Below are 51,820 nucleotides of genomic sequence, written 5' to 3' on the forward strand. Positions count from 1 at the left end.
ATGCCAGGCGACAACGTACAGATGACTGTAGAGCTAATCGCACCAATCGCAATGGACGAAGGTCTACGTTTCGCGATCCGTGAAGGTGGCCGTACAGTAGGTGCTGGTGTTGTAGCTAAGATCTTCGACTAATTCATAACGAATTAAACGAAATCTTGCACTGTTCTTCTTTTTGAAGAAAGCGCATCGAAAAGGGAAGCTTAGGCTTCCCTTTTTCATTTCTAGATTACATTTAGTTATAAGTGTTGAAATAAAAGACGTCACTTTTTCGATTTAAAAACAGAGTTTTACCGAATTTATTTCTTAACGCTTTTACTCACCCCTCTTAACCCTTTGATCTTTTCCTGCTGCGGTAAAATCGTTATAACCAAATATTCTGAGCGGACACCATAATGCGACTGGTAACAAGAACTATTCTTGTTTATATTGTTTGTCACAGATTAGTTTTATAGGTTTTTTGAGTATGTACGTTTGTCTTTGCCATGGTGTCTCCGACAAAAAAATCAGGAAGTTGGCGATAGATGAAGGCGTAACAGATATTAAAGGAATCAAAAAGTGCACGGCATTGGGCAGCCAATGTGGTAAGTGCATCAGACAGGCCAAGGAAATTTTAGCGGAAACTAGTTACACGGAATTTAAACAAGCCAGCTAATTGCTGTAAGTATGCAGTAATTATTTGCCTTACATTTTGACACCTTCTCATTTGCTTCTACATTTAAATGAAGCCAAAGAGGAGGGTTTTGTCATGAAAGGCGATCCAATCATCATTCAACATCTCAATAAAGTGCTCGGTAACGAGCTCGTCGCTATTAATCAGTATTTTCTTCATGCCCGAATGTATAAAGACTGGGGCTTAAAGCACCTAGCAGACAAGGAATATCACGAATCTATCGATGAGATGAAACATGCCGATCATCTAATTGAGCGTATTTTGTTCCTTGAAGGCTTACCGAACCTACAAGATTTAGGTAAGTTGATGATTGGTGAAGATACCAAGGAAATGCTCGAGTGTGACTTAAAGCTTGAAATGGCGGCTATTCCAGATTTAAAAGATGCGATTGCCTACGCTGAAGACATTCGAGATTATGTGTCTCGAGATCTCTTCCAAGATATTCTTGAAGATGAAGAAGAACATGTTGATTGGCTAGAGACGCAACTTGGCTTGATTGAAATGTCTGGTATTGAGAATTATCTCCAAGCGCAATACGTGGACGAAGAGTAACGATACTTTCTGAGTTTGCATACTCCAATAATAGTAATAAGAAAGAGCACCTGACTCGAAAATCAGGTGCTTAACCCCGTTATCTGGTCTAATCTCTTTTATTATCGGCTTTTTAAGGATATTGCTCGCAATCTTGCCTATGAAGTTTGATTTCTATCCGATAGAATTTATGCCCCCTTACCTAAAAATAAAAAAGAGAAACGTCCATGTCTGAAGACAACCACCAAGCAGCCACTCCAGAAGAAGAACATCGCCAAAAAGCATTGGATTACCATGCTTATCCAACTCCAGGAAAGATTGCTGTCGAACTGACAAAGCCTGCGGAAACGGCAGGTGATCTTGCCCTTGCATATAGCCCTGGTGTTGCAGAGCCAGTGCGTGAAATCGCACAAAACCCGGATAACGTGTACAAGTACACTGCAAAAGGGAACATGGTTGCTGTTATTTCTAACGGTACCGCTATTCTAGGTCTAGGTAACCTAGGTCCACTTGCATCTAAGCCAGTGATGGAAGGTAAAGCGTTACTGTTTAAGCGTTTTGCAGGTCTTGACTCTATTGATATTGAAGTTAAGCACCGCACGATCGATGAATTTGTTGATACTGTTGCGAGCATTGCAGACACTTTTGGCGGTATTAACCTTGAAGATATTAAAGCACCAGACTGTTTTGAGATTGAAAAACGTTTGATTGAGCGTTGTGATGTACCAGTATTCCACGATGATCAACATGGTACTGCTATTGTAACGGCAGCGGGTATGCTGAATGCAATCGAACTTCAAGGTAAGAAACTTGAAGATTCAACAATTGTTTGTCTTGGCGCTGGCGCTGCCGCTGTAGCGTGTATGGAGCTTCTGATCAAATGCGGCGCAATGCGCGAAAAAATCTACATGCTAGATCGCAAAGGTGTGATTCACACTCGTCGTGATGATCTTAATGAATATAAGCAGCTATTTGCGAACAATACAGATAAGCGCACACTAGAAGACGTGATTGAAGGTGCAGATCTGTTCCTAGGTGTATCTGGTCCAAACCTATTGCCAGCGGAAGCGTTGAAGTTGATGGCAGATAAGCCAATCGTATTCGCATGTTCTAACCCGGATCCTGAAATCAAGCCGGAACTTGCTCACGCAGTTCGTGATGACTTGATCATGGGTACTGGCCGTAGTGATTATCCTAACCAAGTTAACAACGTATTGTGTTTCCCATTCATTTTCCGCGGTGCTCTTGATGTGCGTGCAAGTGAAATCAATGATGAAATGAAACTTGCAGCCGTTGAGGCGATTCGTGAGCTAGCAAAAGAGCCTGTACCTGAAGCCGTATTGAAGGCTGCAGGTGTTGATAAGCTAGAGTTTGGTGCGGACTATATTATTCCAAAACCAATGGATTCACGTTTGCTACCACGTGTTGCAAAAGCGGTTGCTCAGGCGGCGGTTAATTCAGGTGTAGCTCGTATCGAGATGCCTGAAAACTACATGGCAGAGTAATATATCTTTCAGATGTGATACACAAAAATGGGACGCTATTGCGTCCCATTTTTTATGTCATTCATTTGGCTCGAGGCAAGAGTTATTACCTGAAACCTCTTATCAGGCTTTTTTATTCTTCGTCGAATGACTCAAATTCGATGCCCATTTCCGTCATCAGCGCTTTTACTTCTGTTGGAATATCATCAGGACGGTCTTTACGAAGGTCTTCATCTGTCGGAAGTGGCTGACCTGTGTACGCGTGCAAAAATGCCTCGCATAGCAATTCGCTATTGGTTGCATGGCGTAAGTTATTGATCTGACGGCGAGTACGCTCATCAGTTAGCACCTTTAAAACTTTTAGCGGGATAGAGACGGTAATTTTTTTTACTTGTTCGCTTTTTTTGCCGTGCTCTGCATATGGGCTAATGTATTCGCCATTCCAGTCAGCCATTGCACACCTTCATTTATGTAATCGGTTAAAAATAATTTAGGTGCTGATTTTAGCTGCATTTACCGCCATAAGCAAAGACATATAGACGTCTAGAAGTGTTGACGTCTCATTTTTTGACGAGTAAAGTGAACATAACAGCAAAGGAAGCGTGTTGATCACTTTATGTTACTCATTAGATATAGCGCATTCCTATTTAGAAGTCATTACCCGTGAAAGGATACACCCATGAGCACTCGCAAACCTGCGACCATTGCAGTACGCACTGGTATTGAATCAGACAGCCAATATCATGCTGTCGTTCCACCTATTTATCTTTCCACTAACTATGGTTTTCCTGCTTTTGGTGAAGTGCCCAAGTATGATTACACACGATCTGGTAATCCAAATCGCGGACTGTTGGAAAGTGCGCTATCTGAACTCGAGTCTGGAAAAGGAGCGGTTGTTACTAACTGCGGTACGTCGGCATTAAATTTATGGGTTTCCGCTTTTCTCGGCCCAGATGATCTCATTATTGCTCCTCACGATTGTTATGGTGGTACCTATCGTCTTTTTAATACCCGAGCTAACAAAGGCGATTTTAAGGTTCAGTTTGTCGATCAATCAGACGAACAGGCTTTAGATGCTGCATTGGCACAAAAACCAAAACTCATTTTGCTAGAAACTCCGTCAAATCCTCTGGTTCGCGTAGTGGATATTGCAGCTACTTGTGAAAAAGCGAAACAAGTCGGCGCGTTAGTTGCGGTGGACAATACCTTTTTGACACCCGTGTACCAAAAACCTTTAGAGCTAGGTGCGGATTTTGTTATCCACTCCACAACAAAATACATCAACGGTCATTCGGACGTAATTGGTGGGGTAATCATCACCAACACAGAAGCGCATGCAGAAGAGCTTGCATGGTGGGGCAATTGTATTGGTGCAACGGGCACACCATTCGATAGTTACATGACACTGCGAGGTATTCGTACGCTTGGTGCTCGTATGAGAGTACATGAAGAGAGCTCACAGCAGGTACTGGCTTACCTACAGAAACAAGCGTTAGTTAAAACTATCTATCATCCAAGCCTGCCGGAACATCCAGGTCATGACATCGCTAAAAAGCAGCAAACGGGCTTTGGCTCTATGTTGAGTTTTGAGTTTTCTGGTTCGTTTGAACAGTTAAAGGTGTTTGTGAAAGAGCTCCAACTGTTTTCATTAGCAGAGTCATTAGGTGGTGTAGAAAGTTTGATTTGCCACCCAGCATCCATGACGCACCGTGCAATGGGTGAGGAGGCGCTGGCGGAGGCTGGGGTCTCTCATCAACTATTGCGTTTGTCTGTCGGTTTGGAAGATGCACAAGACCTCATCACAGATTTAGAACAAGCGTTCGCTAAAGCTACCCAGTAATAGGAGACGATAACAATGACTGTACAACGTCAGCTGCATAAGTTTGGTGGCAGTAGCTTAGCAAACCCAGAATGCTACTTACGCGTTGTGGGTATTCTCAAGGAGTATTCGACAGAAAATGATCTTGTGGTCGTCTCTGCTGCAGGAAAAACCACTAATCGCTTGATTGAGTTTTTGGAAGGGTTAAATAAAGATGGCCGAATTGCGCATGAAGCGCTTCAAAGCTTGAGACAGTTCCAAACTGAGCTAATAGAAAGCTTGTTGGAGAGTGAAGCAAAAGAAGAGCTGTTAGCTTTATTACATGATGAGTTCAGTACTCTCTCGGAGCTGACTGCACCACTCACTAATGCGCAAAAAGCTGCGGTACTGGGACACGGAGAAGTATGGTCTGCTCGCCTATTGGCCGCGTTATTATCTCAACGTTCTATCCCTGCGGTTGCACAAGATGCACGAGCGTTTTTACGTGCAGAAGCGGGAACTCAACCAGAGGTTGATCGCGCTCGTTCATACCCTTTAATTAAAGAGATCCTCGCGCAGCATAACCATAAACGTGTGGTAATTACTGGCTTTATGGCTCAGAACGAGGCAGGAGAAACCATTCTACTTGGTCGTAACGGCTCTGACTATTCTGCAACGGTCATAGGCGCGCTTGCTGAAGTCAATACTGTCACGATTTGGAGTGATGTTGCTGGTGTTTATAGTGCCGATCCACGTTTGGTGTCTGACGCTTGTTTATTACCGTTACTTCGATTGGATGAAGCCAGTGAACTTGCTCGCTTAGCTGCCCCAGTGCTACACAGTCGTACGCTTCAGCCTGTGGCGCAAAGTACCATGGACCTTAATCTCAAGTGTAGCTATCTGCCAGAGTCGGGTTCTACTCGTATTGAGCGTGTATTGGCATCTGGTCGTGGCGCTAAAATTATTACTTCACTGGATGATGTTTTATTGGTGCAGTTGTCTTTCATGCATGGGCACGACTTCGAAAAAACACAGAGTGATGTATTACAAGCGTTGCAGCGCGCGCAATTAGAGCCACTGGCATTTGAAGCTCAATCCGATCAGCACACGCTACGCTTGGCTTACACCGCAGAAATCGCCGGTGGTGCATTGAAACACTTGCAAGAGCTTGCGGTAGAGGCTGAAATTAAGCTAAAAGAAGGTTACTCGCTCTTAGCTGCGGTAGGTGCAGGCGTTACGAAAAACGCCAATCATTGCTTTGGCTTTTATCAGAAGCTAAAGCACTCTCCGGTAGAATTTATCTCTGAAACAGACTCAGGGCTGAGCCTAGTCGCTGTTTTGCGCCGTACTGATACTGAGGCGTTGGTTCAAACGATTCATAGCCAGTTGTTCCAAGCGCAAAAACGCGTGGCAGTGGCTTTATGTGGCAAGGGTAATATTGGTTCTAGTTGGTTAAATTTATTTGCGACGCAAAAAAGTGAGCTCGAAAAACGTCATGGTATGAGCTTTGATCTTGTCGCGGTTGTGGATAGCCAAACCTATTGGTTCGATGAGCAAGGTATTGAGGCGGCGAGTGTTGCTGAACGATTTGATGATGAAAGCATAGCAAACAATGGGGATTGGCTGGCACGTTTGGGAGCGCTTAAAAGCTACGATGAAGCCGTCGTGCTTGATGTTACCGCGAGTAAAGAGTTGGCTCAGCGCTACGTAGAAATCGCACAGCAAGGCATTCATTTGATTTCCGCTAACAAAGTTGCCGGTTCCGCAGATAGCCAGTACTACCATCAGGTTCAAGATGCATTCGCTAAAATTGGTCGTCATTGGCTATACAACGCAACGGTTGGTGCTGGGTTACCGATAAACCATACCGTGCGAGATCTTCGTGAAAGTGGGGATGAAATCGTCGCTCTATCGGGTATTTTCTCGGGGACGCTATCATGGCTGTTCCAACAGTTTGATGGTTCTGTGCCATTTAATGATTTAGTCGATCTTGCTTGGCAGCAAGGTTTAACCGAACCTGATCCTCGTTCTGATTTAGATGGCTCCGATGTAATGCGCAAGTTAGTCATCTTGGCTCGAGAGTCGGGCCTAGATATAGAACCAGACAGCGTTAAAGTTGAGTCTTTGGTGCCAGAAGAATTAAGAGAACTGAGCTTAGATGATTTCTTCGATAATGGAGCGTTGTTGAGTGAAATACTTCAAGAGCGTCTGACAAAAGCACAGAGAAACGATCAAGTGCTTCGCTATGTGGCGCGTTTAGAAAAAAATGGTAAAGCAACGGTGGGAGTCGAAGCGTTATCTCGTGAGCACGCGCTCGCCAACTTATTGCCATGCGATAACATTTTTGCCATAGAGAGCAAGTGGTACAAAGATAACCCTCTGGTCATTCGAGGACCAGGCGCAGGCAGAGAAGTGACAGCCGGCGCTATTCAATCCGACCTCAACCGATTGGCTGGTTTATTTTAAAGTTGCGATTGACCTAAAAACCCTGGAATTAATCCAGGGTTTTTTATTCCCCTATCAGTGCCATACTGAAGTCATAACCCGTGCAAAATGGTGAGATGATGCTCAAGTAGAAACTTGAACTATCTTCATTATTAACTTGAGAAAAATTCATAATTACAAGGTTGACATTAAATCGTATTCAATACATTCTGTAGACATATAGACGTCTAAACGTCGATTTTAAGGATTTGTTTTCGTGGCGGAGTGCCGCAGGGAGAGTAAGATGGGATATACGCACGCAGGCCATATCGACGCCTTGAACCAGAATATTGCTGAGTTATCAGATAACATCAATGTATCGTTTGAGTTTTTTCCGCCAAGCAGCGCTAAGATGGAAGAAACACTTTGGAATTCAGTGCACCGTCTTAAAACGCTTCAACCTAAATTTGTTTCTGTGACTTACGGTGCGAACTCCGGCGAGCGTGACAGAACACACTCCATCATTAAAGAAATTAAAGCAACAACCGGATTGGTTGCCGCTCCCCATCTCACTTGTATTGATGCGACTCGTGAAGAGTTGATTAATATTGCCGATGATTATTGGAACAATGGTATTGAAAATATCGTCGCTCTGCGTGGTGATATTCCTCCTGGTGGCGGTGCGCCTGATATGTATGCCTCGGATTTGGTTGAGCTGCTGAAATCACGCCACGATTTCGATATCTCCGTTGCTGCATTCCCTGAGGTTCACCCTGAAGCTAAAAGCGCTCAGTCTGACTTATTGAACCTAAAACGTAAGGTAGATGCAGGTGCAAACCGTGCTATTACTCAGTTCTTTTTTGACGTTGAGTCTTACCTGCGATTCCGTGACCGTTGTGTCGCAGCAGGAATTGACGTAGAAATTGTGCCAGGAATTTTGCCTGTATCGAACTTTAAGCAAGCGTCTCGCTTTGCGGCACAGAACAATGTGAAAGTACCAGGATGGATGAGTAAACAATTCGATGGCTTGGATGATGATCCGGTGACTCGCCAGCTTGTAGGAGCTAGCCAAGCTATTGATATGGTGCGTGTACTGAGTCGTGAAGGGGTTAAGGACTTTCACTTCTACACACTAAACCGTGCAGAGATGACTTACGCGTTATGCCATACGTTGGGTGTTCGTCCTCGCGCAGTAGTCGGTGCGTAAATCTGGTTTCAAAAAGATAAAAGGCTTGCCAAGTGGCAAGCCTTTTTCGTTTTATCAAAGCAAAAGGAGTTTAACCAATCACTTCAAGTTCAGTTAGAACTTCTTCTGCCCAAGTGATCCAAGTTTCACGTAACAGAAGGTTACGGCGAAGCGTTAGACGTTCTAGGCGAGCTTGTTTATCTAAAGTTGACGGCGTTGCGTAGTAAGCCGCTTCAATTTCTTTGTAGTGAGAAACCAGTTTGCGAGACTCTTCAACTAGCTCGGCGAGTTGGTCACGGAATGGAGCTGCAGGTTGAACGGCACATGCCATCAATTTCGCTGAAAACTCATCACGAACTGTTGGGTGTGCAGTTGGTTGATCAAACCACTCTCCTAAAGCGCTGCGACCAGCGTCTGTAATGGAGTAAACCTTGCGGTCTGGTTTGCCTTCTTGGGGTTCTAATACGCAAGTAACCAGTTCTTTCTCAGCCATTTTGTTGAGTTCACGGTACACCTGTTGGTGGCTTGCTTTCCAGAAGTAACCGATGCTAGCAGAGAATTCTTTAGTGATATCGTAACCGGTTGCGTCGCGAGTGCTAAGAACAGTTAAGATTACGTGTGGTAATGACATGTCTTCAATCCAAATGGTCAATAAACTTGTAAACAAGCTACTTATACTTTCAGCTGCGCTCTTACTGGCACTTGAGTTTTTTAATGTATAAGTAGCACCAACAATGTTGGTCCTGTCACCTTAAAGCCGTTTATCACCTAGAGAGATGGGGAGTCCCATCAAGGCTGGAGCAGGTATGATTGGATTTATGAGCTCTCAGCAGGCAAGTAGTATATAAATAATAAGCATGAAGTGGAATAGTAGGACAAAATTACCCTAAAAAACTAACATAATAATCAATAGTGTTAACTTGTGGTTTTTTATTCTTTTGTTTTGGTATTTTTTGGGTCTATTATGGTTTATTTGACTGCTTTTGTTTTGGTGCGATTATCCTGTGATAATAAAAAGCTGAGCATATGCCCAGCTTTTTATTAAAAATGAAACGATTAGCCTGTGTTGCGCATACCAGCAGCAATACCAGCAATCGTCACCATCAACGCTTCTTCCAAGTTTGCAGAGGCTTCTTCGGTTTGACGCGTGCGGTATAGCAGCTCTGCTTGTAGCATATTCAATGGCTCAACGTAGATATTGCGTAAGCGAATCGACTCGAGTCCCCAAGGGTCATGCTGCATCAAGTTTTCATTGTTCTCTACATTCAGTACCGCTTTGATGTCTTCTTGAAGCTGAGCACGAAGTTTTTCACCGAGTGGACGGAGCGACTCATCCACCAATCGCTCATCGTAGTAGCGAGAGATATCAATATTACACTTCGAGTACACCATTTCCAGCATGCCGAGACGAGTTGAGAAAAATGGCCATTCGCGGCACATCTCTTCGAGCAATGCTTGGTGGCCTTTATCGATCGAGTATTGAATCGCTTCACCTGCGCCTAGCCATGCAGGAAGTACCAAACGGTTTTGACTCCATGAGAAGATCCACGGGATTGCACGTAAGCTTTCTACTCCGCCCTTAGGGTTGCGTTTTGCAGGACGAGAACCAAGTGGCAACTTGCCGAGTTCGAGTTCTGGTGTTGCTTGGCGGAAGTAAGGCACGAAATCTGGCTCGCCACGAACCACATTTCGGTAAGACTCACAGCTTACTTCTGATAGCACTTCCATCAAGTCGCGCCATTCTTGTTTTGGCTCTGGTGGCGGTAACAAGTTGGCCTCCAGAATCGCACTTGCGTATAGGTTAAAGCTGTTTACTGCGACATCTGGGAGCCCCAGTTTAAAGCGGATCATCTCGCCTTGTTCTGTTACACGTAAACCGCCTTTCAAGCTTTTTGGTGGTTGCGACAAAAGCGCAGCATGCGCAGGTGCACCACCGCGACCGACTGTGCCCCCACGACCATGGAATAGAGTTAGCTCAACGCCTTCTTCCTCAGCCACTTTAACTAACGATTCCATCGCATGATACTGAGCCCAGCCAGCAGACATAACACCTGCATCTTTCGCTGAGTCAGAGTAACCAATCATGACCATCTGGTGGTTTTGGATAAAACCACGGTAAAGGTCAATCCCCATAAGCTGCTTGATGACCGATTCTGCGTTGTTCAAATCGTCTAGCGTTTCGAACAGAGGACACACATCCATGCGGTAAGGGCAACCCGCTTCTTGTAGCAGTAGATGAACGGCTAGTACGTCAGAGGCGGTACGTGCCATTGAAATAACGTAAGCGCCAAACGCTTCACGCGGTTGTGCTGCAACAATCTTGCAGGTATCCAAAACCTCTTTGACGGGTTCAGACGGTTCCCAATCACGAGGGAGAAGCGGACGTTTAGATGCAAGCTCGTTAGTTAGAAAAGCAATCTTATCTTGCTCACTCCATTGTTCGTAATCACCAATACCTAAGTAGCGAGTTAGTTCAGACAAGACGTCTGAGTGACGCGTGCTCTCTTGGCGGATATCAAGACGTACAAGATGGATACCAAATGCTTTTACGCGGCGTAGTGTATCCAGTAGTGAGCCGTTGGCTATTACACCCATGCCACATTCGTTTAGTGACTGGTAGCAGGCATACAGCGGTTCCCAAAGTTGCTCGACTTTTTGCAGTGGTGCTTTAACAGCCAGCTTTTGACCGTGGATCTTAGCATCGAGAATATCTTTGGTTTCATTGAGCAGAGTGCGTAATTGCTTCAGGATCGCACGGTATGGTTCGTGCTGATCTTCGCCAGCAAGTTCACGGACTTGATCGTTTGAAACTGTCATAGACAGCTCGCTGATCAACTCGTTGATGTCATTGAGATAAAGATCGGCGGCTTTCCAACGAGACAATAGTAAGACTTCACGCGTAACGTTGTGAGTAACAAACGGGTTACCGTCACGGTCACCGCCCATCCAAGAGGAGAAGTGCACTGGGCGAGCATCAATGGGTAAACCTTCTCCAAGGTAAGATTTTAGACGGTCATTCATCTCACGTAGGAAGTCCGGTACTGCTTCCCATAGAGAGTTTTCAACGACCGCAAAGCCCCACTTTGCTTCATCCAACGGAGTAGGGCGTTGTTGTCGAATCACGTCTGAATGCCAGCCTTGGGCAATCAGTTGCTCTAGGCGGCGTTCGGTTTTTCTGCGCTCTTTAGAAGAAAGATCGCTTAGCTCCAACTTTGATAAGCACTCGTTTATCTTGACCAGTTTGTTGATCATCGTGCGGCGCGTAATTTCTGTTGGGTGAGCCGTCAATACCAATTCAATATTCAGATCACGAACCGCTTGGGCAGTGTCCAGTTTGCTCACATCGTTTTGTACCAGTTTAGAAAACAGCGAGTTAATCGCGTCTGGTTCGCAAATGTGCTCTTCACAATGGCGTGAAATCGTGTGGTATTGCTCAGCGATATTGGTGAGGTTTAGAAATTGGTTAAACGCGCGAGTAACGGGCGTTAGCTGCTCATCAGGTAGATGTTTGATTTCTTCGATCAAGCTGTCCCTGTCTGCTTGATTCCCTGCTTGAGCTGATTTGGATAATTTACGAATGGTTTCCACTTTCTCGAAGATTTCTTCGCCATGGGCATCGCGAATGGTGTTACCCAATAAGTGGCCTAACATGCGCACATTACTTTTGAGTGCGGCGTATTTCTCGTTCATTGTCGTCCTGCCTCGTAAAAAAACTACATCCATTGTCCTTGTTAAGACTCCAATCTAGCGAAAAGCACCAGTTATAGTCAAATAAAGCAGACTAAGTTTGCAATTATTCCGCTGTCTCCTGATTTAGAGCAAATTTACGGCAGCCATAGAGTAAGAAGTGAAAATTAATTACAAAATAACAAGTTAAATAAGTGTTAAGACTAGCGCTGAATTGTGAAGATAAAAAGATGCAGCTCAATCGAGCTGCACAGACTTTCGAGCTTAAACGCGTATTAACAGCAGTACTTGACCATTGCCTTTGAAAGCACATCAATTGTGGGGTCGATAAAGTCGAAGGATAGAAACTCATCCGGTTGATGGGCTTGGTCGATTGACCCAGGGCCGAGCACCAAGGTTGGACACAACTGTTGTAGAAATGGTGCTTCAGTACAGTAGTTCACGGTTTCTGAACTGGTTTGGCAGATCTCTTCAACACCACCAATAAATGGGTGGTCATGTTGGCATTCGTAACCCGGAATAGGCTCATGCAATGGAATAATCTCCAGTCTCCCAGGCCATTTCGCTTCGACTTCTTTTAATGCTCCGCGCAACATGTTCTCTAAACCATCAAGGCTAATGCCGGGAAGAGGACGCACGTCGTAATGCAGTTCGCAGCAACCACAAATACGGTTAGCGCTGTCACCACCGTGAATGTGTCCAAGATTTAGGGTTGGGCTTGGAATGGCAAAACCCGGATGGTGATATTCTTTAATCAATTTGTCACGCAGTTGCATCATGGCGAACATGACTTCATGCATGATCTCAATAGCGTTAACGCCAAGCGCTGGGTCCGATGAGTGACCGGACTTGCCTGTTACGCGAATGGCATTTGCCACATGCCCTTTATGACCTCGAATTGGTACAAGGCTGGTGGGTTCACCAATGATGCAGTAATCCGGCTTAAATGGGGCGTTTGCTGTGAAATGTCGCGCGCCCAACATGGTGGTCTCTTCGTCACAAGTGGCTAATACGTAAAGTGGTTTGCTCTGCTTGCTCCAATCGACTTTCTTCACTGCTTCATAAATAAAGGCGAAAAAGCCTTTCATGTCTGCTGTGCCTAAACCGTAGAAGCGGTTGTCTTTTTCCGTCAGTTTATGCGGATCAAAATTCCATCGCCCTTGATCGAATGGCACGGTATCACTATGGCCAGCAAGTAAAAGGCCACCTTCTCCCTCTCCCATACGTGCGATCATATTGTGCTTGCCTGGCTCGACTTCGATCACTTCAACGCTAAAACCCAGATCTTTAAACCAAGATGCGAGTTTTTCGATGACTTTTGTATTGCCCTGATCCCAGCTCGGATCCGTGGAACTGATAGAAGAGGTGCTGATGAGTCCTTCATAGACCTCTAGAAAAGTTGGTAATTGCATGGATTCTTCAAATCTCCTGTTGACAGACAGACCACAAAAATGTAAAACACATATTAAATCATATTTAATGAATAAAAAATCAAAATAAAGCAAAAATTAAATATGAATAGTCATTTGAGCCTTTAAGTATATGGATGTTACACAATGCTAAAAACCACGATTATTGGAGCCAGCGGTTACACAGGCGCAGAGTTAGCGTTAATGGTTAATAAACACCCACAACTCACGCTATCAGGTTTATACGTTTCCGCCAACAGTGTTGATGCGGGAAAGAGCATCGCGCAGCTGCACGGTAAGCTAGCGGGCATCATTGATATGCCAGTTTTACCACTAAAGGATCCACTGCAAATCGCTCAAGAATCGGACGTGGTGTTTTTGGCAACGGCTCACGAAGTCAGCCATGATTTAGCCCCGACTTTCTTGGAGGCAGGCTGTCAGGTATTCGATTTATCGGGTGCATTCCGTGTGAAAAGTGAAGGCTTTTACGACACTTTTTATGGCTTCGCACATCAACATAACAACTGGCTAGATAAAGCAGCATATGGCTTAGCAGAGTGGAACCAAGAATCAATAAAAACCACTCCTTTGATTGCAGTAGCAGGTTGCTACCCAACCGCTTCACAGCTTGCAATCAAACCTTTATTAGAACATGCGTTGCTTGATACCAACCAATGGCCAGTGATCAACGCAACCAGTGGTGTATCAGGTGCAGGGCGTAAAGCCTCCATGGTTAACAGCTTCTGTGAAGTCAGCTTGCAACCCTATGGTGTATTTAACCATCGTCACCAGCCAGAGATTGCTCAGCACTTGGGTTGCGATGTGATTTTTACTCCGCACCTCGGCAACTTTAAACGCGGCATTCTTGCCACTATCACCATGAAGCTTTCGCAAGGAGTGACAGAATCACAAGTGGCACAGGCGTTTGAACAAGCTTATCAAGGCAAGCCTGCGGTGCGTCTTAAAGGCGACGGTATTCCACGTATTCAGGATGTCGAAAATACCCCTTTCTGCGATATCGGCTGGAAGGTACAAGGCGAACACATCATTGTGATTTCAGCTATCGACAACCTACTTAAAGGTGCATCGAGTCAAGCGATGCAATGTCTCAATATTCATTACGGTTACCCAGAACTGACAGCGTTGCTGTAGTCGTTGAAAGAGGGAAATGCGATGACGCAAACCAATCAAGCTCCTTTAGTCATTAAGCTAGGTGGTGCAGCTCTATCATGCACTCAAACCTTAAGCCAACTTTTTGGTGCCATTGCGGCTTACCAAAAATCGGCACAGCGACAAATCGCCATCGTTCATGGCGGTGGCTACCTAGTTGATGAGTTGATGGCAAAGCTTCAGCTTGAAACCGTTAAGAAAAACGGTTTACGCGTAACGCCTTACGATCAAATTCCTGTGATTGCAGGCGCGCTTGCAGGCACTGCGAATAAGTTACTTCAAGGTCAAGCGATTGCGGACGGTCTTAACGCTGTGGGCCTTAGCCTTGCGGATGGTGGTTTGTGTCTTGTTGAAGAACTTGACCCAGAACTCGGCGCGGTAGGCAAAGCATCACCGGGTGACTCAGCACTATTACAAGCGGTGCTAAACACAGGTGCACTGCCGATCATCAGTTCAATTGGTTTAACCAAAGATGGCCAGATGATGAATGTGAATGCTGATCAAGCAGCAGTCGCGGTTGCGGGCGCATTAGATGCGGAGTTAGTCCTGTTATCAGACGTGAGTGGTGTATTAGATGGAAAAGGCCATTTGATCAAAACCCTGTCAGAGCAGCAAGCTAACTCGTTGATCGATGGACATGTGATCACCGATGGCATGATCGTCAAAGTTAAAGCCGCTTTGGAGGCCGCCAATGATCTTGGCCGTCCAATTGAAGTCGCGACCTGGCGTTACCCAGAAAAATTAGCACAGTTATTCGCTGGTGAAAGTATTGGTACTCAATTCTTGCCTCAATAAGCATCAGCAAAAGAATTCAATATTAGGAAGTCGTAGTTGGCACTGACCGCCGAGCGCAGCGCCAGTTAAGTTTGGAGAAAAAACATGAGCAAAGTGAACGTAAATAAAGTGGTAGTCGCATACTCAGGCGGTCTAGATACTTCAGTAATTATCCCGTGGCTAAAAGAGAACTACGACTGTGAAGTAGTGGCTTTCGTTGCCGATGTTGGTCAAGGTGCCGAAGAGCTAGAAGGCATTGAAGCGAAAGCAAAAGCCTCCGGTGCTTCTGAATGCTACATCGCTGACCTGAAAGAAGAAATGGTCGCAGACTACATTTACCCAACGCTAAAAACCGGCGCGTACTACGAAGGTAAGTACCTGCTAGGTACATCAATGGCGCGTCCAATCATTGCTAAAGCGCAGGTTGAAGTGGCACGTAAAGTGGGCGCGGACGCACTGTGTCATGGCTGTACAGGTAAAGGTAACGACCAAGTGCGTTTCGAAGGTGCATTCGCAGCACTAGCACCGGACTTACAAGTGATTGCACCTTGGCGTGAGTGGGACCTAGTGAGCCGTGAAGAGTGTTTGGATTACCTCGCTGAGCGTAATATTCCTTGTTCTGCGTCTCTTACTAAGATCTATTCACGTGATGCAAATGCATGGCACATTTCGACGGAAGGCGGCGTTTTAGAAGATACTTGGAACGCACCAAACGAAGACTGCTGGGTGTGGACTGTCGACCCAGAGCAAGCGCCAAATGAAGCGGAATACGTCACGCTGAAAGTAGAAAAAGGTGAAGTGGTCGAAGTTGATGGTGAAGCGATGACACCATACAACGCACTGGTTTACCTAAACGAGAAGGGCGCTAAGCACGGTGTTGGCCGTATCGATATCGTGGAAAACCGTCTTGTTGGAATGAAGTCTCGTGGTTGCTATGAAACACCGGGAGGCACCATCATGATGGAAGCGCTGCGCGCTGTAGAGCAGCTTGTGCTAGACAAATCATCATTCGAATTCCGTGAGGAGCTAGGTCTAAAAGCGTCTCACCTTGTATACGATGGCCGTTGGTTTACGCCACTATGTAAATCGATCCTTGCTGCTTCAGAAGAGCTAGCGCAAGACGTTAACGGTGAAGTGGTTGTTAAGCTTTACAAAGGTCAAGCGACAGTGACGCAAAAACGTTCTGACAACAGCTTGTATTCAGAAGAGTTCGCGACTTTTGGTGAAGATGAAGTTTACGACCAAAGCCATGCAGGTGGGTTCATCCGTCTTTACTCGCTATCAAGCCGTATTCGTGCATTGAACAGCCAGAAGAAATAATCCCTTAACATCCATCTTGGATTGAATAAAGACCCGCCATTTATAGGCGGGTCTTTTGGTTTCTAAAAGCGGGTACCTAAATTTGGCTTGAATATATATGTAAAAATATTGAATTTATACTTTATTTTTTATCGAAATTGCCGTAACGTTGACCCATAAGAAAAAGTGAGCAAATGACCATCAAATTGGTTACTACTCATTCGAGAACGTTAGAGTAAGCAATAGTCATCAGGAGAGACGCAATGGCATTATGGGGCGGAAGATTTACCCAAGCGGCAGACACCAGATTTAAAGAGTTCAATGATTCGTTGCGTTTTGACTACCGATTGGCTGAGCAAGACATCGTAGGTTCAATCGCATGGTCTAAAGCTCTGCTTTCTGTTGATGTGCTATCGGCAGAAGAACAGCAAAAACTGGAACTTGCTTTAAATGAGCTGAAGTTAGAAGTGATGGAAGACCCTCACCAAATTCTTCGCTCTGATGCAGAAGATATCCACTCTTGGGTTGAACAGCAGCTAATCAGTAAAGTGGGAGATTTAGGTAAAAAACTCCACACTGGGCGTTCTCGTAATGACCAAGTCGCCACAGACTTGAAACTTTGGTGTCGTCAGCAAGGTCAGCAATTGTTGATTGCTTTAGATCGCCTACAAGCACAAATGGTCCATGTTGCTAAACAGCACCAAGGCACCGTATTGCCAGGCTATACTCATCTTCAGCGTGCTCAACCTGTAACCTTTGCTCACTGGTGCTTGGCTTATGTTGAAATGTTCGAGCGTGACTACTCTCGTCTGAATGATGCCTTACAGCGTCTCGACACTTGTCCACTTGGCTCGGGTGCGTTAGCGGGAACGGCTTATCCGATTGACCGCGAACAATTAGCACATAATCTCGGTTTCCAACGTGCTACGCGTAATTCACTCGATTCGGTTTCAGATCGTGATCATGTGATGGAACTGATGTCGGTGGCGTCGATTTCTATGCTTCACCTTTCTCGTCTTGCAGAAGATATGATCTTCTACAATTCAGGCGAGTCAAACTTCATTGAGTTAGCGGATACGGTGACATCTGGTTCGTCATTAATGCCACAGAAGAAAAATCCAGATGCACTTGAGTTGATCCGTGGTAAGACAGGGCGTGTCTATGGCGCATTATCGAGCATGATGATGACAGTTAAAGCCTTGCCATTGGCGTACAACAAAGACATGCAGGAAGATAAAGAAGGGTTGTTTGACGCTTTAGATACATGGAACGACTGCATGGAAATGGCAGCTCTGTGTTTTGACGGTATTAAAGTGAATGGCGAGCGCACACTAGAAGCGGCGAAACAAGGTTACGCAAACTCGACGGAGTTAGCTGATTACTTAGTGGCGAAAGGCATCCCATTCCGTGAAGCTCACCACATCGTCGGTGTTGCGGTCGTTGGTGCTATTGCTAAAGGTTGTGCGTTAGAAGAACTGTCTATCGAAGAGTTAAAAGCCTTCTCAGAGGTCATTGAAGCGGATGTGTATGACATCCTGACTATCGATTCGTGTTTGGAAAAGCGTTGTGCTTTGGGTGGTGTTTCGCCTCACCAGGTCGCTTACGCGGTAGAACAAGCGGATAAGCGCCTGAGCCAGCGTGACAGCTCGGCGGTGAAAGTGCGTCCTGCACGTTTGACGGACATTGAAACGTTGGAAGGTATGGTTGCTTACTGGGCGAACCTTGGTGAGAATCTTCCGCGCTCTCGTAATGAGCTCGTGAGAGATATTGGCTCTTTCGCGGTGGCTGAGCATCATGGTGAAGTGACGGGTTGCGCTTCTCTATATGTGTATGACTCAGGGTTGGCTGAAATACGCTCTCTTGGTATCGAAGCGGGCTGGCAAGGCCAAGGGCAGGGCAGTGCGATTGTGAACTATTTGGTTGAGAAAGCGCGCCAGATGGCGATCAAGAAAGTCTTTGTTCTAACGCGAACGCCTGAGTTCTTTATGAAGCAAAGCTTTTTACCGACATCGAAGTCATTACTGCCGGAGAAAGTTCTGAAAGATTGCGATCAGTGCCCACGTCAACATGCATGTGATGAGGTAGCGCTTGAGATCAATTTAATGGAGCAAGTGATCCAAAAAACGCATGTGGCATGAACTGAAGTTGTGGAGTGATTTTATTAGCATTCAATGACATAGTCATTTTCCTGCTTACTTACATCAGTATTCGCTAAAAAAATCGAAAAAATTTGGAACCTTTGAGAGGAAGCCCGGTCTATTAAAGTACCACTGCTTTTTCTTAGAAGAATCTAAGAGAGCCCCAGAACTGACATTGGTTTTGGGGCTTTTTTCTATCTGTCACTTTTCTCTTTTTTATTCGCCTTTTTTTGTCCCCGTCGACGCTGCCAAGGCAAGATGACAAAACGCATCCATAAGTGTAAAAACAACAAAACGTTGAAAGCGAAGCCGGCAAAGATCAAAGCGATCGACTCGATGCTTTGTGGATCATCTTTGAGCGTAAACCACCATACAATCCAACACAGTACAGAAAGTACCGTCAATTGATCCAAGCATCGTTGGCAACGTCCAAGTTTTTTCCAAAACCAATGTTCTTCGCAGCGGCGACAAGTCATAGTGTTTTCCAAACCATTAGTGTTGCTTCAGATTATATATCTAACTATATGGTGGAAAGCGTTTCTTGTACCGGACTTAGAGAGCTATGACACAACCAAAAATGGAAAGTTAGCTTTGTAAAAGCTTTGTGGCACGTAATTGATGTATGGTGCTCTGTCAGTCTTTAACAGGAAATATAATGATGTCGACAGAGTTGAAACTTGCGCTGAGTATCGCTGGTGGGTTCTTTATGATCGGTGTTGTCGCGATTTGTATGGTCAGCCGCTATGCAATGATGGCAGCGTAAGAGAGATTTCATTGCGCCGAAGTAGTAAAGCAAAGCCTCGTTGATGACGAGGCTTTGCTTTATATTTAGATAGAAGCCTGAAAGCGTTAGCAGCCAGGGCCGCAGTCAAGACAATGTTTCACCATTTCTGGCCCTAAGTGTAGTTTTGCATTCAAATCACGTAGAGCGGTGCGGACGCCTTCTTCAATCACTGGGTGATAGAAGGGCATATCTAACATCTCAGAAATCGTCATCCTATTTTGGTGCGCCCATGCTAAAAGGTGAGCAAGATGCTCTGCATTCGGGCCCATCATTTCTGCACCTAAAAAACGTCCAGTGCCTTGCTCTCCGTAGACATGCAGAATACCTTTATTACGAAGCATGACGCGCGAACGTCCTTGATTTTCAAACGAGACTTCACCGGTTGCGAAACATCCACATGTGCCTAGACGTGTTTCTAGTTGTTTATATGTTTCGCCAACCATAGCAATTTGAGGGTCGGAGAACACGGCTGAAATTGGTGAGCGACGCAGACCCGCACGAATATCTGGGAAACGGCCTGCGTTGTCTCCAGCAATACGGCCTTGGTCAGCGGCTTCGTGCAGCAGTGGAATTTGGTTACTTGCATCACCTGCGATGAAGATGCTCTCTACCGAAGTTTGCAATGTGTAGTGATCCGCCGTTGGTACGCCACGTTCATCGAGAGCCACATTGGTGTTCTCGATCGCCAGCTTATCGACGTTTGGACGACGACCCGTTGCGGCCAATACGTAATCGACAACGAAAGTTTCTAATTCACCATCATGGTTGATGAATTGGATTTCGACCTTGTCTTCGCCGTCATTGTCTGACGAAGCAATGCGTTTCATGCTTTCGACTTTTACATCTGCATCAAGGTAGAACTCTTCCTTAAAGGCTTTATCTGCATACGCCATCACCTCTGGGTCTGTCAGTGGGCCCACTTGTCCTCCAAGGCCAAAGAGCTTCACGTTTACTCCTAGGCGGTGTAAAGCCTGACCCAATTCAAGGCCGATGACTCCTGGGCCAAATACTGCCACGGACTCTGGTAAGTCATCCCAGTCAAAGACATCATCGTTAATCACTAGGCGATCACCTAGTTCATTCCAAGCTGCCGGATATGCTGGACGAGATCCTGTCGCAATAACAATGCGCTGTGCGGTGACCTGAGTATGATCATCTATGATGAGAGTGTGGTCATCGGCAAACTTCGCGTAGCCCGATAGTTTGTCTTCAGCGGGAATATCATCGACACTTTCAAGTACAAAGCCAACAAAACGATCGCGTTCGCGCTTTACACGATCCATAACTTCTCGTCCGTTAATTCGTACTTGACCTTGCGGGTGTATCCCAAATCCAGGTGCTTTTTCGATTTGATGAACACTTTCTGCTGCCGCAATTAACAGCTTAGACGGCATGCATCCGACACGAGCACAGGTTGTTCCGTAGGGACCGCCCTCAATCATTACCACGCTGTTGGTATGAGCTTTTGCTGCTCGATAAGCACCAAGACCAGCCGTCCCGCCACCAATAATCGCTACGTCGACATTAACTTGTTTCATCGTGAACTCTCGCTTTTGTTTTAAGCCAAGCTAGCTACATTGAGCTTGGAGAGTGAATTGGATAGTTGAATCTGGATAAGTAGTCACCTTATTGGCAGATAACTACTTATCTAGACTAGTAGAAGAAGTGGTTTAGGGTTGGCCTCCGAGCCAAAAGGCACCGGAGACCGAGGGTGTAGGCTATGGACAGCTTAGCCTAGATACGCTTCTAGCTCTTCGCTACCGCCGATGTGCTTGCCACCGATAAAGACTTGTGGAACAGTCGTGCGACCAGATATAGCTCGTAGACTAACTGTTGTTGCGTCTTTACCCAGAATTACTTCTTCATATTGAAGACCGTGGTCAATTAGATTTTGTTTCGCTTTCATACAGAAAGGGCAGCCTGGTTTAGTGAACACCGTGATGGATTCTTGCGTTTTGTAGTCAGGCGCTATGTAGTTCAGCATCGTATCTGCGTCTGACACCTTGAATGGGTCGCCTGGTTCGTTTGGCTCAATGAACATTTTTTCCACTACGCCATCTTTTACTAGCATGCTGTAACGCCATGAACGTTTGCCAAAGCCGATGTCATTTTTATCCACTAACATACCCATGCCATCGGTGAATTCACCATTACCATCCGGGATGAAGGTAATGTTTTCTGCTTCTTGGTCTTGTTTCCATGCATTCATCACGAACGTATCATTGACCGAGACACAAATAATCTCATCTACTCCGTGCTCTTTAAATACAGGGAACAATTCGTTGTAACGAGGTAGATGGCTTGATGAACAGGTTGGAGTAAATGCACCCGGTAAGCTAAATACGATAACGGTCTTACCTTTAAATAGCTCATCGGTCGTTACATTCACCCAAGAGTCACCTTGACGAACTGGAAAAGTAACTTGAGGGACTTGTTGACCTTCTTTAGATACAAACATAATGATTTCCTTTAACTATTTTAAATTATGCGTATAGAGCTTAGCGTTTTTCGTCGCTCTGTTTCGTTTTGTTGAGCCCATTATTGTAAAAATCCTTTGATAGCTCTAATCGTTTGGTGTTATGGTTTTGATAGGTATTAGCTATTGTTAAAGAAGCGAAGCGTGAATTATGAATATTCGAGATTTTGAGTACTTAGTTGCACTTGCGGAACATAAGCACTTTCGCAAAGCGGCAGAGGCATGTTTTGTTAGCCAGCCAACATTGAGTGGGCAAATTCGTAAACTAGAGGATGAACTCGGGACCACGCTTTTAGAGCGAAGCAGCCGACGTGTTTTGTTTACCGATTCAGGGTTACAGCTGGTGGAGCAGGCTAAACGCATCTTAAGTGAAGTGAAAACCTTCAGAGATATGGCAAGCGGTCAAAGCGGAGCCATGACTGGACCGATGCATATTGGTTTCATCCCGACGGTTGGGCCTTATCTATTACCCAAAATTCTGCCGCAGATAAAAGAAGCATTTCCTGAGTTGGAACTATTTCTGCACGAAGCTCAAACACATCAATTAGTGCGTCAATTGGAAGAAGGCAAACTAGACTGCTTAGTTTTAGCCTCGGTTGATGAAACTGCGCCATTTAAAGAGATCGAAGTGTATCAAGAGCCATTAAGTGTCGCAGTGCCATGTGACCACGAGTGGGCCTCTCTCGACCATGTTGATATGTTGGAGCTGAATGGTAAAACCGTTTTAGCGTTGGGAGACGGCCACTGTCTGCGAGATCAAGCGTTAGGTTTTTGTTTTGCCGCTGGTGCAAAAGACGATGAGCGTTTTAAAGCCACCAGCTTGGAGACGTTACGCAATATGGTTGCTGCCGGTGCGGGGATTACGTTATTGCCTCAGCTTTCTATCCCTAATGAGAAGCAAAAAGATGGCGTATGCTACGTACCAGCTGTTAACCCAACCCCCTCGCGTAATATCGTTCTCGTATACCGTCCGGGCTCACCATTACGAGCTAGGTTTGAAGCTTTAGCAGCGAAGATTAAAGAGGTGTTGGCTTCTTATCCATCATTGAATGCTGCAGCATAAAAAGCAGAAATAAAAAAGGGAGAGCTTGATGCTCTCCCTTGTGCTTTTGTGATTTAGAACAGTTCTTCTGCGCCAGAGCCTGAAGAATAAATACTATCTTCTAAACGGTCGCCAGCGTATTCGGTAGGCTCCGTGCCTTTTTCAAAGTATTCGAACATTGATGTGCTATCTACCTTGTGCGTTAGCATACCGCTGTTGCGATCAATACGAACTCGAATAATATCCTCTGGAATATTTTTACCTTGCTCCGGCGTCCCTTCTAGCGCAACACGCATGAAGTCAATCCAAGCAGGCTCTGCGGTTTTCGCACCCGACTCGGCACCAGAAATTTGGCCTTGCCCTAGGTTGCTGTTAACGGTGGTGCGGCCAAGTGCACGTGAGTGATCATCAAAGCCAACCCAAGCTATGGCAACGACACCAGGTCCATAGCCATTGTACCAAGCATCCTTGGAATCATTCGTTGTACCCGTTTTACCCCCGATATCACGACGACCAAGTTTTTGCGCGCGCCAGCCTGTACCATTCCAACCTGTGCCTTCACGCCAGTTACCGCCACCCCAAATGTTGCTGTACATCATCTCACGCATTAAGAATGCATTCTGTTCAGAGATAACTTGCGGTGCATATTGAGGTTCATCATTTTCAAGGGCATTGTCTGTTGCAAGGCCATCAATCGCGACGTCTTGTTCGCCAAATTCATCAGCGTAGCGATTTTCTGGCTGCTCGCTCATTTGCGGACAATCCTTATGACAAACACTCTTTGGATTGGCTTTAAACAGTACTTCACCGAATGCATCTTCCACGCGTTCTACATAGAATGGTTCAACGTAATAACCACCGTTCGCAAACACAGAGTAACCTTGTGCCACTTTCATTGGTGTTAAGCTGCCAGCTCCGAGTGCGATGGTCTCAGAGCGTGGTACTTGGTTAATATCAAAACCGAAACGAGTAAGGTACTGACGTGTCTCCTCGAGGCCAACTTCACGGAGTGTACGCACTGCCATGACGTTTTTTGATTGAGCTAAGCCGAGGCGAAGACGCGTTGGACCACCATAAGTCGGTGGTGAGTTTTTTGGTCGCCAAGCTGAACCAGAACCTGCATCCCACTTGTTAATCGGCGCATCGTTAATCAAAGTGGCTAGAGTTAGTCCTTTGTCAATTGCTGCCGAGTAGATGAAAGGCTTGATACTTGAACCAACCTGACGCACTGACATGGTTGCACGGTTAAACTTGCTGTGAACAAAGTTGAAACCACCAACCAGCGACAATATCGCGCCATTTTCTGGGTTCATCGCAACAAACGCGGTGTTTGCTGTCGGCACTTGGCTCAGTTTCCAGCTCAGTGTTGTGTTGTCATCTTCATCGGTTTCACTTACTTCGCGAACCCAAACTTGTTGACCTGTCGCTAGCACATCATGCGCTGACTTTGGTGTTGAGCCTTGGCGGTTATCAGTAATGTACTTACGCGCCCAGTGCATTCCAGTCCAAGGGATGGTTTGCTCTTCATGGTTCTTAACCCATACTTGTGCCGTCTTATCATCGACTTTCGTCACAACCGCAGGGTAAAGGTCACCATAAGTTGGCTGTTTCTTCAGGTGCTTTTCTATTTGCTCATTGTCCCAGGCCGCTTCCCCTTCTTTCCAAAGCACACTTTCTGCACCACGGTAGCCATGACGTTCATCGTATGACAAGAGGTTATTTACCGCAGACGTATTTGCAGCATCTTGCAGTTTAGAATCCACAGTCATGTAGATATTCAAGCCAGAGGTATAAGCTTCTTCTTCACCGTATTCTTTTACTGCCCATGCACGAGCCAACTCTGCTACGTAAGGTGCGGAAAGCTCAATCTCAGCGCTATGATAACGCGCCACAATAGGCTCATTGCGTGCTTCGTCATACTGCTCTTGTGTAATGTATTTCTCATCAAGCATTCGCATTAATACAACGTTACGGCGTTTTGTTGCGCGCTCAAGAGAGTAAATTGGGTTCATGGTTGATGGCGCTTTTGGCATACCAGCGAGTGTTGCAATCTCACTTAACGTCAATTCATCAAGGCTCTTGCCAAAATACACTTGAGCGGCAGCACCAAAGCCATATGAGCGGTAACCAAGGAAGATTTTATTGACATAAAGCTCCATGATTTCTTGCTTACTTAAAAGCTGCTCAATATGGATAGCAATAAAAATCTCTTTAATCTTACGCATGATCTTCTTCTCATTAGATAAGAAGAAGTTACGAGCTAGCTGTTGCGTAATCGTACTTGCACCCTGTTTAGCCGAGCCTGAAACCGCAACAACAACCGCTGCACGAGTGATGCCGATAGGGTCGATACCAGGATGCTCATAGAAACGACTATCTTCGGTTGCGATGAGCGCGTGAATTAAGTCTTGAGGAATTTCGTCATAAGTAACAGGAATACGACGCTTTTCACCGAACTGTGCGATCAGCTTCCCGTCTTGACTAAACACCTTCATAGGTGTTTGTAATTCAACGTCTTTTAGAGTTGCAACATCTGGCAATTCAGGCTTCACGTACTGATAGAAGCCAAATATTGTGGTGACTCCAAGAATTATGCAAATCAATGTTAAAAATAATAAACGCTTTATGAACTTCACCGGAGAATCCCTGATTGGTTGAGGCTGTGTAACGGCAAACCCTTGTACTCTTAGGTCAAAAATTTAGCACATAAGAGATATTAACTCTTATTTGGATGCTAATAACAACCTTTGCACGAAGAAATTTCGGAGCGAGAGTAAGAGATGGATAAGCTAATCGTTACCGGCATCGATATAGGCCATAACAGCCTCAAAGCCGTAGTACTTAAACCCACAGGCAACAATTACGCTCTGTTGGGTTACAAAGAAATATTACTAAAGGAAGGTATTGTCGCTGAAAATAACACCATAAATCATCAAGAAATTGTAAAGACCCTCAAGCAGATAAAAAAAGAACTGCCTTTTGGTGCTAAAAAAGTTGCGATCTCAGTTCCTGATAACTCGGTAATTAGCAAGAAACTGCAAATAGAACAAAATCTTGAAGAGAGTGAAGTTGAGTTTGCAGTGATACAAGCCTTTTCTCATCAATCGCCATTCCCTGTCGAAGAGCTGAGTTTAGACTTCGTTCGTCTTCGCGCTGAGGGCGGGCAGAGTGGCAGTGATAGCTATCAAGTGTTTGCGACAAGAAAAGATGTGGTAGAAGGCCGAGTCGATGCATTACAAAAGTCCGGACTAAAACCTGTTTTAGTGGACGTGCATTCGCAAAGCCTTGGTCATATCTGGAAGCTCACCGCCGATCGCTTTCCTGACAAAAACAAATACTGCTTACTCGATATTGGCACTTTATCGAGCTCCTTCACCATGTTTACCGAACAAGGTGAACTGTTTCACAAAGAGTTTGCTTACGGCACACGCGGAGCAAACAGCGCTTCTCCAGTCGATTTTCTGTCCGATGATGCTCAGGAGAAAACAGAGCTGTTTAACCGTCAAATCGTAGAGCGAGTAAAGCGCCAGATGCAGCTCTATACCTCAATCAATGGCTCACAAAACATCAAGGGTATCTGGTTATCAGGGGAAGGGGCCTCCACTCCCATGCTCGCAGAGGAGTTGTCTCAACAATTGTCGTTAGAGTGTGAATTGCTAAATCCGCTAGGGCTATTTGAGATGAAGGTGTCTAAGCGTAAGCGTCGTGCTGTGGATTGGCAGCATTTCTCAACAGCAGCCGGACTGGCCGTTCGTGGCATTCATTGGCTAGGAGGCGCCCGTGCTTTATCGCATTAATTTACTTCCTTGGCGAGAGAATCAAAGAGAAGAGCACCGACGTCGTTTCATCAGTTTGGTCGCATTAGGTATGTTGGTCGCTGTTGGCATCCAGTGGGGTATTGGAAAGTTTTTTGAGTACCAACAAGATCAACAACAGGAGCGGCTCGATTACCTCACTCACTACATTGCCGAACTCGACCAGCGTATTGAAGCAATGAAAATTGCAGAGCAAGAGCACAGCAAAATCCTCGAACGTCTAAAGGTCGTTGAAGGTTTACAAAACGGACGAAACAAAACGACCGAGTTCATGAACTTAATGCCTGCCGTTATCCCTGAAGGTGTATATGTCGACAAGATCAAAATGAATGATCTGGAAATTGAGATCTCTGGGATCTCAGATAGCACTCCAAAACTTGCCACGATGCTAGACAACATGGAGCGCTCGGCCAAGTTGAACGACGTAGAAATGCATTCCATCGTTCACGGCAAAGCCCGTTTTGGGAAAGAGTTTCAAACATTCAAAGTGTCTTTCATGTTCAAAGTAACGGAGAAGAAATTGGAGGCTCAACGTGGTTGATTGGCAGGATCTCGAAATAGATGAAATGGCCGAGTGGCCATTGTTGCCCCAGATTGTAGTAATCGCGCTTCTGATCATGGTGATTCAAGGCTTAGGTTATTGGTTTTACCTTAAACCGAAAGACGAACAGTTGAATCACTTGATCCAGCAGGAGCAGACACTCAAGGTGGCATTGAAGATCAAAGCGAACAAAGTGGCAGCGTTGCCTCAGCTTCAATCTCAATTGGATGAACTTACCACCCGTTACGAGTTATTACTGCAGCAACTGCCTGCGCAAAAAGAGCTGGCTACAATGCTCGCTTCAGTGAATGAACTTGGCATCGACAATAAGCTGACTTTCACCCGAATCGACTGGGGCGAAAAACAATCAGAGCACTTCCTTTATCGTCTCCCTTTAAACATAGAGTTAACGGGCGACTTTCATGACATCGGCCATTTTTCTCAGGCGATAGCGACGCTACCTCGAATCATCACGTTTAAAGATGTGACTTGGCAACGTGTCAGCCAAGAGAGCGAAACCCTGCACTTTCGGGTGCGCGCTAACACCTATCAGTTTAAGCCGGAGGAGACGAAAAATGACAAGTAAGTCTTTGTTGCTGGTACTGATGGGTTCTCTATTGATGGGTTGCCAGGCGAATGATGAATCATTGACGGATTTTATTCGAGGAGTGGAAACACAGGCGCGTCGAGAGGTCGAGAAGCTTAAGCCCGTAGACAAGTATGTTGCAGTCACGTACGCACCGGAAGTACAGCGTGCACCCTTTGAATTACCCAAAGAAGCCACCATCGCGACTCAGCCAGTTGCAAGAAAAGATTGTTGGCAACCGCCCTCAAGAAGGCGAACTGGAAAATTAGAAAGATTCCCATTAAGCCAATTACGTTTGAAAGGGGTCATGGGCATGGATAACACGGTTTCTGGCCTCGTTCAGGCTCCCAATGGCACCGTCTATAAAGTTAAGCCGGGTCAATACCTTGGACGCAATAATGGCAAAGTGACCCATGTCAGCCACTCCTATTTGTTGATTAATGAAACGTTGCCCGACGGCTTAGGATGTTGGCAAAAACGTAAAGTTAAGTTGGCTTTGAGATAGCCCCATTTATTTTTGATATTGAGTAATGAAAATGAGACAAGGATTAACACGTACACCAAGGATACTTACTGGGCTCTTCTCCTTATGGTTGTTTGTATTTTTAGCCCCTTTAGCTGCAGCAGAAGAAGTTTCGTCCAATGCCCTAAAAAGTATCGACTTTCGAACTAATAAAGATAAAGACGCCGTGATTGTCGTCGAATTGGCGTCACCGGCCGCGATTGTAGATATCAAGCGTGTACAGGAAGGGTTAAGTATCGATTTGCTTAACACTTCAGTAAAAGACGAGCAATTGTATCTCCTAGACGTGAAAGACTTTTCGACTGTGGTTGAGAGCGTAGAAGTGTTTCGCGACACCTCGACGACGCGCTTGGTTGCGCACATCAATGAAGAATACATGCATGATTACCGTTTAACGGGGCGTTTTTTGGAAATCAAAGTAGCGAAGATCAAACCCAATGAGAAAGCCCCAGATAAAAGCATTTTAGAAAGAGAAGGTAAGCTTATTTCGATTAACTTCCAAGATATTCCTGTGCGAAACGTCTTGCAGCTTATTGCTGATTACAACCAATTCAATTTGGTTGTCTCCGACTCTGTAGAAGGCAACCTCACGCTTCGTCTTGATGGTGTCCCTTGGCAGCAAGTGCTGGATATTATTTTGCAAGTTAAGGGGTTAGATAAGCGTGTTGATGGCAACGTGATTTTAGTTGCTCCGACTGATGAGCTGGACTTGCGTGAGAAGCAGCAGTTAGAAAAACAAAAACTGACGGAAGAAATGGGAGAGCTTTCATCTGAAATCATCAAAGTTAATTTTGCTAAAGCATCAGACATTGCGGAGATGATCAATGGAGAAGGAAATATCAGCATGCTGTCAGAGCGCGGCAGTATGACCATTGATGAGCGAACTAACTCGTTATTGATTAGAGAGTTACCTGAAAACATCGAGGTGATTCGAGAAATTATTGAGTCTTTGGATATTCCAGTTAAACAGGTTCAAATTGAGGCGCGTATTGTGACCATCAATGAAGGTAACATGGACGAGCTAGGTATTCGTTGGGGTTTTACGTCTATTAATGGCAGTAATACAGTGGGCGGTTCTATTGAGAACAACCTTGCCACGATCGGTCTCTATAATGGAGAAGGGGGTGATGACGGTGGTGACGGTGATGGAGTAGGGATCGATGACTTCCTAAATGTAAACTTAGCTGCAACCAGTCCGAATGCGACCAGTCTTGCTTTCCAAGTTGCGAAGTTAGGTTCAGACACCTTGTTGGATCTTGAGCTTTCTGCTCTGCAACAAGAGTCTAAAGCTGAGATTATCTCGAGCCCACGTTTGATCACTACCAATAAGAAGCCTGCCTATATTGAACAAGGTACAGAGATTCCTTATCTTGAGTCATCATCAAGTGGTGCAACGACGGTGACGTTCAAAAAGGCGGTATTAAGTTTGAAAGTGACCCCGCAAATCACACCGGATAACCGCTTAGTGTTGGATTTAAGTGTCACGCAAGATAGACCAGGACAAGTCGTGAAGACAGGCACTGGTGAAGCTGTTGCGATTGATACTCAACGTATCGGGACGCAAGTGTTAGTGAATAACGGTGAAACGGTCGTTCTTGGTGGTATTTTTCAGCACAGCATTACTAACTCGGTGGACAAAGTGCCTTTGTTGGGCGATCTTCCGCTATTAGGTGCGCTTTTTCGTCGAAGTTATGAAAATGTTGGTAAAAGTGAGCTGTTAATTTTCGTCACGCCTAAGGTGGTGATTCAGTAGTTCTGTCTCGGGAAAAACTGATTAAATCAAAAATAAAGTTGCAATAGTGGCACCATGCTTGGATAATTTCGGGTCTTATCACGAATTATCTGTGAGGAACTGGTGCCACAAGCCTTGTAGAACAGCAGTTTAGCTGTGTTTTCTTGTGGCGATCTTATTGAATCAATGTTGTAAATTACTGCTAAACATGGCTGAGAAACGTAATATTTTCCTTGTTGGCCCAATGGGCGCCGGCAAAAGTACAATTGGTAGACATCTAGCACAGCAACTGCATATGGAGTTTGTTGACTCCGATACAGTGATCGAAGAACGCACTGGTGCAGACATCTCTTGGGTTTTTGATGTAGAAGGTGAAGAAGGCTTCCGCAAGCGTGAAGAAGCGGTACTTGAAGACCTAACACAAGAGCAAGGCATCGTGCTTGCGACTGGCGGTGGCTCTGTTAAGAGCAAAGAAAACCGCAATCGTCTTTCGGCACGTGGTGTTGTTGTTTACTTAGAAACGACGATTGAAAAGCAACTTGCGCGTACAAACCGCGACAAGAAGCGTCCTTTACTTCAAACGGATAACCCTCGCGAAGTACTGGAGCAATTAGCTGAAGAACGTAATCCTTTATATGAAGAAGTAGCGGATTACACTGTTCGCACTGACGATCAAAGTGCAAAAGTGGTAGCCAACCAGATCGTAAAAATGCTAGAAGAGAGATAAGTCTTTATCTTTTTTTTAATTGGAGCAAACCGATGGAACGGATTACGGTCAACCTAGCTGAGCGTAGCTACCCAATCTCTATTGGCGCCGGGTTATTTGAGGACCCGGCGTACCTCTCTCAAGTTCTCTCAAACAAAAATGCAAAACAAAAAGTTGTTGTGATCAGTAATGTCACAGTGGCGCCTTTGTATGCAGACAAAATTTTAAAGCAACTCGAGCAGCTCGGTTGTAGTGCATCCTTGTTAGAATTGCCTGACGGTGAACAGTACAAAAACTTGGATGTATTTAATCAAGTAATGAACTTCTTACTGGAAGGGAGTTATGCTCGTGATGTTGTGATCATCGCGTTAGGTGGTGGTGTTATTGGCGACCTTGTGGGTTTTGCGTCTGCCTGTTACCAGCGTGGGGTCGACTTTATTCAAATACCGACCACATTACTATCCCAAGTGGACTCTTCGGTTGGTGGAAAAACCGCGGTTAACCATCCGTTGGGTAAGAACATGATAGGTGCGTTTTACCAACCTAAAGCCGTGATCATTGATACCAACTGCCTGTCGACGTTGCCTGAACGTGAGTTCGCTGCGGGTATCGCCGAAGTCATTAAGTACGGCATTATTTACGATGCAGATTTTTTTGTATGGTTAGAAGACAATCTTGAGCGCTTGTATACGTTGGATGAAGAAGCACTAACTTATGCGATCGCACGTTGCTGTGAAATAAAAGCGGAAGTGGTGGCTCAGGATGAGAAAGAATCGGGCATCCGTGCTTTGCTTAACTTAGGTCACACCTTTGGTCATGCGATTGAAGCGGAACTTGGCTATGGCAATTGGCTGCATGGTGAAGCGGTATCTTCCGGCACTGTTATGGCGGCCAAAACGTCGCATCTACGCGGTCTGATCTCGGAAGAGCAATTTGAGCGTATTGTTGCGATTTTGCGTCGTGCAAAACTGCCTGTGCATACTCCAGACAGTATGAATTTCGATGACTTCATCAAGCACATGATGCGAGATAAGAAAGTCCTCTCTGGTCAATTACGATTGGTTTTGCCTACAGGCATTGGCACTGCCGAGGTAATTGCTGATACGACGCAAGACGTACTCAAGCAGGCAATAGACTTCGGTCGCGATATTTAACCTTGTAATGGCGCCTTTGGGCGTCATTCTTGTAGTGTATTAAGGTTATTAGATGAGTGTTGCTCACGTACTGGAATTAGATTCTCAAATCGAGTTGCTTGATAGATTAGGTCTACTGACTAACTTTGGTTCCAATCTCATTGCGATTAATGGTCATGATGGGTATGGGAAATCTTGGTTAGCGCAGCGATACCTTGAAGTGGGTGCCAGTAACAAGAATCAATGTTTGTTACTTTGTCATTCTAATCAAGACGATGTGCAGCATCGCGTCCTTATTTTGAGTCAACTGGTTTCAGACGCATTGTTTAATCAGCAAGAGCCTTTACTTGATAGCCTTGAAAGGCTTTTAGGTGATGAGCCGTGTGACATTGCAATTGTTGTAGATGATGCGCATTTATTGAGTGAGACACTTATCTCTGAGCTTTGGATGCTGGTCCTAGAGGCGCACCATAAGCCAAATTGGACCATCAATGTCTTACTGTTTACACAGTCTGGACGTTTAGAAGGTTTGCTAGCACGTCTCAGTTATGGACAAGAGATAAAGCCTGTTGAGCTTGATATTGATATGTTGTCCGAAGTGGAAGCTCGTCGTTTCTTTGAGTCACTTGTAGCGCGCTACGTCGATGATGAGTCTGAGAAACGGGTTCGAGATGCATTTAAAAAAGTCGACCCAGTACCGGGGGACATCATGGCGTTAGGAGAGATGAAAGTGGAAAAAAGGATCATTATCCGCTCGATTGTCGGTTCACCCCTGAATATTGCGTTGGTGGTATTAGTATTACTGTTGCTTGCTGCTGGTGGCTATTGGTGGATGCTTAGTCAACCAAGTCCTGATGATAAGGCGCAGCAAATTGCTGGCAGTTTAGAGCAAACGGCTATTCCAACTTTTGAAGAGTCAGGAATCAGTGCAGCGCAGTCTTCACTGCAACCTGTAACCGATGGCTCTAGCAGTCTTGATAAGTCTGGTGCGGTTGATGATTCTGATTCATTACCGCCAGCAGTGACAGAAGAAGTAGCGAGCGTAGGCAGTGATGACAATCAACAAAGAGTGGTGATTGAGTCGAATGTGGTCGATGCATTGCTTGAAGGTAAAGCTGATTCAGCAGACACAAAAGCGATTGATGAAGTCGGAGGTACTGAGAAGACAGAAACCGCCGATGAAACTAGTTCCCCTTTGATTAAAGTTGTAAAACCGAATCAAGATATGACGCAAGCACCTGCTCAGTCAGAAGAGGGTGAGGCAAACCAACCTGTTGTGAAATTTTCATTTGCTCGTGAAGAACTAAAAGCGCTATCGCCAAGAGCTTATACTTTACAACTCGCAGCTATGACCTCAATGGAAGATGTACAATCCTTTCTCAATGAGCATCAACTGAATAATCAAGTGCGAATTTATCCTACCGTTCGTAATGACACCGAGTGGTATATCATCACATATCAAGATTATCCGACAATTCAAATGGCTCGTGATGCCGTCGCAAGCTTGCCAGATTCGGTTAAGTCGGTGAGTCCTTGGGCAAAATCACTCCGTCAGGTTCACCGTGAAATTGAACGAGTGAAATAAACCTGAGCTTCCCTGAAAAATATGTTACATTCCGCAGCCTTAATTTTTGGTCGATAGATAGAGCAGTAGATGAAAAAGCAACGAGCCTTTCTTAAATGGGCAGGAGGAAAATACGGACTGGTTGAAGACATCCAACGTCATTTGCCGCCGGCTCGAAAGCTAGTTGAACCTTTTGTTGGTGCGGGCTCAGTGTTTCTGAATACCGATTATGACCATTATCTACTTGCAGATATCAATCCAGATTTGATCAATCTGTACAACCTGCTGAAAGAACGCCCTGAAGAGTATATCTCTGAAGCGAAGCGTTGGTTTGTCGCTGAGAACAACCGCAAAGAAGCCTACCTACACATTCGCGCTGAGTTTAATAAAACCGATGACGTGATGTACCGCTCTTTAGCGTTTTTGTACATGAACCGCTTTGGTTTTAATGGCCTATGCCGTTACAACAAAAAAGGTGGCTTCAATGTACCGTTTGGCTCTTACAAAAAGCCGTATTTCCCTGAGGCGGAACTGGAGTTTTTTGCAGAAAAAGCCAAAAAAGCTACGTTTGTTTGTGAAGGTTATCCTGAAACATTTCGTCGTGCGCGCAAAGGGAGCGTCGTGTATTGCGATCCACCTTATGCGCCGCTTTCAAATACGGCAAATTTCACCTCATACGCAGGTAATGGTTTCACGTTGGACGACCAAGCTGCATTAGCCGACATTGCTGAAAGAACAGCGACTGAACGTGGCATTCCTGTGTTGATTTCTAACCACGACACTACCTTGACACGTCGGTTGTATCACGGTGCGGATCTTAATGTGGTAAAAGTAAAGCGTACCATTAGCCGTAATGGTAATGGTCGTAATAAAGTTGATGAGCTACTTGCGCTTTTTCATGCCCCAGACATGGATAAATCAAACTCTTAATTCTCACACTATTATATCTAAATAGTGGATCTCCCCACTGGCTTCGGTAGAATTGCGCGCAGATTGTTTGCTCATTACTACTGAGGTCAGGTATGAAAGATTTTCTTATTGCTCCATCCATTTTATCGGCAGATTTTGCTCGTCTCGGTGAAGATGTAGAAAAAGTACTCGCAGCGGGTGCGGACGTGGTGCATTTCGACGTTATGGATAACCACTATGTACCAAACCTGACTTTTGGTGCGCCTGTGTGTAAAGCACTACGCGATTATGGCATCACAGCGCCAATCGATGTTCACCTAATGGTAAAACCCGTTGACCGTATTATTCCTGATTTCGCAAAAGCGGGTGCGTCGATGATTACGTTCCATGTAGAAGCTTCTGATCATGTAGACCGTACACTGCAGTTAATTAAAGAGCACGGCTGTCAGGCTGGTGTGGTACTAAACCCAGCAACGCCACTTGCAAGTCTTGAGTTTATTATGGATAAAGTCGACATGATTCTACTGATGTCGGTAAACCCTGGTTTTGGTGGTCAATCATTCATTCCTCATACACTAGATAAACTGCGTGCCGTTCGTAAGATGATTGACGAGTCTGGCCGTGATATCCGCTTAGAAATCGATGGCGGTGTGAAGGTTGACAACATTCGTGAAATTGCAGAAGCGGGCGCAGACATGTTTGTCGCAGGCTCGGCGATTTTCGGTGAGCCAGATTATAAACAAGTGATCGATCAAATGCGCGCTGAACTGGCTGAAGTTAAATAAGCACCGATAAGCCAACGCAATAACACGCTGATTTTAAAGGCTGCTAGCTTGTTGGCAGCCTTTGTGTTTTCTAGTATTAGAAGAAATTAAATATCCGCTGCGCTGAGCAAATAATCACTTGCCTATTTTACGCCCTTTCTGTACTATTCGTGCTCCTTAAACTCAGTCAATTATCTTTAGTTCCTTGCTTCCTCTGGACGACTGAGCCATTTGTGGAAGCTGAATAATCCGTAAGGAGCAACCAATGCGTCATTACGAAATCGTATTCATGGTGCACCCAGATCAAAGCGAGCAAGTTGCTGGCATGATCGAGCGTTACACTGGTTCAATCACTGAAGCTGGCGGTAAAATCCACCGTCTAGAAGACTGGGGCCGTCGTCAACTGGCTTACCCAATCAACAAGCTTCACAAAGCTCACTACGTTCTTATGAACGTTGAAGCTGACCAAGCTGTAATTGATGAGCTAGAAACTGCTTTCCGTTTCAACGATGCAGTTCTACGTAACATGATCATGCGTACTAAAGCAGCGATCACTGAGCAATCTATCATGCTTAAGCAAAAAGAAGAGCGTGCTCCACGTCGTGAAGAGCGTTCTGAAGCTAAGCCTGAAGCTAAGTCAGAAGCTGCTGAGTAAGTTTTCTTATGGCCAATCGAATGGAGCTGAGCGGCACCATTGCCAAACCGCCCATTCGTAGTAAAAGCCCTGGTGGCATTGAACACTGTCGGTTTTGGCTGGAGCATCGCTCTACTATTATCGAAGCTGACTTACCTCGACAAGTTTATTGTCGTATGCCGGTAGTCGTCAGCGGGCTTGGGTCACAAGCACTAACTCAGAATTTAGTTCAAGGCAGTAACATTAAGGTAAGTGGTTTTGTCACTTATCAAACCGGCCGAAATGGCGTGGGAAAATTAGTGTTACACGCCGACAACATTACTCAAATTTAAGATCAGGAGATAGCCCATGGCTCGTTTCTTCCGTCGTCGTAAATTCTGCCGTTTCACTGCAGAAGGCGTACAAGAGATTGATTACAAAGACGTAGCAACTCTTAAAAACTACATCACTGAAGCTGGTAAAATCGTACCTAGCCGTATCACTGGTACAAGCGCTAAGTACCAGCGTCAACTAGCACGTGCTATCAAGCGTTCACGCTACCTAGCTCTACTACCGTACACTGACAAGCATCAGTAATCGGTTCATTTTATTAAGAAAGAGGATTAAGCAATGCAAGTTATTCTACTTGATAAAATTGGTAACCTAGGTGGTCTTGGCGATACTGCAAACGTTAAATCTGGCTACGCTCGTAACTTCCTTATCCCACAAGGTAAAGCAGTTATGGCAACTAAAGCTAACGTTGAAATGTTTGAAGCTCGTCGTGCTGAACTAGAAGCTAAAGTTGCTGAGCAACTAGCTGCTGCAGAAGCTCGCGCAGAGAAAGTTAACGCTCTAGAAGCGGTAGTTATCGCTTCTAAAGCTGGTGACGAAGGCAAACTATTCGGTTCTATCGGTACTCGTGACATCGCTGACGCTATCACAGCTGCAGGCGTTGAAGTTGCTAAGAGCGAAGTTCGCCTTCCTGAAGGTGCTCTACGTAACACTGGTGAGTTCGAGATCAGCGTTCAACTTCACTCTGAAGTTTTCGCGACAGTTAACCTACAAGTTGTTGCTGCTGAGTAATTCAGTATCAAGACGAAATACTAAAAAGCACCTCCTTGGAGGTGCTTTTTTATTTCTAAAACTGAGAGAAAAAGGGTTAAAAAGCGAAAAGTAAATTAACGGAAAATACGCTGTCCGCTTTGCTTAAGCCTTCAGGCACTTTATCGTGATACTGACGAGAGTGCGCCAGTTTCAGTGCAATATCTTCAGTAATATCATTGGTTACACTGAGTTCACTATCAGTACGTGTGTTACTTCTACCTGTTACCAACGTAATATCAGCTGCGAAACTTAAATTATCCAACGCATGCCAAGTTGTGTTGATATTTCCTCGAAAAATGCCTTCTCTAACGATATCGGGAAAGACAATATCGTCATCATCTATTTCGTCTAAGTTTGGCTCTTGATAGCGAAAACCAGGGCCTACTTCTACCTCTAAAATGAAGTTCTCAGTGTAGGAGAACTGGTAACCCAAACCACCTGACAACGTATAGTCTTTAAAATAAGCACTGTAGCGAGAATCCACCCCTTTAAAGCTGCCATACAAATATGTCTTAGGGCCTAACTTGTAGTCACTCTGTAGGGAGTAGGTGGATGAGCGTTTGTCTTCTTCACCGTCTTTGTACAAGTTGTAGTACTTCCATTCACCATTAGAACGGTGTCGACCTGACGTATATTCAGCACTCAAACGAGCATTCAGGGAACGAGAGTCCGTGTTACCTGTATGAGCTTGATAGCCGAACTCCACCTCGGTTTTTAGTGGGTCGGGTACATCAATATTTTGCTCTGGCTGTACTGATTCGTCAGCATACGATGCACTAGCGCACAGTAGGCTAAAGCTAAGTAACCAGTATCGGGACACATCAACCTCGAACGTAATCAAAAAGGAGGGGCATGATACTGATACAGATATTTGGTTGGGTCAATGGTAGGTTAATTTTTATTAGAGCTAGACGGAAGAACCAGGCTATTACCCGGGTGGTTCACATGATGATTTCTTAACAAGTAATTGTCGCTTCGGGGAAGCATCTCAGTTAGGTTAAGGTTATAATCGTTGGTCAATAGTAGTTATCGAGCAAAGTCATGGCGGAAAACAGAAATCGCAAACCTTCAGACAGTCAGGTCGACGCAATCAAAGTGCCACCTCACTCACTAGAAGCCGAGCAATCAGTAATTGGTGGTCTTTTACTGGATAATGAACGTTGGGACACCGTTGCCGAACGTGTTGTGAGCAGTGATTTCTATAGTCGTCCACACCGCCTGATTTTTGAAGGTGTAAAAACCATTCTTGAAGCGGGTAAACCTCTCGATCTTATTACTTTATCGGAATATCTAGAGCGTCACGAGTTGTTAGAAGATGTAGGCGGTTTTGCTTACCTCGCTGACTTGGCGAAGAATACGCCAAGTGCAGCTAACATCAATGCGTATGCTGATATTGTCGCTGAGCGCGCGATTGTTCGTGGCCTTATTGGTGTCGCGAATGAAATTGCGGACGCAGGCTATGACCCTCAAGGTCGCAGTTCTGAAGATTTAATAGACATGGCGGAGAGTAAAGTTTTTGCTATCGCCGAGTCTCGAACTAGTGAAAACGAAGGACCACAAAACGTCGACAACATCCTTGAAAAGACGTTAGAACGTATCGAGTTGTTGTATAAAACGCCACAAGATGGTGTTACCGGGGTCGATACCGGTTTCACAGATCTCAATAAGAAAACCGCAGGTTTGCAAGGCTCTGATTTGGTGATTGTCGCAGCGCGTCCATCGATGGGTAAAACGACCTTTGCGATGAACTTGTGTGAAAATGCGGCCATGCAACAAGAAAAGCCCGTACTTATTTTCTCGTTAGAGATGCCAGCTGAACAGTTGATGATGCGTATGTTGGCCTCTTTGTCTCGTGTTGACCAAACCAAGATCCGTACGGGTCAGCTAGATGACGAAGATTGGGCGCGTATTTCTTCTACTATGGGTATCCTGATGCAGAAGAAGAATATGTACATTGATGATAGCTCTGGTCTAACTCCGACCGAAGTGCGTTCGCGCGCTCGCCGTATCGCTCGTGAACATGGCGGTCTATCGATGATCATGGTCGACTACCTTCAGTTGATGCGCGTGCCTTCGTTAACCGATAACCGTACTCTTGAGATTGCTGAGATCTCTCGCTCTCTTAAGGCGCTGGCAAAAGAGCTAAATGTGCCTGTTGTGGCACTGTCGCAGCTAAACCGTTCCCTAGAGCAACGTGCGGATAAACGACCAGTAAACTCGGACTTGCGTGAATCCGGTTCCATCGAGCAGGATGCCGACTTGATCATGTTCATCTACCGTGATGAGGTTTATCACCCAGATAGTCCGTACAAAGGTACGGCCGAAATCATTATTGGTAAACAGCGTAATGGTCCTATCGGCTCTGTTCGCCTCACTTTCCAAGGTCAACATTCGCGTTTCGACAACTACGCGGGTCCTGCATTCGATATTGATGATGAGTAATCCCATGAGCTATATGAAAGCGGCCAAGGCGTGCATTGATTTGTCTGCGTTGCAGCACAACTTACAGCGCGTAAAAGCTCAAGCGCCACAAAGTAAAGTGATGGCTGTCGTCAAGGCCAATGGTTATGGTCACGGATTACGTCATGTCGCAAAACATGCTAACCATGCGGATGCGTTTGGTGTGGCTCGCATTGAAGAAGCATTGCAACTGCGCGCTTGTGGAGTAGTAAAGCCGATTCTATTGCTAGAAGGTTTTTACTCTCCTGGTGATTTACCTGTTCTTGTGACGAACAACATCCAAACTGTGGTGCACTGTGAAGAGCAGCTTATCGCCTTGGAGCAAGCAGACCTTGAAACTCCGGTTGTCGTGTGGCTGAAGATTGACAGTGGCATGCACCGCCTTGGGGTTCGTCCTGAACAATATGACGACTTTGTAACGCGGCTGAAGGAGTGTCCAAATGTAGCGAAACCGTTGCGTTACATGAGCCACTTTGGCTGTGCAGATGAGCTGGATAGCGATATTACCCCACAACAGATTGAGCTGTTTAAATCGTTGACTTCTGGTTGCCAAGGGGAACGTTCACTGGCAGCATCTGCGGGGTTATTGGCATGGCCTCAAAGCCATTTAGATTGGGTTCGTCCGGGTATTATCATGTATGGTGTGTCGCCATTCGATGACAAAACGGCGCAAGATCTTGGGTATCAGCCTGTCATGACACTTAAATCCCACCTTATTGCGGTACGTGAAGTGAAGAAGGGCGAAAGTGTTGGCTATGGTGGTATTTGGACCAGTGAGCGAGATACAAAAGTTGGGGTCATCGCTGTAGGGTATGGCGACGGTTACCCAAGAAGTGCTCCAAACGGTACGCCGGTGTGGGTTAATGGCCGTAAAGTACCTATTGCAGGTCGAGTTTCCATGGATATGCTGACGGTCGATTTGGGACCAGACGCAACGGATAAAGTCAGCGACGAAGCGATTCTTTGGGGGAAAGAGCTCCCAGTAGAAGAAGTGGCGGGTCACATTGGTACGATTGCGTATGAACTCGTGACTAAGCTAACGCCTCGCGTCGAGATGGAATACTCCAAATAAACAACGAAAGGCTAACCCAAGGTTAGCCTTTGTTTTATCTACTCACCGTTAATCGTAGCAATAACGCGGCGGCCGCCACCAAAGTCTCGATGCTCACCCAAGTAAATACCTTGCCATGTTCCTAAAGCTAATCGACCATTTTGGATTGGTACCGTCACACTACTGCCAAGCAGTGATGCTTTAATATGTGCCGGCATGTCGTCGTCACCTTCATAGGTGTGCTGATAATAAGGAGCACGCTCTGGCACAAACTTATTGAAGTGCGCTTCCATGTCCATACGCACGGTTGGATCAGCATTCTCATTTAAGGTCAAACTGGCGGAGGTGTGCTGAATAAATAAGTGTAATAAACCTACTGAAAGTTCGTTTATTTGTGGTAATTGTTGTTCAATTTCATCAGTTATCAGGTGAAAACCGCGGCTTCTCGCTTTTAATTGCAGTGTTTTTTGTGCCCACATACGTGTTCCTTTGGAAATTTATAAATTGGCGTCTATCCTATTCCAATTAGAGCCTGTCATTAGTAAATGATATGATTCTTGTCATCGTAAATGAATGTTCAATTTCAGGGCAGGGAACGTGACCTAACTCAATGTGAGTGTAAAAGCTCTCGGTCATAATTGGCGCCTGAAAAAAAATTACAAAGACTTGTTTTGTGGCAATTTGCCCAAACATCTAATTTATATTCTATTTGCTAAATCGGGGATTCCACAGTTTTCGCTAGACTGTAAGGAATGGAACCTACTGTAACATCGGGATAAAGACCATGTTGAAAAATATCAATCCAACGCAAACACAAGCTTGGAAAGCGCTAACGGCGCATTTCGAATCTGCACAAGATATGGATCTTAAAGAGCTGTTTGCTCAAGACGCAGCGCGTTTCGACAAATACTCTGCACGTTTCGGCTCAGACATCCTAGTCGATTACTCAAAGAACCTCATCAATGAGGAAACTCTGAAGCACCTGTTTGCTCTTGCGAAAGAGACCGAGCTGAAATCTGCAATTGAAGCGATGTTCAGTGGTGAAGCGATCAACCAAACAGAAGGTCGCGCTGTTCTTCACACTGCACTACGTAACCGCGCTAATACTCCAGTTATGGTAGATGGCGAAGACGTAATGCCAGCAGTGAACGCGGTTCTAGAAAAAATGAAATCATTCACTGAGCGCGTTATCGGCGGTGAATGGAAAGGTTACACAGGCAAAGCAATTACCGATATTGTGAACATCGGTATCGGCGGTTCTGACCTTGGCCCTTACATGGTGACGGAAGCTTTAGCGCCATACAAAAATCATCTAAACCTTCACTTCGTATCTAACGTTGATGGTACACACATCGTTGAAACGTTGAAGAAAGTTAACCCAGAAACGACGTTATTCTTGATCGCGTCTAAGACGTTTACAACACAAGAAACCATGACTAACGCGCACACTGCTCGTGATTGGTTCCTAGAATCGGCGGGTGATCAGGCTCATGTGGCTAAGCACTTTGCTGCGCTTTCAACAAACGCGACAGCCGTGTCTGAATTTGGTATCGATACAGCGAACATGTTTGAATTCTGGGACTGGGTTGGTGGCCGTTACTCACTATGGTCTGCGATCGGTCTATCAATTGCACTAGCAGTAGGTTTCGACAACTTCGTTGAGCTGCTTGATGGCGCTCACGAGATGGACAAGCACTTTGTATCAACAGATCTAGAAAGCAACATCCCTGTGATCCTTGCGCTTATCGGTATTTGGTACAACAACTTCCACGGTGCGGAATCAGAAGCTATTCTGCCTTACGATCAGTACATGCACCGTTTCGCGGCGTACTTCCAGCAAGGTAACATGGAATCAAACGGTAAATACGTTGACCGTGACGGCAATGCTGTAACTTACCAAACTGGCCCAATCATTTGGGGTGAACCAGGTACCAACGGTCAGCACGCGTTCTACCAGCTAATTCACCAAGGTACTAAGCTTATCCCATGTGACTTCATTGCACCTGCAATTAGCCACAACCCAGCTAGCGATCATCACCAAAAACTGATGTCTAACTTCTTCGCGCAAACTGAAGCTCTAGCGTTTGGTAAAAATGAAGAAACCGTGAAAGAAGAGTTGGTGAAAGTAGGTAAGAATGCTGAAGAAGTGGCAGCGATTGCGCCATTCAAAGTGTTTGAAGGTAACCGTCCAACAAACTCTATTCTAGTGAAGCAAATCACGCCTCGTACACTAGGTAACTTGATCGCAATGTACGAACACAAAATTTTCGTACAAGGTGTTATCTGGAATATCTTCAGCTTTGACCAGTGGGGCGTGGAGCTAGGTAAACAACTGGCTAACCAAATCCTACCTGAGCTTGCAGACGAGTCTCAAATCAGCTCGCATGACAGCTCAACAAACGGTCTAATCAACGCATTTAAAGCGTTCAAAGCTTAATGTTTGAATAGATAAAGAAAAGGTCAGCAAATGCTGACCTTTTTATTGCCTGAGGCACAAACAAAATAGGTTGGCCAGTGCCAACCTATTTTTTCTCTTTTATTCGAAGCAAATTTCGATAAATGCATTTCCCCATTGGGAAGAGAAAGGCATGATAATAATCGAGCCTTCACACTTGTGGCGAATCGTATGACCTCGGCCCGAAACCACAACCGGTGTAGCCATATCAAAGTCAAAACCACTTTCCGCCAGAATGCGTTTCGCACCACCAGTAACCATGTTGGTGATCTCACCCACCATATCGGTCACTTCTTCATTGAGCCCATTTGGACGTTCACCAAGCATGTTCTGCATGATTTCTAGGGCGAGTGCTTCATCAAAGGTGATCGACATTGAACCACGAGTTTGTGGGCCTACCATACCAATCAGACCAGAAACGTCACCTCGTGCGATCTCATCTTTTTTGATTCGCGGTTTTTGTGGCTTCAGCTCAAGAGAAGCCATAGTTTTTAGCACGTTCATTAAAGAAGCTAAAAACGGGTTTACAAATTCAGCGCGCATAACGTTCTTCTATACTTTTTCTTTCGTCTCGGAGGAACAGGCCTGGCATTCACCATGAGTTTCAATAACTTGGTTGGTCAGTTTGAATCCATGCTTCTCGGCGTTTTCGGCTAACAAGGATATCAGCGTCTCATCTTCGAGTTCAACGACATCACCACATTTATCGCAAATTAGTAATTGGAAAAAGTGCTGCTGAGTATTGAAAGAACAACAAGTAATAAAGCTATTTGTCGATTCCACTCGGTGGATGAAGCCTTGTTCTAGGAGAAAATCTAATGCTCGATAAACAGTGGGCGGCTTAGCCTGAGGCTCACTCTCTTTTAGTTGCTCCAATAGCTCATACGCACTTGAGGCGCGGCGATTAGAACAAATGAGTTCAAATACGCGTCGGCGTTGCGGAGTCAGTCGTACTCCACGCTCTGCGCAGATACTTTCAATTTGTTCAATGATTGTTGGGTTCAAACCTTTCACCATAACTATCGGACGTGCTCTATGATAAATCATTTCTATACGAAGTTCGTTTAGAAATGCTTCATTTTACCCACTATCAGAACGAAAATCATGAATTAAAGCAAGTCGGTGGTGGTGTGAAGGCGGAATAATCATCACAGAATGAATCAACGAATGACAGATTCGTATTACTTCTGCGTATTCCTAAGCACTTGGCTAGTCAGCCAACCAAATCATTCTCGCTGAAACTAGCACCCAGAGGTGCTTGGGTATACAATACCCGACTTATTTTTTGAGCGTACTGCTGCGCTCGACCTTGGCAACATAAAAACGGGTGTTTATATCATGACTCATTCTTGCAGGCTCTCCGTAGCACCAATGTTAGATTGGACTGATCGTCATTGTCGCTACTTCCATCGCTTAATGACCAAAGAAACCCTGCTGTACACTGAAATGGTGACGACAGGTGCGATCATTCATGGAAAAGGAGATTTCCTGGCTTATAACGAAGAAGAGCATCCGTTAGCCCTTCAACTTGGTGGTTCAAACCCAGCAGATTTGGCTACGTGTGCCAAGCTAGCGCAAGAGCGTGGCTACGATGAGATTAACCTAAATGTGGGGTGTCCATCTGACCGCGTACAAAATGGTCGCTTCGGTGCTTGCCTAATGGCTGAACCGCAGTTAGTTGCGGATTGTGTCGCAGCAATGAAAGACGTGGTCGATATCCCTGTAACAGTAAAGACTCGCATTGGTATTGATGATCAAGACTCCTACGAGTTCCTAACGGATTTCGTTTCTATTGTTTCAGAAAAGGGTGGCTGTGAGCAGTTCACTATCCACGCACGTAAAGCATGGTTAAGTGGTCTAAGCCCAAAAGAAAACCGCGAGATCCCACCATTGGATTACCCACGCGCTTACCAATTGAAGCAAGACTTCTCACACCTAACGATTGCGATTAACGGTGGCGTGAAATCATTAGAAGAAGCAAAAGCACATCTTCAGCATCTTGACGGTGTGATGATTGGTCGTGAAGCATACCAAAGCCCATATTTACTGGCATCGGTAGACCAAGAGTTGTTTGGCTCTAATGCTCCAGTGAAGAAACGCAGCGAAATTGTTGAAGAGATGTACCCATACATTGAAGCGCAATTAGCGAAAGGTGCGTACCTTGGTCATATTACCCGCCACATGTTAGGTTTGTTCCAAAGCATGCCCGGTGCTCGTCAATGGCGTCGTCATATCAGTGAAAATGCGCACAAACCAGGTTCTGGTCTAGAAGTATTGCAAGACGCGCTAGCTAAGATTCCAAAAGAATTGAATGTGTAAAATTCGCCAGTGAATGGCTAAAATTACCAACTAAAGAATGATAAAGCCAGAGTGCAGAAATGCCTCTGGCTTTGTTTTTTTATTAAAAATCATAATCTTAACTTCGTTTCTGTAAGTTGGTATGGAAACTGCTCTGTTTATTGAAAACAAATGGAGAAGTGATTATGTTGGAGCTAATCTTTATTTTAGTCTTTGCGGCGACCTTGTTGGTTACGGGTATCACAATGATGACCGTATTCGCAGCAACTGGTATTGCGTTAGTTGTGATGTTTTTACTGGGAATGGTTGGAGCGGTACTTAAACTATTACCATGGTTAATCGTGATTGCATTGGGTATTTGGTTCTTCAAGAATTACGTCGCTCAGCCCCGCTATAAATAATGAGTAACATCATTTAGTTGATGGAGAGGCGTGAGAATATGGTATATTTCCTCTCACGTCCTCTACGTGAATATCAGCTATCTCGGAGTAAATACTACATGACAAATAAAGCGAACATCGCTTTAACGGCATTATCGTTGGCAGTATCTTTTCCTGTTTTTGCAGAGTACTCTGTATCGACAAAAGTCGGCGCAGAGGTATGGGTTGCCGACACTAAAGTTAATGAAGTGAGACGAGATAGCAGTACCGCAGGCACTTTTTACGCGGCGATTGAACATGATGTTAAATATGTCCCTAATGCGCGCCTTCGTTACTCAAGTGTTGATGCGGATTACATGGGGTTCGATAAGCTCGATTTAACCTTGTATTACCACGTTCTAGAGCATGATTTATTGCACTTTGATGCGGGACTCACGTTCAGTAATTTAAGTGACACTAAATACATTGATGCTGGCTCAAGCAGGCGTGTAGAAGAATTTGATGAGCTGATTTGGGCTTGGTATGGTTACGCAGAAATTCAAGTTCCGGATACAAACTTTGATGTGATTGGTGAGATAAACTTTGGTGACAACAAAGGTATCAAAAGCACCGATTTCATGGCAGGTGTTCAATACAATGTACCGCTCGAAAAAGCTCGACTGGCTTTTCGTGGAGGTTACCGTGTGATTGATTTAGAGTCCGATAAATTCATGTCGGATCTAGGGAAAGAGTTTATTTTTGCTAACGGCTTCTTTGTGAGTGCGGAATACGCGTTCTAAATTCAGCCATGTTAGATATTCGATTTACTTAAAACGTCGCTTTATAAGCGGCGTTTTTTTATATCACTTCATTATATCTAATCGAAATTTCTCCCTATTTGGCTGACTTAGACCATGCTTACCTAGGAGCAATGTGAAAGTTAAAGCAGGGATAGCGATGACAATAAATGAACTAAGACATCTATTCCGTGAAAATCAGCTTATCGAAGCGATTATTGAGCCTGCAATCCAAGAGGGTGGTTGGGTTGTAGAGTTCAGACATGCGCGCGGTGGTTTTGTTTTTCTAACGGACAGTCACGGCGAAGAATGTCTTTATGAAGATTTGGATACTGCGTCAAAATCGGCAATGGCAGTAGGCTTTCAACAAGTCCGCATTGAAGATCGATGAGCAAAAAGTAAGCCGTTCTTACTTCCAAAAAGTTATAAAACATTCACTTCTATTCTTTCTTGTTATTAAGGAGAGTGGGTACTCTATCGTCACGCAATGAATAGGGATGTCGTGATAATGTCTTTTCAAAAGAATGAGTATTCTCACAAGAATGTGTCTGAAGATAATAATGGGCAAGGAGGAAATCCTCCAATCGCAAGCCCTCTGAATGACCAACAAATTAGCTCACTCCAACAAACTGTCTCTGAGTTGTCTTCACAGCAACTTGCTTGGGTCAGTGGGTATTTTTGGGGATTAGCTCAAAATCAACCAAACACAGCGGCAACGCCAATTGCACAAGCAACGGCAGCCGTATCAGCGAAGCCAGCAGGTAAGTTGAGTATTATTTTTGCTTCCCAAACGGGCAATGCTAAAGGTGTTGCTGAAGCTCTGGAACAGGAAGCAAAAGCAGAAGGAATTGCAGTCGAACTTTTTGATGCAAGCGATTACAAAGGTAAAAACTTAGCCAAAGAAACGCATGTCATTATTGTGGCATCGACTAACGGCGAAGGCGAAGCGCCAGACAATGCCATTGAGCTACATGAGTTTTTGCAATCGAAGAAGGCTCCAAAGCTGCCAAACCTGCAATATGGTGTTATTGCATTGGGAGATTCTAGCTACGAGTTCTTCTGTCAGACCGGTAAAGACTTCGACACTTACCTATCAAAGCTAGGCGCGACTCCATTTATCGAGCGTCTTGATTGCGATGTGGATTATGAAGCCCCCGCAACTGAATGGCGTAAGAATGCGTTAGACAAGGTAAAAGATACACTTTCTTCTGGCTCTGAAGCGGATGTGGTTCAACTTCCTGTGGGTCAAGCTGCGACTGCGCACTCTCCTTACAATAAACAAAATCCGTACACTGCGACGTTACTGACCAGTCAAAAAATCACGGGCCGTGACTCTGGAAAAGACGTTCGTCATATAGAAATCGACTTAGAAGGCTCGGGCTTAACGTATCAGCCAGGTGATGCACTAGGTGTGTGGTTTGAAAATAGCTCGGAACTTGCAAATGCCATTCTTGGTAAGGTCGGTTTGTCTGGGGTTGAGACTGTTGACGTTGATGGTGAAAGCTTGTCAATCCACAGTGCTCTTGTGAGTAAATATGAAATCACAACATCTAACCCACAGCTCATCACAAAGTTTGCCGAGTTATCCGGTAGCAAGAAACTACAAAAGTTAGTTGAAGATAAAGATAAGCTTCGCGAGTACTCTGCAAATACTCAAATCGTTGATGTACTGGCAGAAAAGAAAACCAAGTTAACCGCAGATGAATTGATTGGTTTGCTTCGTCGTCTTACTCCACGCCTTTACTCTATTGCATCAAGCCAAGAAGAGGTCGATGAAGAAGTACACCTAACGGTTGCTTTGGTTGAGTACGAACAAAACGACGAAAAACGATATGGTGGAGCGTCTAGTTTCTTAGCACAGCGTCTCGAAGAGGGAGATGAAGTTAAAGTATTTGTTGAGCATAACAACAACTTTAAACTGCCGGAAGATGATAGCACTCCAATTATCATGGTTGGTCCTGGCACAGGGATCGCACCATTCCGAAGCTTTATTCAGGAACGTGAAAACCGTGATGCTGAAGGCAAAAACTGGTTGTTCTTTGGTGATCGCACGTTCACTCAAGACTTCTTATACCAAGTGGAATGGCAAAAGTATCTCAAGTCAGGAGTACTAAGCCGATTGGATGTTGCCTTTAGTCGTGACCAAGTAGAAAAGGTTTACGTACAACATCGCATCTTAGAAAACGCAGCTCAAGTGTGGCAGTGGATCCAAGAAGGCGCTTATATCTATGTCTGCGGTGATGCAACGCGTATGGCAAAAGATGTGCACGACGCATTGGTTATCGTTGCTGAACAAGAAGGCAAGATGCCGCGTGACGATGCAGAACAATTTATTAATGACCTACGTAAAGCGAAACGTTATCAGAGGGATGTGTACTAATGACTTTTTCTACGGACAATAATAAGCAGGTTGTATTAGGTGAAGAGTTAGGGCCGCTATCTGATAACGAGCGCCTGAAGCGAGAAAGCAACTTATTACGTGGCACCATTGAGCAAGATTTACAGGACCGTATTACTGGTGGCTTTACTGCCGACAACTTCCAGTTAATTCGTTTCCACGGTATGTATCAACAAGACGATCGTGATATCCGTAATGAACGCACAAAGCAAAAACTGGAACCATTACATAATGTGATGCTTCGTGCTCGTATGCCTGGAGGCATCATCACGCCAACGCAATGGTTAGCGATCGACAAGTTCGCAACGGAGCACTCTTTATATGGAAGTATTCGTCTGACGACTCGCCAAACGTTCCAGTTTCATGGGGTATTAAAACCGAATATTAAGTTGATGCATCAAACGCTCAACAGTATTGGCATTGATTCGATTGCAACCGCGGGTGATGTAAACCGTAACGTGTTGTGTACCACTAATCCAGTGGAGTCAGAGTTACACCAAGAAGCTTACGAATGGGCGAAGAGAATCAGTGAACACCTGCTTCCGAAAACACGCGCTTATGCAGAGATTTGGCTAGACGGTGAAAAAGTAGAAAGCACGGAAGAAGACGAACCGATTCTAGGCAAGAACTACTTACCACGTAAGTTTAAAACCACAGTGGTTATCCCACCGCAAAATGACGTAGATGTACACGCTAACGATCTCAACTTCGTAGCGATTGCAGATAACGGCAAGCTGGTTGGTTTTAACGTCCTGGTCGGCGGCGGCTTAGCGATGACGCATGGCGATACATCAACTTATCCGCGCCGCGCTGACGACTTTGGCTTTATTCCGCTGGACAAGACACTTGATGTTGCCGCAGCTGTAGTAACAACTCAGCGCGACTGGGGTAACCGTTCAAACCGTAAGAACGCAAAAACCAAATACACATTGGATCGTGTAGGTAGCGATGTCTTTAAAGCGGAAGTCGAGAAACGTGCTGGTGTTAAGTTTGAGCAAAGCCGTCCATATGAATTCACAGAACGTGGTGACCGTATTGGCTGGGTAGAGGGAATTGATGGTAAATATCATTTAGCGCTTTTCATCGAAAACGGTCGCTTATTAGACTTTCCAGGTAAACCACTTAAGACGGGTGTTGCTGAAATTGCCAAAATCCACAAAGGAGATTTCCGCATGACAGCAAACCAAAACCTAATTGTTGCGAGTGTACCTAAAAACGAAAAAGCGAAGATTGAAAAGATCGCTCGTGAACATGGCTTAATGGACGACGGCGTAAGTGAACAGCGTAAGAACTCAATGGCTTGTGTTGCTTTTCCAACTTGTCCGCTAGCGATGGCAGAAGCTGAGCGTTTCCTTCCTCAGTTTGTTACTGATGTGGAGGGGATTCTGGAGAAGCACAACCTACCAGAAAATGACAACATCATTTTGCGTGTAACTGGGTGTCCAAATGGTTGTGGTCGCGCAATGTTGGCTGAAATTGGTCTAGTTGGCAAAGCGCCGGGTCGTTACAACTTGCACCTAGGTGGTAACCGTGCCGGTACTCGAGTACCAAAAATGTATAAAGAGAACATCACGGATAAGCAAATCTTAGAAGAGATTGATCTGCTGGTGGCTAGATGGTCGAAAGAGCGTGAAGAAGGCGAAGCCTTTGGCGATTTCACTATTCGTGCTGGCATTATCCAAGAAGTGCTCGTATCAAAGAGGGACTTTCATGCTTGATTCTGTAGCATCCAAGCTTGAGCTCACAGAGTTACTGACATTAACAAAGACGGAGCAAATCCTCCGTCTTGCTCAAATTAATGTCGAGCTCGAAAAGCTTTCAGCACAAGAGAGAGTTGCGTGGGCTTTAGATAATCTAGAAGGCGAGTTCGCGGTTTCTTCTAGTTTTGGTATTCAAGCCGCGGTTATGCTTCATTTAGTTACTCGCGCCAAAGCGGACATCCCCGTCATTCTAACCGATACTGGTTACCTGTTTGCTGAGACGTACCGATTTATCGATGAGCTGACAGATGCTCTCAACCTAAATTTAAAAGTTTATCGAGCCAAAGAAAGTGCGAATTGGCAAGAAGCTCGATATGGAAAATTATGGGAGCAGGGTGTAGAGGGAATTGAAAAATACAACAAGCTCAATAAAGTTGAGCCGATGCGTCGAGCGTTAAAAGAGCTTAATGTTGGAACGTGGTTCTCTGGATTGCGTCGAGAGCAAAGTAAATCTCGTGCAGGTTTACCGATTCTATCAATTCAGAACGGTGTGTTTAAATTTCTACCAGTAATTGATTGGACTAATAAAGACGTTCATTACTACTTAGAACAACACGGCCTTAAATATCACCCATTGTGGGATGAAGGTTACCTTTCAGTTGGTGATACACATACCACTCGTAAATGGGAGCCGGGAATGTCAGAGGAAGAAACTCGATTCTTTGGCTTAAAGCGAGAATGTGGCCTACACGAAGATGATGGCTCTGAACAAGATGGGTCTGGCATATAGCCATAATGCTCTTTAAATAGAGTTTAGGTTAAGTTTAATAAAGATAGCTGCAATAAAGCAGCTTTCTTTATTTATGGTACTTGAAAAAACACGCCTCAAAGAACAACTCTGTGGATAAGTTGTGTGAGAGTTTGGGGTAAAGTTGAATAAATAAAGGTTTGATCGAAAACTCATCGTTTAACCATTATTTTTGCAATTTTTGAAAAATAACACTTGCCAATGTGAGCGCGATCTCTATAATGCCTCCTCGTCGACAGGGCAAGGCCTCACAAGGGGTTAAGCAAAGTTGATAAGGCTGAAAAGAAAAACGAAATAATTTGAAGAAAGTGTTTGACACAATAAATTATCTCGCTAGAATGGCCGCCTCTTCCGAAGTGATGTCAATCACAAAGAAGAGTTGCTCTTTAACAATATAGACCTATCAATCTGTGTGGGCACTCGTTGATGATAATCCAATTAGAAGCTTCGGCTTCAAATTAGGTTTCAATGAAACGAAGTGACCATTGAATCTTCGGATTCAGCACAGTCAATTCAAACATTACTTTATGTAATGTTCAGTATTCATTGAGCCGAACAAAATCTTAAATTGAAGAGTTTGATCATGGCTCAGATTGAACGCTGGCGGCAGGCCTAACACATGCAAGTCGAGC

General features: G+C 45.0%; 47 protein-coding genes, 1 rRNA gene and 1 pseudogene. 37 read left to right on the top strand and 12 right to left on the bottom strand.

The window, feature by feature from the left end:
• The 4 genes and pseudogenes from tuf to R7P74_RS21430 form a co-directional block, all read left to right on the top strand.
• A pseudogene (gene tuf, locus R7P74_RS21415) lies at positions 1–132 on the top strand (elongation factor Tu); the annotation flags it as partial.
• A gap of 331 nt (positions 133–463) precedes the next feature.
• A complete protein-coding gene (locus R7P74_RS21420; RefSeq protein WP_005381360.1) occupies positions 464–652 on the top strand; it encodes a (2Fe-2S)-binding protein in 189 nt (62 codons plus the stop codon).
• 93 nt (positions 653–745) lie between these two features.
• Complete coding sequence (gene bfr / locus R7P74_RS21425) at positions 746–1,222, top strand: bacterioferritin (protein WP_005381359.1); 477 nt, start codon at positions 746–748, stop codon at positions 1,220–1,222.
• A 206-nt stretch (positions 1,223–1,428) separates the two neighbouring features.
• Positions 1,429–2,706: a malic enzyme-like NAD(P)-binding protein gene (locus R7P74_RS21430; protein ID WP_005381358.1), complete on the top strand. Its 1,278-nt coding sequence runs from the start codon at positions 1,429–1,431 to the stop codon at positions 2,704–2,706.
• A gap of 112 nt (positions 2,707–2,818) precedes the next feature.
• On the opposite strand, the gene metJ is transcribed toward R7P74_RS21430, so the two are convergent.
• On the bottom strand, positions 2,819–3,139 hold the full coding sequence (gene metJ / locus R7P74_RS21435; protein ID WP_005381353.1) for a met regulon transcriptional regulator MetJ: 321 nt from the start codon (positions 3,137–3,139) through the stop codon (positions 2,819–2,821).
• Between the two features lie 225 nt (positions 3,140–3,364).
• Between metJ and R7P74_RS21440 the strand changes: the two genes are divergently transcribed.
• The 3 genes from R7P74_RS21440 to metF all read left to right on the top strand — a co-directional run bounded on the left by R7P74_RS21440 (position 3,365) and on the right by metF (position 8,114).
• The gene (locus R7P74_RS21440; RefSeq protein WP_158174194.1) at positions 3,365–4,525 is read left to right on the top strand and encodes an O-succinylhomoserine (thiol)-lyase; all 1,161 of its coding nucleotides are present in this window, start codon (positions 3,365–3,367) and stop codon (positions 4,523–4,525) included.
• A gap of 15 nt (positions 4,526–4,540) precedes the next feature.
• Positions 4,541–6,949: a bifunctional aspartate kinase/homoserine dehydrogenase II gene (locus R7P74_RS21445; protein ID WP_238966803.1), complete on the top strand. Its 2,409-nt coding sequence runs from the start codon at positions 4,541–4,543 to the stop codon at positions 6,947–6,949.
• Between the two features lie 262 nt (positions 6,950–7,211).
• Positions 7,212–8,114, top strand: coding sequence for a methylenetetrahydrofolate reductase (gene metF / locus R7P74_RS21450; RefSeq protein WP_005381345.1), 903 nt, complete (start codon positions 7,212–7,214; stop codon positions 8,112–8,114).
• A gap of 70 nt (positions 8,115–8,184) precedes the next feature.
• Here the strand turns inward: metF and R7P74_RS21455 are convergent, their stop codons facing one another.
• The 3 genes from R7P74_RS21455 to argE form a co-directional block, all read right to left on the bottom strand.
• Entirely contained in the window at positions 8,185–8,724 is a 540-nt protein-coding gene (locus R7P74_RS21455) for a PadR family transcriptional regulator (RefSeq protein WP_005382791.1), read from the bottom strand.
• A gap of 425 nt (positions 8,725–9,149) precedes the next feature.
• Positions 9,150–11,783, bottom strand: a complete 2,634-nt coding sequence (gene ppc / locus R7P74_RS21460) for a phosphoenolpyruvate carboxylase (RefSeq protein WP_005381336.1) — start codon at positions 11,781–11,783, stop codon at positions 9,150–9,152.
• Between the two features lie 272 nt (positions 11,784–12,055).
• Positions 12,056–13,192 (bottom strand): acetylornithine deacetylase, encoded by a 1,137-nt coding sequence (argE, locus tag R7P74_RS21465; RefSeq protein ID WP_086047070.1) that lies wholly within the window; start codon positions 13,190–13,192, stop codon positions 12,056–12,058.
• A 144-nt stretch (positions 13,193–13,336) separates the two neighbouring features.
• On the opposite strand from argE, the gene argC reads away from it, so the two are divergent.
• The 4 genes from argC to argH all read left to right on the top strand — a co-directional run bounded on the left by argC (position 13,337) and on the right by argH (position 18,570).
• Positions 13,337–14,341: an N-acetyl-gamma-glutamyl-phosphate reductase gene (argC, locus tag R7P74_RS21470; protein WP_225474184.1), complete on the top strand. Its 1,005-nt coding sequence runs from the start codon at positions 13,337–13,339 to the stop codon at positions 14,339–14,341.
• A 21-nt stretch (positions 14,342–14,362) separates the two neighbouring features.
• Entirely contained in the window at positions 14,363–15,154 is a 792-nt protein-coding gene (argB, locus tag R7P74_RS21475; RefSeq protein ID WP_005381333.1) for an acetylglutamate kinase, read from the top strand.
• A gap of 84 nt (positions 15,155–15,238) precedes the next feature.
• Complete coding sequence (locus R7P74_RS21480) at positions 15,239–16,453, top strand: argininosuccinate synthase (protein WP_017821738.1); 1,215 nt, start codon at positions 15,239–15,241, stop codon at positions 16,451–16,453.
• Positions 16,454–16,695: 242 nt separating this feature from the next.
• On the top strand, positions 16,696–18,570 hold the full coding sequence (argH, locus tag R7P74_RS21485; RefSeq protein ID WP_167415490.1) for an argininosuccinate lyase: 1,875 nt from the start codon (positions 16,696–16,698) through the stop codon (positions 18,568–18,570).
• A 194-nt stretch (positions 18,571–18,764) separates the two neighbouring features.
• Here the strand turns inward: argH and R7P74_RS21490 are convergent, their stop codons facing one another.
• From R7P74_RS21490 to R7P74_RS21500, 3 genes are all read right to left on the bottom strand, one after another.
• Positions 18,765–19,046, bottom strand: coding sequence for a DUF3624 domain-containing protein (locus R7P74_RS21490; protein ID WP_017633527.1), 282 nt, complete (start codon positions 19,044–19,046; stop codon positions 18,765–18,767).
• Positions 19,047–19,419: 373 nt separating this feature from the next.
• Complete coding sequence (locus R7P74_RS21495; protein ID WP_318123179.1) at positions 19,420–20,892, bottom strand: dihydrolipoyl dehydrogenase; 1,473 nt, start codon at positions 20,890–20,892, stop codon at positions 19,420–19,422.
• Positions 20,893–21,083: 191 nt separating this feature from the next.
• The gene (locus tag R7P74_RS21500) at positions 21,084–21,812 is read right to left on the bottom strand and encodes a redoxin family protein (protein ID WP_005382781.1); all 729 of its coding nucleotides are present in this window, start codon (positions 21,810–21,812) and stop codon (positions 21,084–21,086) included.
• Between the two features lie 169 nt (positions 21,813–21,981).
• On the opposite strand from R7P74_RS21500, the gene oxyR reads away from it, so the two are divergent.
• Positions 21,982–22,893 (top strand): DNA-binding transcriptional regulator OxyR, encoded by a 912-nt coding sequence (gene oxyR / locus R7P74_RS21505; RefSeq protein WP_005381326.1) that lies wholly within the window; start codon positions 21,982–21,984, stop codon positions 22,891–22,893.
• Positions 22,894–22,946: 53 nt separating this feature from the next.
• Here oxyR and R7P74_RS21510 read toward each other — a convergent pair whose 3' ends face one another.
• Positions 22,947–25,508 (bottom strand): penicillin-binding protein 1A, encoded by a 2,562-nt coding sequence (locus R7P74_RS21510; protein ID WP_005381325.1) that lies wholly within the window; start codon positions 25,506–25,508, stop codon positions 22,947–22,949.
• A gap of 144 nt (positions 25,509–25,652) precedes the next feature.
• Here R7P74_RS21510 and pilM point away from each other — a divergent pair, with 144 nt between their 5' ends.
• The 14 genes from pilM (at position 25,653) to rplI (ending at position 36,841) form a co-directional block, all read left to right on the top strand.
• On the top strand, positions 25,653–26,669 hold the full coding sequence (gene pilM, locus R7P74_RS21515; RefSeq protein ID WP_005381324.1) for a type IV pilus biogenesis protein PilM: 1,017 nt from the start codon (positions 25,653–25,655) through the stop codon (positions 26,667–26,669).
• A complete protein-coding gene (locus R7P74_RS21520) occupies positions 26,653–27,228 on the top strand; it encodes a PilN domain-containing protein (RefSeq protein ID WP_005381323.1) in 576 nt (191 codons plus the stop codon). The genes pilM and R7P74_RS21520 overlap by 17 nt, the downstream gene beginning before the upstream one ends.
• Positions 27,221–27,814, top strand: a complete 594-nt coding sequence (locus R7P74_RS21525) for a type 4a pilus biogenesis protein PilO (RefSeq protein ID WP_005381322.1) — start codon at positions 27,221–27,223, stop codon at positions 27,812–27,814. Before R7P74_RS21520 ends, R7P74_RS21525 begins: the two co-directional genes overlap by 8 nt.
• Entirely contained in the window at positions 27,804–28,319 is a 516-nt protein-coding gene (locus R7P74_RS21530; RefSeq protein ID WP_005381321.1) for a pilus assembly protein PilP, read from the top strand. Before R7P74_RS21525 ends, R7P74_RS21530 begins: the two co-directional genes overlap by 11 nt.
• A gap of 25 nt (positions 28,320–28,344) precedes the next feature.
• Positions 28,345–30,090 (top strand): type IV pilus secretin PilQ, encoded by a 1,746-nt coding sequence (locus R7P74_RS21535; protein WP_031779065.1) that lies wholly within the window; start codon positions 28,345–28,347, stop codon positions 30,088–30,090.
• 187 nt (positions 30,091–30,277) lie between these two features.
• Positions 30,278–30,796 (top strand): shikimate kinase AroK, encoded by a 519-nt coding sequence (aroK, locus tag R7P74_RS21540; RefSeq protein ID WP_005381319.1) that lies wholly within the window; start codon positions 30,278–30,280, stop codon positions 30,794–30,796.
• Positions 30,797–30,828: 32 nt separating this feature from the next.
• On the top strand, positions 30,829–31,929 hold the full coding sequence (gene aroB, locus R7P74_RS21545) for a 3-dehydroquinate synthase (RefSeq protein WP_225474181.1): 1,101 nt from the start codon (positions 30,829–30,831) through the stop codon (positions 31,927–31,929).
• A gap of 52 nt (positions 31,930–31,981) precedes the next feature.
• On the top strand, positions 31,982–33,493 hold the full coding sequence (locus R7P74_RS21550) for an SPOR domain-containing protein (protein ID WP_225474180.1): 1,512 nt from the start codon (positions 31,982–31,984) through the stop codon (positions 33,491–33,493).
• Between the two features lie 69 nt (positions 33,494–33,562).
• The gene (locus R7P74_RS21555) at positions 33,563–34,402 is read left to right on the top strand and encodes a Dam family site-specific DNA-(adenine-N6)-methyltransferase (RefSeq protein WP_005381301.1); all 840 of its coding nucleotides are present in this window, start codon (positions 33,563–33,565) and stop codon (positions 34,400–34,402) included.
• Positions 34,403–34,494: 92 nt separating this feature from the next.
• A complete protein-coding gene (gene rpe / locus R7P74_RS21560) occupies positions 34,495–35,166 on the top strand; it encodes a ribulose-phosphate 3-epimerase (protein ID WP_005381300.1) in 672 nt (223 codons plus the stop codon).
• A 244-nt stretch (positions 35,167–35,410) separates the two neighbouring features.
• Positions 35,411–35,800 carry a 30S ribosomal protein S6 gene (gene rpsF / locus R7P74_RS21565; protein ID WP_005381299.1) on the top strand — a complete coding sequence of 130 codons (390 nt, stop codon included), beginning with the start codon at positions 35,411–35,413 and terminating at the stop codon, positions 35,798–35,800.
• 8 nt (positions 35,801–35,808) lie between these two features.
• Complete coding sequence (gene priB, locus R7P74_RS21570; RefSeq protein ID WP_005381298.1) at positions 35,809–36,111, top strand: primosomal replication protein N; 303 nt, start codon at positions 35,809–35,811, stop codon at positions 36,109–36,111.
• 16 nt (positions 36,112–36,127) lie between these two features.
• Positions 36,128–36,355 carry a 30S ribosomal protein S18 gene (rpsR, locus tag R7P74_RS21575; RefSeq protein ID WP_000090472.1) on the top strand — a complete coding sequence of 76 codons (228 nt, stop codon included), beginning with the start codon at positions 36,128–36,130 and terminating at the stop codon, positions 36,353–36,355.
• A 33-nt stretch (positions 36,356–36,388) separates the two neighbouring features.
• A complete protein-coding gene (rplI, locus tag R7P74_RS21580; protein WP_005382760.1) occupies positions 36,389–36,841 on the top strand; it encodes a 50S ribosomal protein L9 in 453 nt (150 codons plus the stop codon).
• 76 nt (positions 36,842–36,917) lie between these two features.
• On the opposite strand, the gene R7P74_RS21585 is transcribed toward rplI, so the two are convergent.
• On the bottom strand, positions 36,918–37,682 hold the full coding sequence (locus R7P74_RS21585) for a DUF481 domain-containing protein (protein ID WP_005381276.1): 765 nt from the start codon (positions 37,680–37,682) through the stop codon (positions 36,918–36,920).
• A 221-nt stretch (positions 37,683–37,903) separates the two neighbouring features.
• On the opposite strand from R7P74_RS21585, the gene R7P74_RS21590 reads away from it, so the two are divergent.
• Both R7P74_RS21590 and alr read left to right on the top strand, forming a co-directional pair.
• The gene (locus R7P74_RS21590; RefSeq protein WP_005382759.1) at positions 37,904–39,304 is read left to right on the top strand and encodes a replicative DNA helicase; all 1,401 of its coding nucleotides are present in this window, start codon (positions 37,904–37,906) and stop codon (positions 39,302–39,304) included.
• Between the two features lie 13 nt (positions 39,305–39,317).
• Positions 39,318–40,394: an alanine racemase gene (gene alr / locus R7P74_RS21595; RefSeq protein WP_005381272.1), complete on the top strand. Its 1,077-nt coding sequence runs from the start codon at positions 39,318–39,320 to the stop codon at positions 40,392–40,394.
• 38 nt (positions 40,395–40,432) lie between these two features.
• Here alr and R7P74_RS21600 read toward each other — a convergent pair whose 3' ends face one another.
• Positions 40,433–40,852, bottom strand: coding sequence for a secondary thiamine-phosphate synthase enzyme YjbQ (locus tag R7P74_RS21600; protein ID WP_005381271.1), 420 nt, complete (start codon positions 40,850–40,852; stop codon positions 40,433–40,435).
• 305 nt (positions 40,853–41,157) lie between these two features.
• On the opposite strand from R7P74_RS21600, the gene pgi reads away from it, so the two are divergent.
• On the top strand, positions 41,158–42,810 hold the full coding sequence (gene pgi / locus R7P74_RS21605; protein WP_005381270.1) for a glucose-6-phosphate isomerase: 1,653 nt from the start codon (positions 41,158–41,160) through the stop codon (positions 42,808–42,810).
• A gap of 99 nt (positions 42,811–42,909) precedes the next feature.
• Here the strand turns inward: pgi and R7P74_RS21610 are convergent, their stop codons facing one another.
• The gene (locus tag R7P74_RS21610; RefSeq protein WP_005381269.1) at positions 42,910–43,371 is read right to left on the bottom strand and encodes a chemotaxis protein CheX; all 462 of its coding nucleotides are present in this window, start codon (positions 43,369–43,371) and stop codon (positions 42,910–42,912) included.
• 9 nt (positions 43,372–43,380) lie between these two features.
• Positions 43,381–43,845 (bottom strand): zinc uptake transcriptional repressor Zur, encoded by a 465-nt coding sequence (gene zur, locus R7P74_RS21615; protein ID WP_005381268.1) that lies wholly within the window; start codon positions 43,843–43,845, stop codon positions 43,381–43,383.
• Positions 43,846–44,166: 321 nt separating this feature from the next.
• On the opposite strand from zur, the gene dusA reads away from it, so the two are divergent.
• The 8 genes from dusA to R7P74_RS21655 all read left to right on the top strand — a co-directional run.
• The gene (gene dusA, locus R7P74_RS21620; protein ID WP_017821727.1) at positions 44,167–45,147 is read left to right on the top strand and encodes a tRNA dihydrouridine(20/20a) synthase DusA; all 981 of its coding nucleotides are present in this window, start codon (positions 44,167–44,169) and stop codon (positions 45,145–45,147) included.
• A 164-nt stretch (positions 45,148–45,311) separates the two neighbouring features.
• Positions 45,312–45,527, top strand: coding sequence for an envelope stress response protein PspG (gene pspG / locus R7P74_RS21625; protein ID WP_005381266.1), 216 nt, complete (start codon positions 45,312–45,314; stop codon positions 45,525–45,527).
• Between the two features lie 98 nt (positions 45,528–45,625).
• Positions 45,626–46,285, top strand: coding sequence for a TIGR04219 family outer membrane beta-barrel protein (locus R7P74_RS21630; protein WP_053307553.1), 660 nt, complete (start codon positions 45,626–45,628; stop codon positions 46,283–46,285).
• Between the two features lie 157 nt (positions 46,286–46,442).
• Positions 46,443–46,673 carry a hypothetical protein gene (locus tag R7P74_RS21635; RefSeq protein ID WP_005381264.1) on the top strand — a complete coding sequence of 77 codons (231 nt, stop codon included), beginning with the start codon at positions 46,443–46,445 and terminating at the stop codon, positions 46,671–46,673.
• A gap of 117 nt (positions 46,674–46,790) precedes the next feature.
• The gene (locus R7P74_RS21640) at positions 46,791–48,662 is read left to right on the top strand and encodes an assimilatory sulfite reductase (NADPH) flavoprotein subunit (RefSeq protein WP_262656811.1); all 1,872 of its coding nucleotides are present in this window, start codon (positions 46,791–46,793) and stop codon (positions 48,660–48,662) included.
• Positions 48,662–50,398, top strand: coding sequence for an assimilatory sulfite reductase (NADPH) hemoprotein subunit (cysI, locus tag R7P74_RS21645; RefSeq protein WP_225474178.1), 1,737 nt, complete (start codon positions 48,662–48,664; stop codon positions 50,396–50,398). The genes R7P74_RS21640 and cysI overlap by 1 nt, the downstream gene beginning before the upstream one ends.
• Positions 50,391–51,170, top strand: coding sequence for a phosphoadenylyl-sulfate reductase (locus R7P74_RS21650; RefSeq protein ID WP_005382748.1), 780 nt, complete (start codon positions 50,391–50,393; stop codon positions 51,168–51,170). Before cysI ends, R7P74_RS21650 begins: the two co-directional genes overlap by 8 nt.
• 583 nt (positions 51,171–51,753) lie before the next feature.
• A 16S ribosomal RNA gene (locus R7P74_RS21655) occupies positions 51,754–51,820 on the top strand; the annotation flags it as partial.

Source organism: Vibrio sp. 2033 (genome assembly GCF_033339735.1).

What these genes read in the sequence shown, in the direction of transcription:
- aroB (WP_225474181.1), top strand. Translation starts at nt 30,829, where the DNA reads ATGGAACGGATTACGGTCAACCTAGCTGAGCGTAGCTACCCAATCTCT.
- pilM (WP_005381324.1), top strand. Translation starts at nt 25,653, where the DNA reads ATGGATAAGCTAATCGTTACCGGCATCGATATAGGCCATAACAGCCTC.
- R7P74_RS21530 (WP_005381321.1), top strand. Translation starts at nt 27,804, where the DNA reads ATGACAAGTAAGTCTTTGTTGCTGGTACTGATGGGTTCTCTATTGATG.
- R7P74_RS21440 (WP_158174194.1), top strand. Translation starts at nt 3,365, where the DNA reads ATGAGCACTCGCAAACCTGCGACCATTGCAGTACGCACTGGTATTGAA.
- R7P74_RS21490 (WP_017633527.1), bottom strand. Translation starts at nt 19,046, where the DNA reads ATGACTTGTCGCCGCTGCGAAGAACATTGGTTTTGGAAAAAACTTGGA.
- R7P74_RS21500 (WP_005382781.1), bottom strand. Translation starts at nt 21,812, where the DNA reads ATGTTTGTATCTAAAGAAGGTCAACAAGTCCCTCAAGTTACTTTTCCA.
- priB (WP_005381298.1), top strand. Translation starts at nt 35,809, where the DNA reads ATGGCCAATCGAATGGAGCTGAGCGGCACCATTGCCAAACCGCCCATT.
- dusA (WP_017821727.1), top strand. Translation starts at nt 44,167, where the DNA reads ATGACTCATTCTTGCAGGCTCTCCGTAGCACCAATGTTAGATTGGACT.
- argB (WP_005381333.1), top strand. Translation starts at nt 14,363, where the DNA reads ATGACGCAAACCAATCAAGCTCCTTTAGTCATTAAGCTAGGTGGTGCA.
- metJ (WP_005381353.1), bottom strand. Translation starts at nt 3,139, where the DNA reads ATGGCTGACTGGAATGGCGAATACATTAGCCCATATGCAGAGCACGGC.
- pgi (WP_005381270.1), top strand. Translation starts at nt 41,158, where the DNA reads ATGTTGAAAAATATCAATCCAACGCAAACACAAGCTTGGAAAGCGCTA.
- R7P74_RS21445 (WP_238966803.1), top strand. Translation starts at nt 4,541, where the DNA reads ATGACTGTACAACGTCAGCTGCATAAGTTTGGTGGCAGTAGCTTAGCA.
- R7P74_RS21455 (WP_005382791.1), bottom strand. Translation starts at nt 8,724, where the DNA reads ATGTCATTACCACACGTAATCTTAACTGTTCTTAGCACTCGCGACGCA.
- R7P74_RS21480 (WP_017821738.1), top strand. Translation starts at nt 15,239, where the DNA reads ATGAGCAAAGTGAACGTAAATAAAGTGGTAGTCGCATACTCAGGCGGT.
- rpe (WP_005381300.1), top strand. Translation starts at nt 34,495, where the DNA reads ATGAAAGATTTTCTTATTGCTCCATCCATTTTATCGGCAGATTTTGCT.
- metF (WP_005381345.1), top strand. Translation starts at nt 7,212, where the DNA reads ATGGGATATACGCACGCAGGCCATATCGACGCCTTGAACCAGAATATT.
- alr (WP_005381272.1), top strand. Translation starts at nt 39,318, where the DNA reads ATGAAAGCGGCCAAGGCGTGCATTGATTTGTCTGCGTTGCAGCACAAC.
- cysI (WP_225474178.1), top strand. Translation starts at nt 48,662, where the DNA reads ATGACTTTTTCTACGGACAATAATAAGCAGGTTGTATTAGGTGAAGAG.
- R7P74_RS21535 (WP_031779065.1), top strand. Translation starts at nt 28,345, where the DNA reads ATGAAAATGAGACAAGGATTAACACGTACACCAAGGATACTTACTGGG.
- rplI (WP_005382760.1), top strand. Translation starts at nt 36,389, where the DNA reads ATGCAAGTTATTCTACTTGATAAAATTGGTAACCTAGGTGGTCTTGGC.
- R7P74_RS21555 (WP_005381301.1), top strand. Translation starts at nt 33,563, where the DNA reads ATGAAAAAGCAACGAGCCTTTCTTAAATGGGCAGGAGGAAAATACGGA.
- zur (WP_005381268.1), bottom strand. Translation starts at nt 43,845, where the DNA reads ATGGTGAAAGGTTTGAACCCAACAATCATTGAACAAATTGAAAGTATC.
- ppc (WP_005381336.1), bottom strand. Translation starts at nt 11,783, where the DNA reads ATGAACGAGAAATACGCCGCACTCAAAAGTAATGTGCGCATGTTAGGC.
- bfr (WP_005381359.1), top strand. Translation starts at nt 746, where the DNA reads ATGAAAGGCGATCCAATCATCATTCAACATCTCAATAAAGTGCTCGGT.
- R7P74_RS21640 (WP_262656811.1), top strand. Translation starts at nt 46,791, where the DNA reads ATGTCTTTTCAAAAGAATGAGTATTCTCACAAGAATGTGTCTGAAGAT.
- R7P74_RS21600 (WP_005381271.1), bottom strand. Translation starts at nt 40,852, where the DNA reads ATGTGGGCACAAAAAACACTGCAATTAAAAGCGAGAAGCCGCGGTTTT.
- argH (WP_167415490.1), top strand. Translation starts at nt 16,696, where the DNA reads ATGGCATTATGGGGCGGAAGATTTACCCAAGCGGCAGACACCAGATTT.
- argE (WP_086047070.1), bottom strand. Translation starts at nt 13,192, where the DNA reads ATGCAATTACCAACTTTTCTAGAGGTCTATGAAGGACTCATCAGCACC.
- R7P74_RS21635 (WP_005381264.1), top strand. Translation starts at nt 46,443, where the DNA reads ATGACAATAAATGAACTAAGACATCTATTCCGTGAAAATCAGCTTATC.
- oxyR (WP_005381326.1), top strand. Translation starts at nt 21,982, where the DNA reads ATGAATATTCGAGATTTTGAGTACTTAGTTGCACTTGCGGAACATAAG.
- R7P74_RS21630 (WP_053307553.1), top strand. Translation starts at nt 45,626, where the DNA reads ATGACAAATAAAGCGAACATCGCTTTAACGGCATTATCGTTGGCAGTA.
- R7P74_RS21650 (WP_005382748.1), top strand. Translation starts at nt 50,391, where the DNA reads ATGCTTGATTCTGTAGCATCCAAGCTTGAGCTCACAGAGTTACTGACA.
- rpsF (WP_005381299.1), top strand. Translation starts at nt 35,411, where the DNA reads ATGCGTCATTACGAAATCGTATTCATGGTGCACCCAGATCAAAGCGAG.
- R7P74_RS21495 (WP_318123179.1), bottom strand. Translation starts at nt 20,892, where the DNA reads ATGAAACAAGTTAATGTCGACGTAGCGATTATTGGTGGCGGGACGGCT.
- aroK (WP_005381319.1), top strand. Translation starts at nt 30,278, where the DNA reads ATGGCTGAGAAACGTAATATTTTCCTTGTTGGCCCAATGGGCGCCGGC.
- R7P74_RS21430 (WP_005381358.1), top strand. Translation starts at nt 1,429, where the DNA reads ATGTCTGAAGACAACCACCAAGCAGCCACTCCAGAAGAAGAACATCGC.
- pspG (WP_005381266.1), top strand. Translation starts at nt 45,312, where the DNA reads ATGTTGGAGCTAATCTTTATTTTAGTCTTTGCGGCGACCTTGTTGGTT.
- R7P74_RS21610 (WP_005381269.1), bottom strand. Translation starts at nt 43,371, where the DNA reads ATGCGCGCTGAATTTGTAAACCCGTTTTTAGCTTCTTTAATGAACGTG.
- R7P74_RS21420 (WP_005381360.1), top strand. Translation starts at nt 464, where the DNA reads ATGTACGTTTGTCTTTGCCATGGTGTCTCCGACAAAAAAATCAGGAAG.
- R7P74_RS21590 (WP_005382759.1), top strand. Translation starts at nt 37,904, where the DNA reads ATGGCGGAAAACAGAAATCGCAAACCTTCAGACAGTCAGGTCGACGCA.
- R7P74_RS21550 (WP_225474180.1), top strand. Translation starts at nt 31,982, where the DNA reads ATGAGTGTTGCTCACGTACTGGAATTAGATTCTCAAATCGAGTTGCTT.
- argC (WP_225474184.1), top strand. Translation starts at nt 13,337, where the DNA reads ATGCTAAAAACCACGATTATTGGAGCCAGCGGTTACACAGGCGCAGAG.
- rpsR (WP_000090472.1), top strand. Translation starts at nt 36,128, where the DNA reads ATGGCTCGTTTCTTCCGTCGTCGTAAATTCTGCCGTTTCACTGCAGAA.